General features: G+C 66.6%; 51 protein-coding genes and 3 pseudogenes (1 of these 54 only partly in view). 29 read left to right on the forward strand and 25 right to left on the reverse strand.

From position 1 onward, the window contains the following. On the forward strand, window positions 1-694 hold a 694-nt coding region (locus VGV41_RS01845), incomplete at its 5' end, for a threonine synthase (protein WP_326861946.1). Between the two features lie 134 nt (window positions 695-828). Here the strand turns inward: VGV41_RS01845 and hisG are convergent. Continuing rightward, window positions 829-1,800, reverse strand: coding sequence for an ATP phosphoribosyltransferase (gene hisG, locus VGV41_RS01850; protein ID WP_326861947.1), 972 nt, complete (start codon window positions 1,798-1,800; stop codon window positions 829-831). Further along, a complete protein-coding gene (locus VGV41_RS01855) occupies window positions 1,797-2,948 on the reverse strand; it encodes an ATP phosphoribosyltransferase regulatory subunit (RefSeq protein ID WP_326861948.1) in 1,152 nt (383 codons plus the stop codon). Before VGV41_RS01855 ends, hisG begins: the two co-directional genes overlap by 4 nt. A gap of 213 nt (window positions 2,949-3,161) precedes the next feature. On the opposite strand from VGV41_RS01855, the gene VGV41_RS01860 reads away from it, so the two are divergent. Both VGV41_RS01860 and VGV41_RS01865 read left to right on the forward strand, forming a co-directional pair. Then, window positions 3,162-3,629: a nuclear transport factor 2 family protein gene (locus VGV41_RS01860; RefSeq protein ID WP_326861949.1), complete on the forward strand. Its 468-nt coding sequence runs from the start codon at window positions 3,162-3,164 to the stop codon at window positions 3,627-3,629. A gap of 82 nt (window positions 3,630-3,711) precedes the next feature. Further along, window positions 3,712-4,242: a DUF3617 domain-containing protein gene (locus tag VGV41_RS01865; protein ID WP_326861950.1), complete on the forward strand. Its 531-nt coding sequence runs from the start codon at window positions 3,712-3,714 to the stop codon at window positions 4,240-4,242. Between the two features lie 106 nt (window positions 4,243-4,348). Here VGV41_RS01865 and hisS read toward each other — a convergent pair whose 3' ends face one another. Then, a complete protein-coding gene (gene hisS, locus VGV41_RS01870) occupies window positions 4,349-5,968 on the reverse strand; it encodes a histidine--tRNA ligase (RefSeq protein ID WP_326861951.1) in 1,620 nt (539 codons plus the stop codon). Between the two features lie 139 nt (window positions 5,969-6,107). Here hisS and VGV41_RS01875 point away from each other — a divergent pair, with 139 nt between their 5' ends. From VGV41_RS01875 to VGV41_RS01900, 6 genes are all read left to right on the forward strand, one after another. Then, the gene (locus tag VGV41_RS01875; RefSeq protein WP_326861952.1) at window positions 6,108-7,436 is read left to right on the forward strand and encodes an aspartate aminotransferase family protein; all 1,329 of its coding nucleotides are present in this window, start codon (window positions 6,108-6,110) and stop codon (window positions 7,434-7,436) included. Window positions 7,437-7,560: 124 nt separating this feature from the next. Further along, window positions 7,561-8,568 carry an efflux RND transporter periplasmic adaptor subunit gene (locus tag VGV41_RS01880; protein WP_326861953.1) on the forward strand — a complete coding sequence of 336 codons (1,008 nt, stop codon included), beginning with the start codon at window positions 7,561-7,563 and terminating at the stop codon, window positions 8,566-8,568. After that, entirely contained in the window at window positions 8,565-9,800 is a 1,236-nt protein-coding gene (locus tag VGV41_RS01885; RefSeq protein ID WP_326861954.1) for an ABC transporter permease, read from the forward strand. The genes VGV41_RS01880 and VGV41_RS01885 overlap by 4 nt, the downstream gene beginning before the upstream one ends. Next, window positions 9,797-10,552 carry an ABC transporter ATP-binding protein gene (locus VGV41_RS01890; RefSeq protein WP_326861955.1) on the forward strand — a complete coding sequence of 252 codons (756 nt, stop codon included), beginning with the start codon at window positions 9,797-9,799 and terminating at the stop codon, window positions 10,550-10,552. Before VGV41_RS01885 ends, VGV41_RS01890 begins: the two co-directional genes overlap by 4 nt. 132 nt (window positions 10,553-10,684) lie before the next feature. Continuing rightward, complete coding sequence (locus VGV41_RS01895; RefSeq protein WP_326861956.1) at window positions 10,685-10,900, forward strand: hypothetical protein; 216 nt, start codon at window positions 10,685-10,687, stop codon at window positions 10,898-10,900. A 60-nt stretch (window positions 10,901-10,960) separates the two neighbouring features. Then, the gene (locus tag VGV41_RS01900) at window positions 10,961-11,539 is read left to right on the forward strand and encodes a TMEM175 family protein (protein ID WP_326861957.1); all 579 of its coding nucleotides are present in this window, start codon (window positions 10,961-10,963) and stop codon (window positions 11,537-11,539) included. A gap of 3 nt (window positions 11,540-11,542) precedes the next feature. Here the strand turns inward: VGV41_RS01900 and VGV41_RS01905 are convergent, their stop codons facing one another. Then, window positions 11,543-13,051 carry a glycosyltransferase family 39 protein gene (locus VGV41_RS01905; protein ID WP_326861958.1) on the reverse strand — a complete coding sequence of 503 codons (1,509 nt, stop codon included), beginning with the start codon at window positions 13,049-13,051 and terminating at the stop codon, window positions 11,543-11,545. A gap of 149 nt (window positions 13,052-13,200) precedes the next feature. Between VGV41_RS01905 and VGV41_RS01910 the strand changes: the two genes are divergently transcribed. Together VGV41_RS01910 and VGV41_RS01915 are read left to right on the forward strand one after the other, a co-directional pair. Beyond that, entirely contained in the window at window positions 13,201-14,523 is a 1,323-nt protein-coding gene (locus tag VGV41_RS01910) for an EAL domain-containing protein (RefSeq protein ID WP_326861959.1), read from the forward strand. A gap of 40 nt (window positions 14,524-14,563) precedes the next feature. Then, window positions 14,564-15,421, forward strand: a complete 858-nt coding sequence (locus tag VGV41_RS01915; RefSeq protein ID WP_326861960.1) for a TIGR01459 family HAD-type hydrolase — start codon at window positions 14,564-14,566, stop codon at window positions 15,419-15,421. Between the two features lie 3 nt (window positions 15,422-15,424). On the opposite strand, the gene VGV41_RS01920 is transcribed toward VGV41_RS01915, so the two are convergent. After that, window positions 15,425-15,826, reverse strand: a complete 402-nt coding sequence (locus tag VGV41_RS01920) for a response regulator (RefSeq protein WP_326861961.1) — start codon at window positions 15,824-15,826, stop codon at window positions 15,425-15,427. A gap of 178 nt (window positions 15,827-16,004) precedes the next feature. On the opposite strand from VGV41_RS01920, the gene VGV41_RS01925 reads away from it, so the two are divergent. The 8 genes from VGV41_RS01925 (at window position 16,005) to mutL (ending at window position 27,922) form a co-directional block, all read left to right on the forward strand. Further along, window positions 16,005-16,988, forward strand: coding sequence for a bifunctional riboflavin kinase/FAD synthetase (locus VGV41_RS01925; protein ID WP_326861962.1), 984 nt, complete (start codon window positions 16,005-16,007; stop codon window positions 16,986-16,988). A 50-nt stretch (window positions 16,989-17,038) separates the two neighbouring features. Then, the gene (gene ileS, locus VGV41_RS01930; protein ID WP_326861963.1) at window positions 17,039-20,071 is read left to right on the forward strand and encodes an isoleucine--tRNA ligase; all 3,033 of its coding nucleotides are present in this window, start codon (window positions 17,039-17,041) and stop codon (window positions 20,069-20,071) included. After that, entirely contained in the window at window positions 20,068-20,580 is a 513-nt protein-coding gene (lspA, locus tag VGV41_RS01935) for a signal peptidase II (RefSeq protein ID WP_326861964.1), read from the forward strand. The genes ileS and lspA overlap by 4 nt, the downstream gene beginning before the upstream one ends. A 9-nt stretch (window positions 20,581-20,589) precedes the next feature. After that, window positions 20,590-21,984 (forward strand): M16 family metallopeptidase, encoded by a 1,395-nt coding sequence (locus tag VGV41_RS01940; protein WP_414705044.1) that lies wholly within the window; start codon window positions 20,590-20,592, stop codon window positions 21,982-21,984. After that, complete coding sequence (locus VGV41_RS01945; protein ID WP_326861966.1) at window positions 21,981-23,309, forward strand: pitrilysin family protein; 1,329 nt, start codon at window positions 21,981-21,983, stop codon at window positions 23,307-23,309. The genes VGV41_RS01940 and VGV41_RS01945 overlap by 4 nt, the downstream gene beginning before the upstream one ends. Window positions 23,310-23,475: 166 nt before the next feature. Beyond that, window positions 23,476-24,786 carry a glucose-6-phosphate isomerase gene (locus VGV41_RS01950; protein WP_326861967.1) on the forward strand — a complete coding sequence of 437 codons (1,311 nt, stop codon included), beginning with the start codon at window positions 23,476-23,478 and terminating at the stop codon, window positions 24,784-24,786. 116 nt (window positions 24,787-24,902) lie between these two features. Next, window positions 24,903-25,325 carry an alternative ribosome rescue aminoacyl-tRNA hydrolase ArfB gene (gene arfB / locus VGV41_RS01955; protein ID WP_326861968.1) on the forward strand — a complete coding sequence of 141 codons (423 nt, stop codon included), beginning with the start codon at window positions 24,903-24,905 and terminating at the stop codon, window positions 25,323-25,325. A gap of 803 nt (window positions 25,326-26,128) precedes the next feature. After that, the gene (gene mutL / locus VGV41_RS01960; RefSeq protein ID WP_326861969.1) at window positions 26,129-27,922 is read left to right on the forward strand and encodes a DNA mismatch repair endonuclease MutL; all 1,794 of its coding nucleotides are present in this window, start codon (window positions 26,129-26,131) and stop codon (window positions 27,920-27,922) included. A gap of 23 nt (window positions 27,923-27,945) precedes the next feature. On the opposite strand, the gene rsmD is transcribed toward mutL, so the two are convergent. Next, window positions 27,946-28,500 (reverse strand): 16S rRNA (guanine(966)-N(2))-methyltransferase RsmD, encoded by a 555-nt coding sequence (gene rsmD, locus VGV41_RS01965; RefSeq protein WP_326861970.1) that lies wholly within the window; start codon window positions 28,498-28,500, stop codon window positions 27,946-27,948. Next, a complete protein-coding gene (locus tag VGV41_RS01970; protein ID WP_326861971.1) occupies window positions 28,500-29,504 on the reverse strand; it encodes a pseudouridine synthase in 1,005 nt (334 codons plus the stop codon). The genes rsmD and VGV41_RS01970 overlap by 1 nt, the downstream gene beginning before the upstream one ends. Window positions 29,505-29,611: 107 nt before the next feature. Here VGV41_RS01970 and VGV41_RS01975 point away from each other — a divergent pair, with 107 nt between their 5' ends. Beyond that, the gene (locus tag VGV41_RS01975; RefSeq protein WP_326861972.1) at window positions 29,612-30,058 is read left to right on the forward strand and encodes a nucleoside deaminase; all 447 of its coding nucleotides are present in this window, start codon (window positions 29,612-29,614) and stop codon (window positions 30,056-30,058) included. Here the strand turns inward: VGV41_RS01975 and VGV41_RS01980 are convergent. From VGV41_RS01980 to purD, 4 genes are all read right to left on the reverse strand, one after another. Further along, window positions 30,055-30,237, reverse strand: a complete 183-nt coding sequence (locus VGV41_RS01980; protein WP_326861973.1) for a hypothetical protein — start codon at window positions 30,235-30,237, stop codon at window positions 30,055-30,057. The genes VGV41_RS01975 and VGV41_RS01980 overlap by 4 nt on opposite strands. A 102-nt stretch (window positions 30,238-30,339) precedes the next feature. Next, entirely contained in the window at window positions 30,340-31,422 is a 1,083-nt protein-coding gene (locus tag VGV41_RS01985; protein ID WP_326861974.1) for a phosphotransferase family protein, read from the reverse strand. 204 nt (window positions 31,423-31,626) lie between these two features. Beyond that, the gene (locus VGV41_RS01990) at window positions 31,627-32,289 is read right to left on the reverse strand and encodes a hypothetical protein (RefSeq protein ID WP_326861975.1); all 663 of its coding nucleotides are present in this window, start codon (window positions 32,287-32,289) and stop codon (window positions 31,627-31,629) included. Between the two features lie 118 nt (window positions 32,290-32,407). After that, window positions 32,408-33,682: a phosphoribosylamine--glycine ligase gene (gene purD, locus VGV41_RS01995; protein ID WP_326861976.1), complete on the reverse strand. Its 1,275-nt coding sequence runs from the start codon at window positions 33,680-33,682 to the stop codon at window positions 32,408-32,410. A gap of 97 nt (window positions 33,683-33,779) precedes the next feature. Here purD and xseA point away from each other — a divergent pair, with 97 nt between their 5' ends. Both xseA and VGV41_RS02005 read left to right on the forward strand, forming a co-directional pair. Further along, complete coding sequence (xseA, locus tag VGV41_RS02000; RefSeq protein ID WP_326861977.1) at window positions 33,780-35,300, forward strand: exodeoxyribonuclease VII large subunit; 1,521 nt, start codon at window positions 33,780-33,782, stop codon at window positions 35,298-35,300. A gap of 86 nt (window positions 35,301-35,386) precedes the next feature. Beyond that, window positions 35,387-35,578: a DUF2093 domain-containing protein gene (locus VGV41_RS02005; RefSeq protein WP_326862179.1), complete on the forward strand. Its 192-nt coding sequence runs from the start codon at window positions 35,387-35,389 to the stop codon at window positions 35,576-35,578. Here the strand turns inward: VGV41_RS02005 and lpxK are convergent. Genes lpxK through VGV41_RS02035 form a run of 6 tightly spaced genes read right to left on the reverse strand, consistent with a single transcriptional unit; the run spans window position 35,575 to window position 41,019 of the window. Further along, window positions 35,575-36,570: a tetraacyldisaccharide 4'-kinase gene (lpxK, locus tag VGV41_RS02010; RefSeq protein ID WP_326861978.1), complete on the reverse strand. Its 996-nt coding sequence runs from the start codon at window positions 36,568-36,570 to the stop codon at window positions 35,575-35,577. The genes VGV41_RS02005 and lpxK overlap by 4 nt on opposite strands. Beyond that, a complete protein-coding gene (locus VGV41_RS02015; protein ID WP_326861979.1) occupies window positions 36,563-37,867 on the reverse strand; it encodes a 3-deoxy-D-manno-octulosonic acid transferase in 1,305 nt (434 codons plus the stop codon). The genes lpxK and VGV41_RS02015 overlap by 8 nt, the downstream gene beginning before the upstream one ends. Beyond that, entirely contained in the window at window positions 37,864-38,568 is a 705-nt protein-coding gene (locus tag VGV41_RS02020) for a lysophospholipid acyltransferase family protein (protein ID WP_326861980.1), read from the reverse strand. The genes VGV41_RS02015 and VGV41_RS02020 overlap by 4 nt, the downstream gene beginning before the upstream one ends. A gap of 12 nt (window positions 38,569-38,580) precedes the next feature. After that, window positions 38,581-38,823, reverse strand: coding sequence for a DUF4170 domain-containing protein (locus tag VGV41_RS02025; protein ID WP_326861981.1), 243 nt, complete (start codon window positions 38,821-38,823; stop codon window positions 38,581-38,583). 47 nt (window positions 38,824-38,870) lie between these two features. Then, on the reverse strand, window positions 38,871-39,671 hold the full coding sequence (locus tag VGV41_RS02030; RefSeq protein WP_326861982.1) for a 3'(2'),5'-bisphosphate nucleotidase CysQ: 801 nt from the start codon (window positions 39,669-39,671) through the stop codon (window positions 38,871-38,873). Continuing rightward, a complete protein-coding gene (locus tag VGV41_RS02035; RefSeq protein WP_326861983.1) occupies window positions 39,658-41,019 on the reverse strand; it encodes a TldD/PmbA family protein in 1,362 nt (453 codons plus the stop codon). Before VGV41_RS02035 ends, VGV41_RS02030 begins: the two co-directional genes overlap by 14 nt. A gap of 252 nt (window positions 41,020-41,271) precedes the next feature. On the opposite strand from VGV41_RS02035, the gene VGV41_RS02040 reads away from it, so the two are divergent. Next, window positions 41,272-41,841, forward strand: a complete 570-nt coding sequence (locus VGV41_RS02040; RefSeq protein ID WP_326862180.1) for a DUF6101 family protein — start codon at window positions 41,272-41,274, stop codon at window positions 41,839-41,841. A 55-nt stretch (window positions 41,842-41,896) separates the two neighbouring features. Here the strand turns inward: VGV41_RS02040 and VGV41_RS02045 are convergent, their stop codons facing one another. Together VGV41_RS02045 and VGV41_RS02050 are read right to left on the reverse strand one after the other, a co-directional pair. Then, on the reverse strand, window positions 41,897-42,796 hold the full coding sequence (locus VGV41_RS02045) for a TIR domain-containing protein (RefSeq protein WP_326861984.1): 900 nt from the start codon (window positions 42,794-42,796) through the stop codon (window positions 41,897-41,899). Window positions 42,797-42,799: 3 nt separating this feature from the next. Beyond that, the gene (locus VGV41_RS02050) at window positions 42,800-43,414 is read right to left on the reverse strand and encodes a GIY-YIG nuclease family protein (RefSeq protein ID WP_326861985.1); all 615 of its coding nucleotides are present in this window, start codon (window positions 43,412-43,414) and stop codon (window positions 42,800-42,802) included. Window positions 43,415-44,082: 668 nt separating this feature from the next. Here VGV41_RS02050 and VGV41_RS02055 point away from each other — a divergent pair. Continuing rightward, a complete protein-coding gene (locus VGV41_RS02055; protein ID WP_326861986.1) occupies window positions 44,083-44,925 on the forward strand; it encodes a hypothetical protein in 843 nt (280 codons plus the stop codon). Window positions 44,926-45,029: 104 nt separating this feature from the next. After that, window positions 45,030-45,136: pseudogene (locus tag VGV41_RS22985) on the forward strand (LLM class flavin-dependent oxidoreductase); the annotation flags it as partial. An 87-nt stretch (window positions 45,137-45,223) separates the two neighbouring features. On the opposite strand, the gene VGV41_RS02060 reads toward VGV41_RS22985, so the two are convergent. Further along, on the reverse strand, window positions 45,224-45,535 hold the full coding sequence (locus VGV41_RS02060; RefSeq protein WP_326861987.1) for a type II toxin-antitoxin system RelE/ParE family toxin: 312 nt from the start codon (window positions 45,533-45,535) through the stop codon (window positions 45,224-45,226). Continuing rightward, window positions 45,536-45,739 carry a hypothetical protein gene (locus tag VGV41_RS02065; RefSeq protein ID WP_326861988.1) on the reverse strand — a complete coding sequence of 68 codons (204 nt, stop codon included), beginning with the start codon at window positions 45,737-45,739 and terminating at the stop codon, window positions 45,536-45,538. Between the two features lie 42 nt (window positions 45,740-45,781). On the opposite strand from VGV41_RS02065, the gene VGV41_RS02070 reads away from it, so the two are divergent. Continuing rightward, window positions 45,782-46,804 (forward strand): LLM class flavin-dependent oxidoreductase, encoded by a 1,023-nt coding sequence (locus tag VGV41_RS02070; RefSeq protein ID WP_326861989.1) that lies wholly within the window; start codon window positions 45,782-45,784, stop codon window positions 46,802-46,804. Window positions 46,805-46,992: 188 nt separating this feature from the next. Here VGV41_RS02070 and VGV41_RS02075 read toward each other — a convergent pair whose 3' ends face one another. From VGV41_RS02075 to VGV41_RS02090, 3 genes and pseudogenes are all read right to left on the reverse strand, one after another. Further along, window positions 46,993-47,361, reverse strand: coding sequence for a hypothetical protein (locus VGV41_RS02075; RefSeq protein ID WP_326861990.1), 369 nt, complete (start codon window positions 47,359-47,361; stop codon window positions 46,993-46,995). Window positions 47,362-47,454: 93 nt separating this feature from the next. Continuing rightward, window positions 47,455-49,527 (reverse strand): annotated as a pseudogene (locus VGV41_RS22990) (hydantoinase B/oxoprolinase family protein); the annotation flags it as partial. Window positions 49,528-49,913: 386 nt separating this feature from the next. Continuing rightward, window positions 49,914-51,555, reverse strand: a pseudogene (locus VGV41_RS02090) (hydantoinase/oxoprolinase family protein); the annotation flags it as partial. Window positions 51,556-51,668: 113 nt separating this feature from the next. Between VGV41_RS02090 and VGV41_RS02095 the strand changes: the two are divergent. Together VGV41_RS02095 and VGV41_RS02100 are read left to right on the forward strand one after the other, a co-directional pair. Then, window positions 51,669-52,646 carry a tripartite tricarboxylate transporter substrate binding protein gene (locus tag VGV41_RS02095; protein ID WP_326861991.1) on the forward strand — a complete coding sequence of 326 codons (978 nt, stop codon included), beginning with the start codon at window positions 51,669-51,671 and terminating at the stop codon, window positions 52,644-52,646. Beyond that, window positions 52,646-53,350: a substrate-binding domain-containing protein gene (locus VGV41_RS02100; protein ID WP_326861992.1), complete on the forward strand. Its 705-nt coding sequence runs from the start codon at window positions 52,646-52,648 to the stop codon at window positions 53,348-53,350. The genes VGV41_RS02095 and VGV41_RS02100 overlap by 1 nt, the downstream gene beginning before the upstream one ends. Window positions 53,351-53,417: 67 nt before the next feature. Here the strand turns inward: VGV41_RS02100 and VGV41_RS02105 are convergent, their stop codons facing one another. After that, complete coding sequence (locus tag VGV41_RS02105) at window positions 53,418-55,136, reverse strand: OmpA family protein (RefSeq protein ID WP_326861993.1); 1,719 nt, start codon at window positions 55,134-55,136, stop codon at window positions 53,418-53,420. Window positions 55,137-55,456: 320 nt separating this feature from the next. On the opposite strand from VGV41_RS02105, the gene VGV41_RS02110 reads away from it, so the two are divergent. Further along, window positions 55,457-55,488, forward strand: the 5' portion of a protein-coding gene (locus VGV41_RS02110; protein ID WP_326861994.1) for an MEDS domain-containing protein. 829 nt of this gene lie beyond the right edge of the window; the window shows 32 of its 861 coding nt (coding positions 1-32); its start codon is at window positions 55,457-55,459; the stop codon falls past the right edge of the window.

Raw genomic sequence — 55,488 nt, forward strand, 5'->3', positions numbered from 1 at the left:
CGCGAACGTCTACCGCGTCAACGGTCTGATCGACGACTGCGGCAAGATCGTCGGCGAGGGCAAAGCCAAAGTCGGCTGGTTCGACACCTCGACGCTGAAGGAGCCGTACCGCATCGAGGGCAAGAAGACGATGGGCCTCGAGCTCGCCGAGCAGCTCGGCTGGGACGTGCCCGACGCAATCTTCTATCCGACCGGCGGCGGCACCGGCCTGATCGGCATGTGGAAGGCGTTCGACGAGTTGGAGAAGATCGGCTTCATCGGTTCGAAGCGCCCGCGCATGATCGCCGTGCAGGCGGCGGGCTGCGCACCGATGGTCAAGGCCTATGAGGAAGGCAAGGAACACGCGCCGCGCTGGGAGAACGCGCACACCATCGCGTCCGGCATCCGCGTGCCGCAGGCGGTCGGCGATTTCCTCATTCTACGCGCCGTGCGCGAGTCGGGCGGTTTCGCCATTGCTGTGGAGGATCCGGCGATCGAAGTGGCCCTCGACGAGATGGCGCGCGAGGAGGGCTTCCTCTTGTGCCCCGAGGGCGCCGCGACCTACGCCGCCTACAAGCAGGCGCTCGCCGACGGCCGCGTGAAGAAAAGCGACCGCGTCGTGCTGTTCAATTGCGCCAGCGGCTTGAAGTATCCGCTGCCGAAGATCGAGAAGAAACTCGATCGCCACAAGCCGATCGATTACGCGGCGCTGTGATTGTTCATGCCCCGGACGCGACGCAGCACGGAGTGATGCGTCGCGGATCCGGGGCCGTTTCAATCTCTGAATTTGCGACGGTCCCGGTTCTCCAGCGCACCACTCCGTGCTGCGCTGCGCCCCGGACACAAGCCCTACAGCCCCGCTTCGAGCTTCGCGAACAGCGGGTTCTCCTTCGAGAATACGTAATCCAAATCTGCCACTGCGACTGCTTCGGCGCCGCGCTCGCGCAGGAACGTGGTGAGCGCGTAGACTTGCGCCGGCGGGCAGTGCAGCGTCAGCATGCCCGACGATGTCGGGCCGCCGAACGGCGTCTCCACCGCGAAGCGCTCGCGCGCGACGGCGACGAGCGCGGCGTCGCAGGCGGCAAAGCGCGCGCGCACCTCCCGGAACGAACGCGCGCGCTGCTGCGCGGTGATGCGGTCGAGGATGACACGCGCGAGCTCGCGCTGCTCGGGCGTCCACGGCGCCGTGCGCGCCGCGACGAGGTTCGCCTGCGAGCGCAGGATGAGGCCGTCGTCGACGATCTTGAGCGCATTGGCGGACAGCGTCGTGCCGGTCGTGGTGATGTCGACGATCATCTCGGCGGTGCCGGCCGCCGGCGCGCCTTCGGTCGCGCCCGAGCTCTCGACGATGCGATAGTCGATGACGCCGTGCCGCGCGAAGAAGTCGCGCGTGAGATTGATGTACTTCGTCGCGACGCGCATGCGGCGGTCGTGGTGATGGCGGAAGGCGGTGGCGACGTCGTCGACGTCGGCCATCGTGCGCACGTCGATCCAGGCCTGCGGCACCGCGACCACGACGTTGGCAAATCCAAAGCCGAGGCCCTCGATCAGCACCACGCGCTGATCGGCATCGGCGATCTGCTCGCGGATCAGATCCTCGCCGGTGACGCCCATGTGCACGGCGCCCTGCGCAAGTTGCGTGGTGATCTCGGAGGCCGAGAGATAAGCGACCTCGACGCCGTCGAGGCCGGCGACGGCGCCGCGATAGTCGCGCGCGCCGCGCGGCTTCACGAGCTGGAGGCCCGAGCGCGCGAAGAAACCTTCGGCGTTTTCCTGCAGCCGCCCCTTGGCGGGGACGGCGAGAACGAGCGGCGCGCTCATCGGGCGCCTCCATAGACGGCGAGGCGTTCGATCCACACCGCGAAGCCGACGGCGGCGATCGGCTCGGCGCTGCCGAGTCGCGCGAGCAGGCCGTCATAGCGGCCGCCGGCGACCAGCGGATCGCCGGTGCGCGTTGGATCGGTCAGTTCGAAGACGAAGCCGGTGTAGTAGTCGAAGCCGCGGCCGAAGGCGGTCGAGAACGACACGCGCTTCAGGTCGACGCCCTGCGCGGCGAGGAAGCCGGCGCGGCTCTCGAACACGTCGAGGTCGGGGCCGAGCGTCTCGGCCATCCCGGCCTCCGCGGCGAGCGCGCGCAGTTCGGCGGCGGCCTCGTCGGGATCGCCCTTGATGGTGAGGAAGCGCTCGATCAGGCCGCGCACGTCCTTGGGCAGGCGCGTCGAGGCGCCGAGCGCCGACTGCTCGAGGAAGCGGTCGGCGATTTCGGCGACCGAGCGGCCGCCGACGGCGTTGATGCCGGCGATCGACAGGAGGTCGGTGACCAGCGCGTGCGCGCCCTTCGGGTCGGAGCCGGCGAGCGCCGCCAGCACGCCCTGGTATTCCGGGCGGCCATTGGCGCCGCCGAGCGTCAGGCGATTGAGGTCCTGCGCCAGGTTGGCCTTGCGGTTGAAATCCTTCACCAGCCGCCGCTTCCAGGCGGCGGGCAGGTCGAGCGCGGCGATCAGCCCGGAGAACAGGGCGACGTCGCCGATCTGGATGTCGGCCTGGGCGAGGCCGTAATGGGCGGTCGCCTCCAGGCCGAGCGCCAGCATCTCCGCATCGGCGGCAGCCTTGTCCGGCCGCCCGAAGCTTTCGATGCCGGCCTGCAGGAATTCCGCCGGGCCGTCGGTGCGGTGGCGGAAGACCGGGCCGAGATAGGAGAATCCGGCGGGTCGTCCGGCCTGGGGGGAGGCGAGGTAGTCGCGCGAGACGGGAATCGTCAGATCGGGCCGCAGGCAGAAGTCCTCGTCGCCGCCCGGGGCGGCGGTCAGGAACATGCGCTTGCGGATGTCCTCGCCGGAGAGGTCGAGGAAGGGCTCGGCCGGCTGCAGGATGGCGGGCGCGACGCGGGCATAGCCGGCGCGCTGGTAGGAGGCGACCAGAGCCTCCGCCCGCGCGTCCGTTGCCGGCACTGTTTCGCTCGCATCCATCGTCCGTCCTGCCTTTTCGCCCCCGGGGGCGGCCTTTAGCACGTGCCCCTTAAGGTTTCGACCGTGTTCGGTTGCGGGCCTTAACACGGGTCGGCCTCAAATCCTTGACAGCGTTAATGGATTTTTCCGGCCGCAACGGACCGGGTCTCGGTTGTGGGGGTAAGACATTTTCAATGCAGGATGTGCGAAATACCAGGCTGGGGAGAGTTTGGGATGACCCACACCGTGACGCTCGAGACGGCGCAGGCCTTCTACAAGGCCTACGCGGCGCGCGACATCGCCGGTATGGCGGAGTTCATCGCCGATGACGTCGAGTGGACCATCAGCGGTCCGGTCGGGGTGCTGCCGTTCTGCGGCACGCGGCAGGGCAAGAAGGCCGTGCTCGACCTCATCGAAAAAGGAGTGCCCTCGGTATTCCGGGTGGTCAGCTTCGTGCTCGACCAACTCCTGGTCGACGGCGACCGCGTCGCCTCGCTCAACCGGCTGTCCGCCCATGCGCCGGACGGGCGGGTGATCAGCTATCGGCTCGCGCACTTCCTGCGCTTCCGCGACGGCAAGATTGTCGAGAACCTGACACTCATCGACTCCTTCGACGCAGTCGAACAGGTCCTCGGCCATCCGCTGGTGCCCGACTCGCCGCCGCTCGCCGACGCGGACGCAGGCGACGTCGTCGCCATCTGATCTTTTTTAATCGAAGTTCGACAGGGCTGCCGCCGCGGTGCCGGCGGGAGTATCGTGCTGCTCCATCTTAACGGGGGCCGTCATGCGCCGTTTATTGCTTCTGCTCGCGTCGTGTCTCGTCGCGGGGCCGTCGTTCGCGCTCGATCTGCCGACGCGCAAGGCCGGGCTGTGGGAGATGACGATGGATTTCCACAACAGCCGCCTGCCGCATCAGACGATGAGACAATGCACCGACGCCGACAGCGATCGGCTGATGAATATGAACTTCGCCGGCTCGAACGAGCAGGCCTGTTCGAAGAAGGACATCGTCAAGAACGGCAACGGCTACGTCGTCGATTCAATTTGCTCGTTCAGCGGCATAACCACGACCTCGCATGCGGTGGTGGCTGGCTCGTTCGACAGCGCCTATTCGGTGGACGTGACGTCGACGCGCAGCGGCGGTCCGGCGATGCCGGGGCTCGCGGCGAACGGCCAATCGCACATGACGATCACCGCCAAATGGCTCGGCCGATGCGCCGCCGGCGAGAAGCCGGGCGATGTGATCATGTCGAACGGTGTGAAGATGAACGTGATCGATTTGCAGAAGGCGAGGGGACCGGCGCCGAGGCAGTAAAGGAAGTCGGCTGCGACTTGCTCTCCACCGTTCATTCCCGCGAAAGCGGGAATCCAGTTCTGACTCACAACTGGGTCCCCGCTTTCGCGGGGACGAACGGGTGTGATTAGCGTTTGTGCTTCTCGAGGATCTTCCGCACCGCCTCGACGAGCTGCGCCTCCGGCACCGAGAACTGCGCCTCGGCCTGCTTCTTCAGATACTCGTCGCGCTCCTTCGACATGGTCGCGATCTCGGCGCCGACAATCAGGTCCTTGATCAGCACCTCGCCCTTGGCCTTCTCGTCGCCGCCCTGGATGACGACGCAGGGCGCATTGCGCTTGTCGGCGTATTTGAGCTGGTTGCCGATGTTCTTCGGATTACCGAGATAGAGTTCGGCGCGGATGTCGGCGGCGCGCAGGGCCGCTACCATGCGCTGGTAATCGGCGACGCGGTCACGATCGAACACGGTGACGACGACCGGGCCGGGATCCGGCTGCGACGAAATCTTGCCGAGCGCGGTCAGTGCCGCCTGCAAGCGCGACACGCCGATGGAAAAGCCGGTGGCCGGCGCCGGCTGGCCGGAGAAGCGCGAGACGAGGCCGTCATAACGGCCGCCGCCGCCGACCGAGCCGAAGCGGATCGGGCGGCCTTTCTCGTCCGCGATCTCGAACGTCAGTTCAACCTCGAAGACGGGGCCGGTATAGTACTCGAGCCCGCGAACGACAGAAGGATCGATACGGATGCGATCTCGCTTATAGCCGGCTGCCTCCACCAGTGCAGCGATGTCGTCGAGTTCTTGAATCCCTGCGAGCGATGTATTGTTCGCGCCGAAATGCGTTTTTAGCCCGTCAATGACGCCCTTGTTGGTTTCAACAAAGAAAGAAGGCTGACCATCTGGAACGGGAGCAAACTCATGAACCTCGCCCAACTTCCTTCTCTGATCAGCTGTTAGATTTGTGGCGTCTTGAAGTTCGGTGACTTCACCGCTCTGAAGAAGGGCAAACAGCAATACCTTGTCGATTTGCTTTTTCTCCAGTCCCGCTCCTTTCGTGAAATCTCCACTTTCATCCTTGCGTCCCGGGCCTAGCAATTGGCGCACGCCCTCCATTCCTAAGCGATCCAATTTGTCGATCGCACGCAGGACAGTGAGCCGCGTCCCAACATGTTGGTCGCCAGCAAGCCCGATGGATTCAAGGATGCCGTCGAGCACCTTGCGGTTGTTCACCTTCACCACATAGGAGCCGCGCGGCACGCCGAGCGCTTCCATCGTGTCGGCGGCGAGCATGCACAGCTCGGCGTCGGCGGCCATCGTCGGCGCGCCGACCGTATCCGCATCGAACTGCATGAACTGGCGGAAGCGGCCCGGGCCTGGCTTCTCGTTGCGGAAGACCCAGCCGAAGCGATAGCTGCGGTAGGGGAGCACGATGTGCTCGGTGCCGAGGCGCTCGGCGACGTAGCGCGCAAGCGGCGCGGTCAGGTCGTACCGCAGCGACAGCCATTGCTCGTCGTCGTCCTGGAAGGAGAAGACGCCTTCGTTCGGCCGGTCCTGGTCAGGCAGGAACTTCCCGAGCGCGTCGGTATATTCGATGGCCGGCGTCTCCACCGGCTCGAAGCCGTAGCGTTCGAAGGCGAGGCGGATGGTCTCGACCATGCGGCGCGTCGCCGCGATCTCGGCCGGGCCGCGGTCGGCGAGGCCGCGCGGCAGGCGGGCCTTCAGCTTCTGTGGCTTTTTCGATTTTTCGTTCATTTCGAGGGCCTACATAGCAGACGGCCCGGATACGGCAATGTGGGAGGCGTGCAAGCGGGCTTGTCCCCGCCGCCCACCGTCTTAAGAGTACGCGGCAAGCGCCCGGCGTCTGGCCGGGGTGCCGTACAGTGAGGCTCCCATGGCCAAAGTCGCCACCGTCCCCAACGACCTCGATCCCTTCTGGATGCCGTTCACCGCCAACCGCGCCTTCAAGCGCCGGCCGCGGTTGATCTCCGGCGCCAAGGACATGCACTACGTCACCGTCGACGGGCGGCGGGTGCTCGACGGCTCGGCCGGGCTGTGGTGCACCAATGCCGGGCACAACCGCGAGCCGATCGTGCATGCGATCCAGCGCCAGGCGGCGGAGCTCGACTACGCGCCGGCGTTCCAGTTCTCGCATCCGAAGGCGTTCGAGCTCGCCGGCCGCATCGCCGCGCTGGCGCCGGCCGACCTCGATCACGTCTTCTTCTGCAACTCCGGTTCGGAGGCGGTCGACACGGCGCTGAAGATCGCGCTCGCCTATCACAATGTGCGCGGGCAGGGCGGCCGCGTGCGCATGATCGGCCGCGAGCGCGGCTATCACGGCGTCGGCTTCGGCGGCATTGCCGTCGGCGGCATCGTCGCGAACCGCAAGCAGTTCGGCGTACTGGTCGCCGGCGTCGACCATTTGCCGCACACTTATAACCGGGAGAAGCAGGCCTTCTCGATCGGCGAGCCGGAGTGGGGCGCGCATCTCGCCGACAATCTGGAAAATCTCGTCGCGCTGCACGACGCCTCGACCATCGCCGCGGTGATCGTCGAACCGGTTGCCTGCTCGACCGGTGTGCTGCCGCCGCCGAAGGGCTATCTCAAGCGTCTGCGCGAGATCTGCGACAAATACGGCATCCTGCTCATCTTCGACGAGGTCATCACCGGCTTCGGCCGCCTCGGCGCGCCGTTCGCCGCCGACCGCTACGGCGTCATTCCCGACATGATCACCTTCGCCAAGGGAGTCACTTCGGGCTCCGTGCCAATGGGCGGCGTCATCGCCCGCAAGCCGATCTACGAGGCGTTCATGGGCGGGCCCGAGCACGTCATCGAGCTGTTCCACGGCTACACTTACTCGGCGCATCCGCTCGCCTGCGCGGCGGGGCTTGCCACACTCGACCTTTATCGCGACGAGGATCTGTTTGCGCGCGCGCGCAAGATCGAGCCGAAATGGGCGCAGGCCTGCATGTCGATGAAGGGCCTGCCGAACGTGGTCGACATCCGCCAGGAGGGCTTGACCATGGGCCTCGATCTCGCGCCGCGCGCGGATGGTCCCGGCAAGCGTGGCCTGGAGGCGCTCGAGCGCGCCTTCCACGAGTTCGACCTGAGCATGCGCGCGGTCGGCGACACCTTGGCGCTGTCGCCGCCGCTGATCGTGTCGGAAGCGCAGATCGACGAGATCTTCGACAAGGTCGGCAGGATCATCAAAGCGGTGGCGTGATCTTGCTTCCCTCTCCCCGCGAATGCGGGGAGAGGGAACAGCGAACCCCTTGCGTTACATCAAGGTTTTCGATCCGCCACGGCTCTAGTCTCCGCCTCCGTTGAGCGCAATGGGAGACCGACACGTGCCGCGGCGGAATTCCTTCATCGTCTTCGGTTTGCTGCTGCTCGCCATCGCCGGCGGCGCATACTGGCGCTTTGGCCGCGGCCCGCTGGTTACCGCTGTGCCAGCGACGCGCGGCACCGCGGCCGAGATCGTCTATGCCACCGGCGGCGTCGAGCCGGTGCTGTGGGCGAAGGTGGCGAGCGTCGTGCGCGACCGCATCGTCGACATCTGCCGCTGCGAGGGCACGCAGGTCAAAAAAGGCGACGTGCTGGCGCGGCTCGACGATCGGGAAATCGCGGCCGGCCTCAAGGAGCTCAAGGCGCGCGAGCAGTTCCTGTTGAACGAGATGTCGCGCGTCAGCCAGCTCATCGCCAAGGGCGCGGCGACCACGCAGGCCTATGAGCGCGCCGGCATGGACCTGCAGACGGTGCAGGGGCTGATCGCGGTGCAGACCGAGAAGATCGCCGACTACGTCATCCCTTCCCCGATGGACGGCATGGTGCTCCGCCGCGACGGCGAGGTCGGCGAGATCGCCGAGGCCGGGCAGATCCTGTTCCGCGTCGGCGTGCCGACGCCGCTGCAGGTCGTCGCCGAAGTCAACGAAGAGGACATTCCGCGCGTCGCGCTCGGACAGGTCGTGCTGTTTCGCACCGATGCCTTTCCCGGCCGGCGCCTCGAAGGCAAGGTCGGCGAGATCACGCCGATGGGCGATATCAACGCCAAGACGTTCCGTGTGAAGATGGCGTTGCCGGATGACACGCCGCTCAAGCCGGGCATGAGCGTCGAGGCCAATATCGTCACGCGCGAAAAGGAGAATGCGCTGCTGGTGCCGGCCGACGCGGTGCAGGGCAACGCCGTCTTCGTCCTGGACGGCGCGCGCCTGCGCAAGCGCGCGGTGACGATCGGCATCCGCGGCACGCGCACTGTGGAAATTCTCGACGGGCTCAAGGACGGCGAGCGTATCGCCTCGCCGGCGACGGCGAACTTCGCCGATGGCGGCCGCGTGCGCGTGGCGCCGGCGCCATGAACCTCATCTTCGACATCGCCTGGACCCATGTGCGCGCCCGCGTGCGGCAGACCGGCTTCGCCGTGTCCGGCGTCGCCATCGGCGTCGGCTTCTCGATCATGATGGCGTCGCTGATGCAGGGCTCGCAGGACGACTTCACGCGCCGCTTGGTCGATACGCTGCCGAACATTACCGTCTCGGATGAACGTCGCGCGCCGCCGCAGCAGCCGGCGGAACGGCTTTATGGCGCGGTCGAGATTCACGGGCTGACGCCGGAGGCGCGGCGGCCCGGTATCAAGAACCCGCTCGCCACCATGGCGGCGCTGGAGGCCTGGACCCCGGGCCGCATCGCGCCCTCGGTCAAGGTGCAGGCGATCATCCGCTACGCCAATCACGACGTGGCGACGAGCGTCACCGGCATCGACCCGCACCGCGAGGCGCAGGTCTCCGACCTGCCGAGGCAGATGCGCGGCGCGACGCTGCTCGCGCTCTATCGCGCCACCAACGCCATCGTCGTCGGCGACCGTTTGGCCGAGAAGATCGGCGCCCGCATCGGCGCCAACATCACGCTGCAGACCAGCGTCGGCGCGCGCCTGTCGGCGCAGGTCGTCGGTTTCTTCCATTCCGGCGTGCGGCAGATCGACGAGAGCACCGCCTATGTGCTGACCAAGACCGGGCAGATCCTGTCGCAGCAGACGGGGCTCATCAACGAATTGCGGGTGCGGCTCAAGGACCCGTTGCAGGCGCGCGAGGTCGCCGCGCGCATCGAGATCGAGACCGGCTACAAGTCGGTGTCGTGGCAGGAGGCGAACGAGGACCTGCTGTCAACCTTCATCATCCGCAATATCATCATGTTCGCGGTGGTCGGCGCCATCCTGCTGGTGGCGAGCTTCGGCACCTACAACATCATCTCCACGATCACGCACGAGAAGGCGCGCGACATCGCCATCATGAAGTCGCTCGGCTTCGGCGAGGGAACGGTGCGCGCCATCTTTGTCGTGGAAGCCGTGATCATCGGGCTCGCCGGTGCGCTGGTCGGCTTTGCCATCGGCTATGCGCTCTGCCTCGGCTTAGGGGCCATCCGCATCAACAACCCGTTCATCGACAGCGACCGGCTGCCGCTCGTCTATGCGCCGCTGCATTATCTGATGGCCGGTGGCGTGGCGCTCGTCTCCTCGGTCGTTGCCGGCTATCAGCCGGCGCGCAAGGCGGCACGGCAGCATCCGGTCGAGATCATCAGGGGCGCGACATGACGACGCCGCTGATCGAGGCGCGGCATGTCACGCGCATCCTGTCCGGCGTGGTGCCGACCACGCTGGTGCGCGACGTCAGCCTGTCGATCGGCGCGCGCGAATTCGTCGCCATCACCGGCCCGTCCGGCTCCGGCAAGTCGTCGCTGCTCTACCTGCTCGGGCTGCTCGACCTGCCGACCGAAGGCGAGGTGTTGATCAATGGCCGCGCCACCGCGCACATGGACGAGAAAGAACGCGCGCTGACACGGCTGTCGTTCCTCGGCTTCGTCTTCCAGTTCCATTTCCTGCTGCCCGAGTTCACCGTCCTCGACAACGTCAGGCTGCCGATGCGCGCGCTCGGGCAACTGTCGTCCGCTGCAATGCGCGAGCGCGCGGCGCATCTGCTCGACGCCCTCGGTCTCGCCGATCACATGCACAAGCGTCCGGACCAGTTGTCCGGCGGGCAGCGCCAGCGTGTGGCGGTGGCGCGCGCGCTGGCCAACGAGCCGCCGGTCATCCTCGCGGACGAGCCGACCGGCTCGCTCGACTCAAAGGCGAGCGGGCAGGTATTCGATCTTCTGCATGAATTGGTGGAAGAGCACGGCAAGACGGTCGTCGCCGTGACCCACGATATGGGACTTGCCGAGCGCATGCAGCGCCACATCGAATTGCTCGACGGCCGCGTCGTCGCCGACGAAGCGCATGCGAATGTCACGCCGCTGACGGAACCTCGGTCGAATAGCGTGCATAACGCGAGCGATTCCCCATCCTGATACTTACAGTCGCGCCGACTCCACGATCGCGCCGAAGGTCGATTAACCGATTTTGCCGCAGATCGTGTTCCGTGCGGAACGTCATGGCTCCGGCAGCCTTCTGTCCCGCGTGAGGACGAAGGGGAATCAGCAATGCGTCTGGAAAGATTGGCCCAGCTCGACGCGACCATCCGCGAGGCGCTGGCGCGCATCGAACGGCAGCGCACGTTTGTCGCCGACTTCCACGAGCGCGGCTATGACATGCGCGCGCCGCTGTCGCTGCTGTCGTGCCTGCTGGTCAATCTGCGCCGCCTCGAGGACGAACGGCGCGCGGTCGCCAGGATGATCGACGACGTGGTGCCGGTCTAGCGGCTATATCTGCCCTACCGGCCGGTGCATAATGCGCTTCCTGCGACGGGGGAGGCGCGCTTGGGCAAGGACCGGCTGGCGGCGTTCAGCGACGGCGTCATCGCCATCATCATCACCATCATGGTGCTGGAACTGAAGCTGCCGGACGACGGCGGCCTCGGCGCGCTCGCCGCCATCGCGCCGAGCTTTCTCGCCTATGTGCTGAGCTTCATCTACCTGGCGATCTACTGGAACAATCACCATCACATGCTGCACACGGTGAGCCGCGTCGACGGCCTCATCCTGTGGGCGAATTCGCATCTGCTGTTCTGGCTGTCGCTCATTCCGGCGGCGACCGGCTGGCTCGGCCGCAATTTCCTCGCGCCGGTGCCGATCGCCGTCTATGGCGTGACGCTGCTGATGCCGGCGATCGCCTATGTCCTGCTGCAGAAGGCCATCATCCACCGCCAGGGCGCGCACTCGGTGCTGGCCAGCGCGATCGGCAACGATCTCAAGGGCAAGATCTCGCCGCTGCTGTACATCAGCGGCATCGCTCTGGCGTTTTTCCAGCCGTGGCTGTCGATTACGCTCTACGTGCTGGTCGCGGCGATCTGGCTGGTGCCGGACCGTCGCATCGAACGGGTGATCGGCGAGAGTTGAGCTTCACTTCTGCGGCGGCACGATCGCCCAGCCGGCCTCGATCGGCTTCGTGCTGTGCCGGTAATGCAGTTCGAGCGGCGGCTGCACCTGCGCGTTCGGCGCCAGCGCGTGCAATTCCGCCGGCACCGCATTGCGGTCGCCGTCGGTCCACACCACCACGGCGCCGCTGCGCTTGAGGTCATTGAGGTCGATCCATGGCGCGCGCGCCGGATTGCCGTCGATCAGCACGCGCGGCTGGTCGGGCGAGTAATGCGCGACGTTGCCGCCGTCCCACATGCTGCCGATGACATATTTGAGCGGCGCGCCGGTCTTGGCGTGCCAGTCGCGCGTGATGTCGCGGCCGAGCGTGCCGCCGGGGAAGAACACGGCGCGGTAGCGATGATCGAAGCGCGGCAGGATGTCGTAATTGGCGACGAAGGCCAGCGCCAAGCACGCGAACACGATCGCCCAGGTGAGCACGATGCGGGAGAGCCGCGGCAGATCGAGCTTGCGTTGCGCGATGAGCACGAGCCAGACGCCGAGGAACAGCCACAGCGGATAGCCCCACATCGCCACGGCGCCGCGGCCGCTGACGATGCCCATCAGCAGCACGGTGACGATGGGGCCGAAGGCGAGCCAGGTGACGATACGCAAATCGAAGGCGTCGGCCGAAGCCATCGCGCGCGGCTCGCTCGCGGCGCGCTTCGGGATGAACAACGGGCCGGCGATGAGCAGCGACGGGATGAGGAAGAACAGCTGGCTGATGCCGAACTCGAACGGATGCCAGAGATGATCGTACCAGCCGCGCGACAGCACGGCGCGGTGTTCGGCATAGGCGAAGGGCAGGAAGTCGGTCCGGAACAGCCAGACGACATGCGGCGCCGTGACGATGAGCGCGACGGCGATCGCCACGTAAGGGCCGGGCGTCGCGAGGCATTTCCGTGCATCGCGATCGACGAGCGCCAAGGCGACCATCGGCGCCACCAGCACCACGACGAAATATTTCGCCCACAGCGACATGCCGACGGCGAGGCCAAGCAGCAGCCAGTCGCTTATGCGCCGGTCGCGCAAACCCCGGTGCAGCGCGAACCCGGCGAGTGCCCAGAACGGCAGTTGGACGACGTCGTGGTTGAACTTGGCCGCGGTGTAGTTGACGTAGTGCAGGCCGTCGAGGATCAGCACCGCGACCAGCGCGCCGACCCCGCCGAGCAGAGGTCTGGCCGCGGCGTAAATGAGGGCGAAGGCGGCGCAGACCGAGAGCTCCGCCAGCAGGTAATAGGCGAAGTCGTGACCGGCCAACCGGTAGGCGATCTCCACCAGCCACCAGGGCAGGGGCGGAAGCTTGTCGTAGCCCAACTGCCATTCGCGCCCGTACATCAGCGCCTCGATCAGGTCGAGGGGCAGGTTGGCGTAGAGCAGGGCGGGCAGGACCGTCCACACCAGCGCATGCAGGGCCAGAAAGGCGGCCAAAGCCTGCCCGGGGGCCTCAGTCACCCAGGCGGCGAGGCGAAAGGCGCGCGACTTCGGTTCCAACGGGCAAGTTCCTGCGAATAAAGGACGATCGGTCCTTACCATAGCAGGACTTCGGTGTTGCGCGGACCTGCCGGCTCATGGACATTGGAACAGGAAGCGCGAATCATTAAGCCGGTTCGCGCCTGCCGCGCGGGGGTCTTCGAAGGGCAATGCGCCGTCTCAGCGCCATCTTCATCGCTGTCTGCATGGTGATCATCGCGGGCTCGCTCGGCGCCGTGCTGTTCCTGGCGTTCAAGCTCGACGCCCGCACATCGGCCATCGTCGCCCTCGGCGCGCTGATGGCCATGGCGCTCTACAATACGATCTCGAACCGGCTGCGCGACCGCGGCGATCTCGGCGATCAGATCGCCGACCCGTCACGCGGTACCGGCGATCTCGCCCGCCAGGTCGCGGAGCTCGGCCGCCGGCTGAACGCGGTCGAGACCAGCGTCAGCAATACGGTGTCGCGCGCGCGCGGCGCCGTCGATCCCCTCGCCGCCGAGATCGGCGAACTCGGCACGCTCGTGCGCCAGGTCGCCGACAGCGTCGCGGCACACGACGCGGTGCTGCGCCAGAGCGTCGCGCCGGCGCGGCTCGCGCCGATGGCATCCGTCGCCACGATGGCGCCGGCCGACGCGCCTTTGGCGCTGAGTGAAAGCGACGCCGTGTCGGCGCCGAATCCGCTGCGCGCGCTCGGCCGCGACGCGGCGGTCGACCTGATCACCGAGGCGATCGATGCGCATCGTGTCGATCTCTATCTGCAGCCGATCGTGACGTTGCCGCAGCGCAAGGTGCGCTATTACGAGGCGATCTCGCGCCTGCGCACGGCCGACGGCGCCATCGTACCCGCCAGCGAATTCGTCGAGGCGGCCGAGGCCGCCGGCCTGATGCCGAAGATCGACAATCTGCTCCTGTTCCGCGCCGTGCAGGTGGTGCGCCGGCTGCAGCTCAAGAGCCGGGACGTCGGCGTCTTCTGCAACGTCAGCCCGTCGACGCTGATCGATCCGGCGCAATTCCGCCAGTTCCTCGACTTCGTCGACGCCAACCGCGCGCTGGCCGACGCACTGATCTTCGAGTTCAAGCAGAACGCCTGGCGCAATTTCGGTCCGATCGAGCAGGAGAGCCTGTCGGCGCTCGCCGAGCGCGGCTTCCGCTTCTCGATGGACCACATCTTGGATTTGCGCATGGAGCCGCGCGAACTCTCCGAGCGTTCGTTCCGCTTCCTCAAGGTGCCGGCGAAGCTCCTGCTCAACAAGGCGGCCGGCGCGCAGAGCGACATTCACCCCGAGGATCTCGCCGACCTGCTGGCGCGCTCGGGCATCGACCTGATCGCCGAGCGCATCGAGAACGAAAGCACGGTGCTCGACCTGCTCGATTACGACGTGCGCTTCGGTCAGGGCTTCCTGTTCTCGGCGCCGCGCCCGGTTCGCCCCGAGGCGCTCAGCGCCGGCGACGTCCGTCCGGAACTGGCCACAGCCACGCCCGCGGCCTGACTTCCACCTCCGTGCATTTGATGGCATACGTCCGGCCATCATGCCGCCGCTGATCCCGCATTTCTCCGCTCTGGCCGCCGATTACGACGTCTTTCTCTGCGACGTCTGGGGCGTCGTGCACAACGGCGTTACCGCATGGCCGGAAGCCTGCGATGCGCTGATGCGCGCCCGCGCCAAAGGGGCGAGCGTTGTCTTCATCACCAATTCGCCGCGGCCGAGCGAGCAGGTCGGCCGTCAACTCGCGCGGCTGCATGTGCCGCGCGAGACCTATGACGCGATGGTCTCGTCCGGCGACGTCACCCGCGCGGTGATCAAGGCGCGGCCGCGTCAGACGCTGTTTCATCTCGGGCCGGAGCGGGACGCCTCCGTGTTCGCCGGTCTCGATGTCCGTTTGCAGCCGCTCGAAACCGCCGACTATGTCGTCTGCACCGGGCTTGTCGACGACGAGAGCGAGACGCCGCAGGACTATCGCGCCACGCTCGAGCGCATGCTCGCGCGCAAGCTGTTCATGGTCTGCGGCAACCCGGACGTGGTGGTCGAGCGCGGCGACAAGCTCGTCTACTGCGCCGGCGCGCTCGCCGACGCCTACCAGACCATGGGCGGCGAGGTGCTCTATGCCGGCAAGCCGTACAAGCCGATCTACGAAATGGCGTTGCGGCTGGCGGCGACGGCGGCGGGGCGCGAGGCCGGCTTTAATCGCGTGCTGGCGATCGGCGATTCGGTGCGCACCGACCTCAAGGGCGCGCGCACCATGGGCATCGATTTCCTGTTCATCACCTCCGGCATCCACGCCGAGGAGGTGGGCGGACGCGAGCGCCCCGACGCCACCGCGCTCGGCAGCGTCTTCGCCGCCGCCGGCGACATGCCGAAGGCGGTCATGCGGCAGTTAATGTGGTGAGGCTCACGCCGCCGGGGCGGAGACGTCCGGGAAGATCGCTTCGATCTTGTTGCGCAGGGTCTGCGCATTGAACGGCTTGACGATATAGTTGGAGACGCCGGCCTTTTTGGCGGCGATGACGTTCTCGGTCTTCGACTCGGCCGTCACCATGATGAAGGGCAGCGCCGCGAGCTCGGGATCGCCGCGCACCTCCTGCAGCAGGTCGTAGCCGCTCATCGGCTCCATGTTCCAGTCGGAGATGACGAGGCCGTATTTCTGCTTGCGAAGCTTGGCGAGCGCGGCCGAGCCGTCGGCCGCGTCGTCGACATTGTCGAAACCGAGCTGCTTGAGCAGGTTGCGAATGATGCGGATCATGGTGCTGTAGTCGTCCACGACCAGCACGGACATCGACAGGTCGACAGCCATACGCCTTCGCCCCTCCAAGAGGCACTCCGCAGATGCCGGACCCTAGCATCGGCGCTTGAACAACTTGTTAAACCGTTTGTTAACCGCGCCTTTACCGTAGAAACCCGCTATGTCAGGCGCTTGACGGGCGCGTGTCGGCGCGATTGAACGTGCACCCCATGACCTCTTCCGGACGTCGATGACCGAATTACGACAGACATTCGCGGTGGCGCGAGGCGACGCTCGCGCCCTCGAGGCCGGCCGCTTGGCCGGCTGTGTCGTGGCCATCGGCAACTTCGACGGTGTGCACCGCGGCCACCGCTCGGTGATCGCGGCGGCGCTCGCGCGCGCCCGCGCCCTTGGCCGGCCGGCGGCGGCGCTGACCTTCGATCCGCATCCGCGCGCCTTTTTCCGGCCCGATCTGCCCCTGTTCCGGCTGTCGAGCGAGCGCGACAAGTTGCGGCTGCTGGCCGCCGAGGGGCTGGACGGTGCCGTGATCCTGCGCTTCGACGCGGCGCTCGCCGCCACCTCGGCGCAGGAGTTCATCGAGCGTATCCTCGTCGGCCGGCTGGGGATCGCCGGGGCGGCGATCGGCTTCGATTTCCACTTCGGCAAGGATCGCCAGGGGTCGCCTGCCTATCTGGCCGGGCAGGGGGAGCGGCTCGGCTTCGCCGTCGATATCGTGCCGCCGCTCGAGGACGAGGGTCGGCCGGTCTCCTCCGGCGCGGTGCGCGAGGCGCTGGTGGCCGGCAAGGTGGTGGAGGCCACGGAACTGCTCGGGGCGCCCTGGTTCATCTCCGGCCCGGTGATCCACGGCGAGAAGCGTGGACGGGATCTCGGGTTTCCCACGGCCAATGTGCGGCCCGATCCGTCCTGCGCGCTCAAGCACGGCATTTACGCCGTGCGGGTAGCGGTCGACGGCCGCCTGATGGACGGCGTCGCCAGCTTCGGGCGTAGACCCATGTTCGACAACGGCGCGCCGCTGCTCGAAGTGTTCCTGTTCGACTTCTCCGGCGATCTCTACGGCAAGACCATGGATGTCGCCTTCATCGGCTGGATCCGCGGCGAGGAGAAGTTCGCGTCGATCGAACTGCTGCAGCGGCAGATGGACGACGACGCGGCGCAGGCCAAGGCCGTACTCGCCCGCGCGCCGGGCGCATTTCCGGCGCTGGGTGCGATTTGAGGCCGGAATCCCGCCTTTCCCGCCTGAAACCGCCCTGCTAAAAGCCCGCTATGTCCAAGCCCGAACGCGATTATTCCGAGACCCTGTTCCTGCCGCAGACGGATTTCCCGATGCGCGCCGGCCTGCCGCAGAAGGAGCCCGAGCTCCTCAAGCGCTGGCAGGACACCGACCTCTACAAGCAGCTTCGCGCGGAGGCCAAGGGCCGCGCCAAGTTCGTGCTGCACGACGGTCCGCCCTACGCCAACGGCAACATCCATATCGGGCACGCGCTCAACAAGATCCTCAAGGACGTGGTGACGCGCAGCCAGCAGATGCTCGGCTACGATTCCAATTACGTGCCGGGCTGGGACTGCCACGGCCTGCCGATCGAGTGGAAGATCGAGGAAGAGAATTACCGCTCCAAGAACAAGGGCAAGCCGAACTTCTCGACGCCGGAAGCCATGGTCACCTTCCGCCAGGAGTGCCGCGCCTATGCGCAGCACTGGCTCAACGTGCAGCGCGAGGAGTTCATCAGGCTCGGCGTCGAGGGCGACTGGCAGCATCCGTACACGACGATGAGCTTTCCGGCCGAGGCGCAGATCGCGCGCGAATTGATGAAGTTCGCGGCCAACGGGACGTTATATCGCGGCTCCAAGCCGGTGATGTGGTCGGTGGTGGAGAAGACCGCGCTCGCCGAGGCCGAGGTCGAGTACGAGGATTACACCTCGGATACGGTGTGGGTGAAGTTTCCGGTCGTGCCGTCGAAGGATGGCGTTTACCCCGGTGTTCACCGAGAGCCTGGAGAGAAGTCCACCGCGAAGGACGTGATAGATTTGCTGATGCGGTCGTCAGTAGTGATCTGGACCACCACTCCTTGGACTCTTCCTGGAAATCGAGCCGTCGCGCTTTCGCCGAAAATCAATTACGCGATTTATGAGGTGACCGCCGCCCCCGAAAACAACTGGGCAAAGACTGGCGATCTGTTTGTGCTTTCGAAATCGCTTGCCGAAAGCGTGATGAAGACGGCGAAAGTAGACGCGTTCGAATTAAAGGTCGACTTGAGGCCCGTGGATTTAGTGTCGGCTATTTGTGCGCATCCGCTGCGGGGTAAGGGGTATGATTTCGACGTGCCCCTGTTGTATGGCGATCATGTTACCGATGATACAGGAACGGGATTTGTTCATACTGCGCCGGGACATGGTCGTGAAGACTTTGAGCTCTGGACGTCGGCACAGACACAGTCCTATCTGTCGACGCGCGGCATCAACCCCGCCATCCCCTACACCGTCGACGAAAACGGCGCGCTGACCGAAGCCGCGCCCGGCTTCGAGGGCAAGCGCGTCATCAACGACAAGGGCGAGAAGGGCGACGCCAACGAGGCGGTGATCAAGGCGCTGATCGCGGCGGGCATGCTCATCGCGCGCAGCCGCCTCAAGCACCAGTATCCGCATTCGTGGCGCTCGAAGAAGCCGATCATCTTCCGCAACACGCCGCAGTGGTTCATCGCCATGGACAAGGGCATCGACAAGCCCGGCGATACGTTGCGCGCGCGCGCCTTGAAGGCGATCTCGGTGACGCGCTGGGTGCCGCCGCAAGGCGAGAACCGCATCACCGGCATGATTTCGCAGCGCCCCGACTGGGTGATCTCGCGCCAGCGCGCCTGGGGCGTGCCGATCGCGGTGTTCATCAAGGAGAACGCGGACGGTTCGGTCGAGATCCTGCAGGACCCGGACGTCGAGGTGCGCATCGTCGAGGCCTTCGAGGCCGAAGGCGCCGACGCCTGGTACAAGGAAGGCGCGCGCGAGCGCTTTCTCGGCAAACTCGCCAACGAAGGCTGGCAGAAGGTCGACGACATCCTCGACGTCTGGTTCGACTCCGGCTCGACGCACGCATTCGTGCTCGAGGACCCGGAGCATTTCCCGTCGCTCGCCGGTATCAAGCGCAAGGTCGACGGCGGCCAGGACACGGTGATGTACCTGGAAGGCTCCGACCAGCATCGCGGCTGGTTTCATTCGTCGCTGCTCGAATCGTGCGGCACGCGCGGCCGCGCGCCGTTCGACGTCGTGCTGACGCACGGCTTCGTGCTCGACGAGAACGGGCGCAAGATGTCGAAGTCGCTCGGCAACGTCACCGCGCCGCAGGACGTGATCAAGCAGTCCGGCGCCGACATCCTGCGCATGTGGGTCTGCGCCTCCGACTACGCCGACGACCTGCGCATCGGGCCGGAGATCCTCAAGACCACGGTCGAGACCTATCGCAAGCTGCGCAATACCGTGCGCTGGATGCTCGGCAACCTCGCGCACTTCAGCGAGGAAGACCGCGTCAAGGTCGAGAAGATGCCGGAGCTCGAGCGGCTGATGCTGCACCGGCTCGCCGAGCTCGACGAGCTGGTGCGCAAGGCCTACGCGGATTTCGACTACAAACGCATCTTCGCCGCGCTGTCCGCTTTCATGACCGCCGACCTGTCGGCGTTCTACTTCGACATCCGCAAGGACACGCTCTACTGCGAGCCGATCTCGTCGCTGAAGCGCAAGGCCTGCCTCACCGTGCTCGATCATCTGTTCCGCTGCACGGTGGTCTGGCTGGCGCCGATGCTCTGCTTCACCGCCGAGGAATCGTGGCTGTCGCGCTACGGCAACGATGCCAAGTCGGTGCATCTGGAGACTTTCCCCGAGGTGCCGGCGGCGTGGCGCGACGACAGACTCGCCGACAAGTGGCGCAAGGTGCGTACCGTGCGCCGCGTCGTCACCGGTGCGCTGGAGATCGAGCGCGCGCAGAAACGCATCGGCTCGTCGCTCGAGGCCCATCCGATCGTGCACGTGTCGAATCCGGAGCTCGCCGAGACGGTGCTCGACGTCGATCTCGCCGAAGTCTGCATCACCTCCGCCCTGACGCTCGTCGAGGACGAAGGCCCGGCCGATGCCTTCCGCATGCCGGACGTGTCGGGCGTCGCCGTGCTGCCGAACCTCGCGGAAGGCACGAAGTGCGCGCGCTCGTGGCGCGTGCTCAACACCATCGGCGCCGACCCCGACTATCCGGACGTCTCTCCGCGCGACGCGCAGGCGCTGCGCGAATGGGACGCGCTGCGCAAGGCAGCGGAATGACGGCACTGGCCCGGTCCGCCGCCGTTCGCCTCGGCGCAGTCACGGCGGTCATCGCCTGCGCCGCCGATCAGGCGAGCAAAGTCTATCTGCTGTTCCTCTACCAGCTGCCGCAGCACGCGCCGCTGCGGCTCGGGCCGTTGTTCGATTTCGTCTTCGTGCGCAACCGCGGCATCAGCTACGGCCTGTTCCAGACGCAGGGCGAGCTCGGGCAGTGGCTTCTGCTCGGCTTCAAGGTCGCGGCCGTCATCGCGCTCGGCGCCTGGCTCCTCAACGCGCGCGACCGGTTCACCGCGCTGTCGCTCGGCCTGATCATCGGCGGCGCCATCGGCAATGCCATCGACCGGGTCGCCTATGGCTGGGTGTTCGACTTCGTCTTCTTCCACATCCACACCGCCGGCTGGCGATTCGACTGGTACGTGTTCAATCTCGCCGACGTGGCCATCGTTGCCGGTGTCATCGGCCTGCTGTATGAAAGCCTCTTCGCCGGTCGCGCCGCAAAAGCGCCCTGATCCGCCGCAATGGTCGCGCATACGCGCCAGGATGTCGCAAACGTGCCAATCCGACAGAGATTGATTGCTGCCGCGGTCCTTGCCGCGGCGCTTGCCGTGCCCGCCTTCGCCGACGAGGCCGGCCCCAAGGTCGCCGATTTCAAGTTGTCCAACGGGCTCGAACTGGTGGTGATACCGGATCACCGCGCGCCCGTCGTCACGCACATGATCTGGTACAAGGTCGGCTCCGCCGACGAGGTCGCCGGGCACTCCGGGCTGGCGCATTTCCTCGAGCACCTGATGTTCAAGGGCACCGCCAAGCATCCGACGGGCGCGTTCTCGCAGGTGGTCGCGCACATGGGCGGACAGGAAAACGCCTTCACCACCGACGACTACACCGGCTACTTCCAGCGCGTGCCGAGCGCCGACCTGAAGACGGTGATGGCCTTCGAGGCGGACCGCATGACCGGCCTGCAACTGACCGACGCGGTGGTGCTGCCCGAGCGCGAGGTCATCCTGGAAGAGCAGAACCAGCGCATCGGCAACAATCCGCGCGCGAAATTGTCCGAGCAGATCGAAGCCGCGCTCTATCTCAACAGTCCGTATGGCCGGCCGGTGATCGGCTGGCGGCACGAGATGGAGCAGCTGACGCGCGACGATGCCATCGGCTTCTACCGGCGCTTCTACGGCCCGAACAATGCCGTCGTGGTCATCGCCGGCGACGTGACGCCGGACGAGGCGCTCGCCTACGCGAAGGACACCTACGGCAAGGTGGCGCCGCGCGCCTCCATCCCGCCGCGCCAGCGGCCGCAAGAGCCGAAGCCGATCGCCGCGCGCCGCCTGACCATGGCCGATCCGCGCGTCGAACTCCCGGTGCTGCAGCGCGATTATCTGGTGCCGTCGTTCCATACCGCCAAGCCCGGCCAGTCGGAGGCGCTGCAGGTGCTGGCGCACATCCTCGGCACGGGCTCCAACAGCCGCCTTTATCAGGCGCTGGTGATGAAGGAGAAGCTCGCGGTCGCTGCCGGCGCCTGGTACGAGGCCTCGGCGCTCGACGACTCCAAGTTCGGCGTCTACGGCTCGCCGCGCGACGGCGTCAGCCTGCCGCAACTCGAGAGCGCGACCGACGCGGTGATCGAGGACGTCATCGCGCACGGCATCACCACCGACGAACTGGAACGCGCCAAGACGCGGCTGATCGCCGACGCGGTCTATGCGCACGACAACCAGGCGAGCATGGCGCGCTGGTACGGCAGCGCCCTGACCACCGGTGCCACCGTCGCCGACGTCGAGAAGTGGCCGGACCGCATCCGCAAGGTTACGGCGGCCGAGGTGCAGGATGCCGCGCGCGCCTGGCTCGAGAAGACGCGCTCGGTCACCGGCTATCTCATCAAGGACACGCACAAGGCGGAGCGCCGCTCATGATCCGTCACCTTGCCGCAGCGGCGCTCGCGCTCTTCATGCTCGCCGCCGTTCCGTCCGCGCATGCGATGACGATCGAGAAGATCGTGAGCCCGTCGGGCATCCCGGCCTGGCTGGTGCGCGAACATTCGACGCCGCTGGTGGCGATGAACTACGCCTTCCACGGCGGCTCGGCGCAGGACCGGGCCGACAAGGCCGGCACCGCCAATCTCGCCGCCGACCTGCTCGACGAAGGCGCCGGCGATCTCGACAGCGCGACCTATCACAAGCGCCTCGAGGATCACGCCATCGACCTCGGCTTCCAGGTCGGCCGCGACTACCTGCACGGCACGCTGCGTACGCTCAACGAGCATCGCGACGAGGCCTTCGACCTGCTCGGCCTGGCGCTGAGCAAGCCGCGTTTCGATGCCGATGCGGTCGAGCGCGTGCGCGGACAGATGATGGCGGTGCTGCGGCGGGAGACCACCAATCCGAACAGCCTCGCCGGCCGCAGCTGGTGGCGCACGGCGTTTCCCAATCATCCTTACGGCCGCGATCCGGAAGGCTCGCTGGAGACGGTGCCGCGCATCACCGCCGCCGACCTGCACGATTACGTCCGTCGCGACTTCGCGCGCGATGCACTGACGATCTCGATCGTCGGCGACGTCGATGCCGCGACGGCGGGCAAGCTCATCGACCGCGCCTTCGCCGCGTTGCCGAAGAAGGGCGACCTGAAGCCGATCGCCACGGCGGTGCCGCAGGGCATCGGCCGCCGCATCGTCGTGCCGGTCGACGTGCCGCAGGCGGTGGTGACCTTCGGCGGCAACGGCCTCGAGCGGCACGATCCGGATTTCATGGCCGGCTACATCGTCAACCACATCCTCGGCGGCGGCAGCTTCTCCTCGCGGCTCTACCGCGAGGTGCGCGAGAAGCGCGGGCTGGCCTACGGCGTCTCGGATAACCTGGTCTGGTTCAGGCGCGCGGCGGTGGTGCTCGGCGGCACCGCGACCCGCGCCGACCGCACCGCCGACGCGCTCTCGATCATCGAGGAAGAGACCAAGCGCATGGGCGACAGCGGCCCGACGCCCGAGGAACTGGCCGCGGCAAAGTCCTACCTCAAGGGCGCCTACGCGCTGTCGCTCGACTCCTCGAACAAGATCGCGGCGCAACTCACCCAGATCCAGCTCGACAATCTTGGCATGGATTACATCCAGCGCCGCGACAAGCTCATCGATGCGGTAACGATCGCCGACGCCAGGCGGGTGGCCAAACGGCTCTACGGCGGTGGCATGCTGGTCACGGTCGCCGGCAAGCCGAAAGGGCTGGCCTCGAGCGGAACCGCGGAGTGACGCGGGCGTTCTCCGGCGGTTGCATACCCTTCACGAGTCCGCGTTAATACGAGCGACGCACCCACCTCCGTCATGCCCGGCCTCGTGCCGGGCATCCACGCCCTCTCTTTAGAAAGGCGTGGATAGCTGGGACGAGCCCGGCCATGACCCCTAATGGCTGGTCTTTATGTCCATCACCCAGAATATCGACGCCGCCCTGGAAAAGAACGTCGGCCCGCACGGTATTGCCGATGCGGCGCTGTCCGGCGCGCTCGCCCGTGCTGAGGGCGCTCTCGACCGCCTGCGCCAGCACTACGCCGAGGGCACACTGCCTTTGCTGCGCCTTCCCGAAAAGCAGGATGACCTCGCGCAGATTCGCGAGGCCGCGGCGCGGCTGAAGGCCGGCGCGAGCGACATCGTCATCCTCGGCACCGGCGGCTCCTCGCTCGGCGGCCAGACCATCGCCCAATTGGCCGGCTTCAACGTGCCCGGCGTCGGCGCGTTGCGCGATCCTCCGCGCATCCATTTCATCGACAACCTCGACGCCTCGTCGTTCGAGACGATGCTGAAGCGGCTGCCGCTGAAGACCAGCCGCTTCGTCGCTATTTCCAAGTCCGGCGGCACCGCCGAGACCCTGATGCAGACCATCGCCGTCATGTCCGCTTTGAAGGCGGCCGATGCCGACCTGCCAAAAGCAATGCTCGGCATCAGCGAGCCGGCGAAAGCCGGCAAGCGCAATGGCCTGCGCGATCTGCTGACGCAGCACGGCGTGTCGCTGCTCGACCACGATCCGAATGTCGGCGGCCGTTATTCGGCGCTGACCAATGTCGGTCTTCTGCCGGCCGCGGCGCTCGGCCTCGACATCGGCGCCATCCGCCAGGGCGCCGGCCGCGCGCTCGCGCCGGTGCTCGCGAAGAAAGCACCGGCCGAGGTGCCGGCGGCGCTCGGCGCCGCGCTCAACGTTGCGCTCGCCGAGACCAGGCAGAAATCCATCAGCGTGCTGATGGCCTATGCCGACAGGCTTGAGCGTTTCACGCATTGGTACGTGCAGCTCTGGGCCGAGAGCCTCGGCAAGGGCGGCAAGGGCACGACTCCGGTCGCGGCGCTCGGTCCGGTCGACCAGCACAGCCAGGTGCAATTGTTCATCGCCGGGCCGCGCGACAAATTGTTCAATGTGCTCACCGTCGGCAGCAAGGGCCGTGGGCCGCGCATGGACGCGGAGCTCTCGAAGATCGCCGGCGAGCCGGGCTTTGCGGGCAAGACGATCGGCGATCTTGCCGCCGCCGAAGGCCGCGCCACCGCCGAGACCTTGGCGAAGAACGGCTGCCCGGTGCGCGCATTCCACGTCGAGACGCTCGACGAGGCCGCGCTCGGCGAATTGATGATGCACTTCATGTTGGAGACCATCATCGCCGCGCATTTGATGGGCATTGACGCCTTCGACCAGCCGGCGGTGGAAGAGGGCAAGGTGCTGGCGAAGAAATATTTGCTGGATTGATTGCTCCGCTCGTCCCCGCGAATGCGGGGACCCAGTTGTGAGTCAGAACTGGATTCCCGCTTTCGCGGGAATGAGCGGCGCTTGGGAAATGCGCCCGAGTGACGCATGATGCACCCATGATCAAGGTCACCGACGCCATCTCCCTCGACGACTCCGAGCTGTCGGAATCGTTCGTGCGCGCCTCGGGTCCCGGTGGACAGAACGTCAACAAGGTGTCGTCGGCGGTGCAGTTGCGCTTCGACGCGCGGCATTCGCCGTCGCTGCCGAACGACGTCGCCATCCGCCTGATGAAGCTCGCCGGCCACCGCCTGACCAAGGACGGGGTCATCGTCATCGTCGCGCAGGAACATCGCGACCAGTCGCGCAACCGCGCCGAGGCCCGCGAGCGCCTGTTCGACCTGATCCGGCAGGCGGCGGTGCGGCCCACGGTGCGGCGGGCGACCAAGGTGCCGAAATCGGCCAAGCGCGAGCGGCTGGAGTCGAAAAAGCGCCGCTCCGGCATCAAGAACCTGCGGCAGAGGAAGCCGGGGCTGGATTGAGCTCAAAGCCTTTCCCGTTACCCTGAGGTGCGTGCCATCAGCGCGTTTACGCGCGTCTTCGGCACGCGATGGCGCGCCTCGAAGGATCTCTGACTCACAAGTCCTTCGAGGCCCGCCTTCGGCAGGCTCGTCAGGATGACGGGATAGGCGGAAAGTACGCCACCTAGGACTGTTGACATTCCTAAATTCAAATGCCTATAGTCCTGTCGTCCTGCTCTTCTAGAGGGGCGTCGTCATGGGACGCCGTGAAGACGGAGCGGCGGTGAGACACGGGCCGGAGATTCGGCCACGCCTCACCGGGTCGATGACCGGGGAAACCCCGCCATCGATCGATGCGGTGCCGCGGGCTTCGGAGAAACGTGCTCCGAAGCGCTCGGGCGATGGCGGGGCTCCGCTCCCGGGCAATAGGACCCGGCGCCAGGAGCTGGCTGACAGGCGTGGCTGGTCCACGTTCTCGAAAGCGCGGCCCGTCCTGATCGCAGAACGCCGCAGTGGAGCGCCGGGAGGCGCCTCGTTCCCGAAAAGGAGCGAGGGGACGCCTTCGCAAAGCGTCCCACCGAGCGGTCTCGCCGGCCGCTCACCGGGGGTCTCGCACACCCCCGCGTCTGCCGGCGCTCCGCTCCCCTCGGGGGAGTGCGATGAAGGAGCGGAACTGCGGCGTACCCGGCGCCGACCAAAAAACACGGGCGATGGCGCATGCCTGCACTGTCCAAAGGAAAGCGGGCATAGCGTTCGGGCGCGCCTCGCGGCGGCCATACCCACCCCGGTAAACTCGTGTGCAGTCGAATCAGGTCGTATTTCGAATGCCCGTCCGCCAGCTCTCCGAGGGAATCGTCAACCGCATCGCCGCCGGCGAGGTGGTCGAGCGGCCGGCGAGCGTCGTCAAGGAGCTGGTCGAGAACGCGCTCGACGCCGGCGCGACGCGAGTCGACGTTCTGACCGACGGCGGCGGCCGCCGCTTGATCCGCATCACCGACGACGGCGAGGGCATGACGCGCGCCGATCTCGACCTCGCGGTCGAGCGGCACGCCACCTCGAAGCTCTCCGGCGAGGACCTGCTCGACATCCGCACGCTCGGCTTCCGCGGCGAGGCGCTGCCGTCGATCGGCGCGGTGGCGCGGCTGACCATCACCACGCGGCACAAATCCGAGCCGCACGCCTGGGCGCTCACCGTCGATGCCGGCGTCAAGTCGGAGCTCCGCCCGGCGGCGCTGACCGCCGGCACCATGGTCGAAGTCCGTGATCTCTTCTATGCGACGCCGGCGCGACTGAAGTTTCTCAAGACCGACCGCAGCGAGGCCGAGGCCGTGCGCGAGGTGGTGCGGCGGCTGGCGATGAGCCGGCCGGACGTCGCCTTCACGCTCGCCGGCGAGGAGCGCGCGCCGGTCACGTGGGGTCCGGCTGCCGACGAATTGACGCGGCTCGGCGACGTGATGGGCGCCGACTTCCGCGCCAATGCGATTGCGGTCGACGCCGAGCGCGAGGGCGTGCATCTGTCCGGCTTCGCCGGGCTGCCGACGCTGTCGCGGGCGAATTCGCTCGGCCAGTTCCTGTTCGTCAACGGCCGCCCGGTGCGCGACAAGGTCCTCGTCGGCGCGGTGCGCGCGGCCTATGCCGACTATCTGCCGCGCGACCGGCATCCGCTGCTCGCGCTGTTCGTGACGCTCGACGCGCACGAGGTCGACGTCAACGTGCATCCGGCGAAAACGGAAGTGCGCTTCCGCGACGGCGCGCTGGTGCGCGGGCTGATCGTGCGCGCGCTCAAGGAGGCGCTGGCGCGCGACGCGCAGCGCGCCGCGACGACCGGCGGCGGCGCGACCATCGCCACATTCCGGCCCGCGGCGGCGCCGCCGCGCGGCGGCTACGACTGGCGGCATTCGCCGGCGCGGCCGGCGGGCTTTGCGACGACGCGCGGCGCAACCGCGCTCGGTTTTGCCGAAGTGGCGCAGGCGGCCTTCGACGTCGGCGCGCCGTCGGCGGCGCTCGCCGAAGCGGAGCCCGCGCCGGAGTTGCTCGATCATCCGCTCGGCGCGGCGCGGGCGCAAATCCACGAGAACTACATCGTGGCGCAGACGCGCGACGGCCTCGTCATCGTCGACCAGCACGCCGCGCACGAGCGCATCGTCTACGAACGACTGAAGGATGCACTCGATGCGTCCGGCGTGGCGCGGCAGATCCTGCTGATCCCCGAGATCGTCGAGCTCGACGAAGGCGCCGCCGCGCGGCTCGTCGCCCGCGCCGACGAACTCGCGCGCTTCGGTCTCGTCGTCGAAAGTTTCGGCCCCGGCGCGGTGGCGGTGCGCGAGACGCCGTCTATGCTTGGACAGGTCAATGTCCGTGGATTGGTTTGTGATCTCGCCGAGCACATGGCCGAGTGGGACGATTCGCTGCCGCTCGAGCGGCGGCTCTTGCATGTCGCTGCGACCATGGCCTGCCACGGCTCGGTGCGCTCGGGGCGTCGCCTGAAGCCCGACGAGATGAACGCGCTGCTGCGCGAAATGGAAGCCGTGCCGAACTCCGGCCAGTGCAATCACGGCCGGCCGACCTATGTCGAGTTGAAGCTCAGCGACATCGAGCGGTTGTTCGGGCGGCGTTGAGGGACGCGAACGTTTTGCAGTTGTCAGAGCGTTCTCAAGAATATCAATTCCGTATCGTCGTACGCCCGCCGCTCGACTTCTTCGAATCCCTCCGGCGGCTTGAACGCGGCTTCCGTCGCCTCCTCGACCACGATCAAGGCCTGAGGCTTGAGCCAGCCGCCGTCGCGCGCCGCGACGAGCGCCTTCTCGGCCAGTCCCTTGCCGTAAGGCGGATCGAGGAAGACGAGCGAGAACGCCTCGATCGGATGCGCCGGCCCAAGCTTGGTCGCGTCGCGGCGGAAGATGCGCGTCGTGCCGCCGAGGCCGAGCGTTTCGCTGTTCTGCCTGAGTAGCGCGCGCGCTTCGACGCCGTCGTCGACGAACAGCACGAAGGCGGCGCCGCGCGATGCCGCCTCGATGCCGAGCGCGCCGGTGCCGGCGAACAGGTCGAGCACGCGTGCGCCCGCGACCGGATCGCCGTAGGCATGGGCGAGGATGTTGAACAGCGACTCGCGCAGCCGGTCGGCGGTCGGACGCAAGCCGGGCCCTTTCGGCCCGGCGATCGGGCGCGAGCGCAGGCGGCCGCCGACGATGCGCATTATTTCGCCCGCGGGCGCGAGGGCCGCGGCCCGCCGGAGCGATCGGGCCGGCGGCGCTTGTTGTGCTTGCTCCGCCCGGTCTCGGGCCGTTCGTCGTCACGCCGCGACGTAGCCGGCCTATCGCCCGGTTTGCCCGGTCGTCCCCGCGAATTCGGGGACCCAGCGCGGCCAGGCCGCGCAGCAGCGCCCTTCTGGATTCCTGCTTTCGCGGGAATGAGCGGCGTGGGGGTCTCCAGCGGCGCCTCGAAATCCGCCTCGGCCTGCGTGATGATTTCCGGGCCCAGCGCCTTCTTCAGCGCCGCGGTCTCGACCTCCTTGACCTCGCACTCGTTGATCGGCGGCAGTTCGAACGGCCCAAAGGCAATGCGGATCAAGCGGCTCACCTTGAGGCCGAGCGACTCCATCACGCGGCGCACCTCGCGGTTCTTGCCCTCGCGGATCGCCACAGCCAGCCAGCAATTCGACTCGAGCTGGCGCTCGAGCGTCGCCTCGATCGGCCCATAGTGGATACCCTCGACCGTGACGCCCTTCTTCAGGCCGTCCAACGTCTCCTGCGAGATACGGCCGAGCGCGCGCACGCGATAGCGGCGCACCCAGCCGGTGGCCGGCAGTTCGAGTGCGCGCGCCAGCCCGCCGTCATTGGTGAGCAGCAGCAGCCCCTCGGTGTTCATGTCGAGGCGGCCGACGCTGATCAGCCGTGGCAGGTGCTTCGGGAGCGCGCCGAAGATGGTCGGCCGGCCTTCCGGGTCGGAATGGGTGGTGACCAGCCCGCGCGGCTTGTTGCAGAGGAACAGCCGCGTGCGCGTCCGGCCAGGCAACGGCTGGCCGTCGACGGCGATGCGGTCGCGCGGACCGACATTGAGGGCGGGGGAGGAGATCGGCTTGCCGTTGACCGTGACGCGGCCGGCGGCGATCCACGCCTCCGCCTCGCGCCGCGACGCGAGCCCCGCGCGGGCGATCACCTTGGCGATGCGGTCGCCGGCGGGCGCAGGTTTATCGGCCATTTTTCTCCACGTCATCGCCGGGCTTGTCCCGGCCATCCACGTCTTGTTCCGTGGACCGTGTATAAGGCGTGGATGCCCGGCACAAGGCCGGGCGTGACGGAGACCTGATGCCGGCCCCTTCTTTCATGCAAACGGCCCTCGACGAGGCGCGCGCGGCGCAGGCCCGCGGCGAGGTGCCGGTCGGTTGTGTCATCGTGCGGGATGGGGAGATCGTCGCGCGCGCCGGCAACCGCACGCTCGCCGACAAGGATCCGACGGCGCACGCCGAACTGCTGGCCATCCGCCAGGCGGCGGCCGCGCTCGGCTCGGAGCGGCTGACCGATTGCGATCTCTACGTGACTCTGGAGCCGTGCACGATGTGCGCATCGGCGATGTCGTTCGCCCGGATCCGCCGGCTTTATTTCGGCGCCGCCGATGAAAAGGGCGGAGCGGTCGAGCACGGCGTGCGCTTCTTTTCGGCGCCGACCTGCCATCACCGGCCGGAGGTCTATGGTGGCATCAACGAAAGCGATGCGTCCGTGCTGCTGAAGGACTTCTTCCGCGAGCGGCGCTAGACGCGCTTGTCGACGTGGCGGCCGAGCGTTTGCGCCGAGCCGCTTTTTGCCGAACCGTTCGCCGCGCTGTTGTCGTTGCTCGCGCTCTGCTGCTGCTGCTGCTCCGTGCTCTGCGGCCGCTGCGCGCCGGTGCCGGTGGTTGGTGTCACGGTCTGGATTCCGATGCTGCTGATGCTCATTGGTCCTCTCCCGATTTCGGGCGGACCATAGGCGGCAGCTCTCAACGGAGTGGAACCCGCATCCCCGGAATCCGGGGTTCGTCGGCAAGGCTTCGTTCACCATCAGGCGCCGGCGGCCTCTGCGAATTTCCATGCCTGCTCGGCGAGGGGGCGGATCATCTCGGCTTTCGCCGGCGCGTGCTCGCTGGTCGCGGTGCCGTCGCGCACGCGGCCGATGATGCCCTGCAGGATGGCGGCAATGCGGAAGAAATTATAGGCCATGTAGGTCGCGAGATGCGGACGCGGATCGAGTCCGGTACGCGCGACGTAATCGTCGACGTAATCCGCCATCGAGGGAATGCCGAGCGCGCCGAGATCGTGGCCGACGAGGCTCGCGGTGCCGGCGGCGCTCTCCGAGGCCGGCATGTGCCAGGCCATCAGATGGTAGGTGAAATCGGCGAGCGGATCGCCGAGCGTCGACAATTCCCAGTCGAGCACGGCGGCGACCTCGGGCGCGTCGCGCGCGATGATAAGATTGTCGAGCCGGAAGTCGCCGTGCACCAGCCGCACCGTCTGCGCCGGCGGGATGTGCCGCGGCAGCCAGGCGATCAGCTGTTCCATCGCCTCGATCTTCTCGGTCTCGGAGGCGCGGTATTGCTTCGACCAGCGCTCGACCTGACGCGCGACGTAGTTCTCGCCCTTGCCGAAATCGGCCAGTCCGATCTCCGCCGGATCGAACGCGTGCAGCCGCGCGATGGTCGCGTTCATGGCGTCGTAGATTGCGGCGCGCTCGGCCGGCTCGGAGCCGGGCATCTGCGGTTCCCAGAACACGCGGCCGTCGACGAAGTCCATCACGTAGAAGGCGGTGCCGGCGACACTCTCGTCGGCGCAATAGACGAACGGCCTGGCGACGGGAAAGCCCTGCGCGGAGAGCGCGCTGATGACGCGGTATTCGCGGTCGACGGCGTGCGCCGAGGGCAGCAGCTTGCCCGGCGGCTTTCGCCGCAGCACGTAGCGGCGCCGCGGCGTCTCCAGCATGTAGGTCGGGTTCGACTGGCCGCCCTTGAATTGCTTGACGGTGAGCGGTCCGGCGAAGCCTTTGACCTGCGCCGTCAGGTAGCGTTCGAGCCGCGCCGCATCGAGCGCCAAGGCCGGCGCCGCGTCCTTGGTGCCCGAAAACGCCTCCTGCCGGTCTATGCTTGTCATGCGGCTCCTTCACCTCTCCCCGCGTGCGGGGAGAGGTCGACCGTCGAGCGCAGCGAAGGCGGGCGGGTGAGGGGGCGTGACCGCGAGTCCGGGCGCTTCGATGCACCCCCTCACCCGGCTCGCATTTCGCTGGTCGCTCAATGCTCGCCACCCTCTCCCCGCGTGCGGGGAGAGGGAAAGGAAGCTGTGCCGGTCGATGCCCAACTACTTCCTCACTCCGAACGCGATCGGCGCGTCGGCGAAGATCTTGTACTGCTGCGCCTTCGGCTTCGCCTTGTCGTCGTCGTTGACGTACTGAATCGAACTCTGGCCCACGAGCGCGCGCGGCAGGATCATGACGCGGATGAAGCGCGACGGTTTGTCGGCCGAGCCTTGCGCGAACACCGGATCGGGCCCGCTCTCGTACCAGGCGCCGCCCGGGCCGTAGCTCGTCGATCGGCCGTGCGTGTCGATGCGGATGCCGCCGTCGACAAGGCAGCGGATGCCCGGGCCCTGGTGGCGATGCAGATAGGCGCAGCCGCCGGGCGGGAAGGCGACGCTGTCGCCGCGCATCAAGAGCTCGCCCCTCGGCAGCGTCTCGAGATAGGCGGACAGCTTCTCGTGCGTGATCATGCCGGGCGCATTCGCCGTGGTGGAGCCCTGGTCGCCGCGTGCCAGTTCCCAGCGCCAGCAGGTGACGCCGGCCTCGCCGGGCTTCACCGTCACGGTGCCCTCGCCCTGCCAGGCGTTGCCGCTCGCCACAGTCTCGCCGGCGATGGTGGCGCTGCCGTGTACCACGAAGATGAAGCGCGGTAGCGGCGGCAATTCGAACACGACGTTCTCGGCGCTCGACAGAACGTCTTCATAGAGACGCAGGACAGGATGCATTCTTCCAATTCTCCGGCAACTGCTTCGTCATGCCCGGCCTTGTGCCGGGCATCCACGCCTTTCTTGCAGCATCAAAGCAAGACGTGGATGGCCGGGACAAGCCCGGCCATGACGGAATCTACTTCTCTCTTTGCACCGCGCGCCAGCCGATGTCGCGGCGGCAAAAGCCCTCCGGCCATTTGATGCGGTCGACGGCGGCATAGGCTCTGCTCTGCGCCTCGCGCACCGTCTTGCCGCGTGCGCTGACATTGAGCACGCGCCCGCCATTGGCGAGGATGCGGCCGCCGTCGGCCCTGGTGCCAGCATGAAAGATCTCGACGTTCTCGACCTGCGCCGCTTCGGCGAGACCCTCGATCACGGTGCCCTTACCGTAGTCGCCGGGATAACCCTTCGCCGCCATCACCACGGTGAGCGCAGCGTCTTCGTACCAGCGCAAGGCGATGTTCTTCAGTTGCCCGTCGCGCGCGGCGATCAGCGCCGGTAGCAGGTCGGACATCAGCCGCAGCATCAAGACCTGCGTCTCTGGGTCGCCGAACCGCACGTTGTATTCGATGAGCTGCGGCCCGCTCTCGGTGATCATCAGCCCGGCGAACAGCACGCCCTTGTACGGCGCGCCCATCGCTTTCATCGCGCGCACGGTCGGCTCGATGATCTCGCGCATCACGCGCGCGTTCATCTCGTCCGTCATGATCGGCGCCGGCGAATAGGCGCCCATGCCGCCGGTGTTCGGGCCCTTGTCGCCATCGAAGGCGCGCTTGTGGTCCTGCGCCGACGCGAGCGGGATGGCGGTGTCGCCGTCGCACAGCGCGAAGAACGACGCCTCCTCGCCGACGAGGCAGTCCTCGACGACGATCTCCCAGGCGCGCTTGCCGCCGCCGCCGTCGAACATCATGTCGATCGCCGCTTCCGCTTCCGCGACGGTCGCGGCGACCACGACGCCCTTGCCGGCGGCGAGGCCGTCATCCTTCACCACGATCGGCGCGCCGCGCTCGCGCACGTAAGCCTTGGCGTCGGCGGCATGCTTGAAGCGCCGGTAGGCGGCGGTCGGGATGTCGTTGGCCTTGCACAGGTCCTTGGTGAAGCCCTTGGAGCCTTCGAGCCGCGCCGCCCATTTGCCCGGGCCGAAGGCCTTGATGCCGGCGGCTTCGAGATCGTCGACGATGCCGGCGCAGAGCGGCGCCTCCGGCCCGACCACGACGAACGCGATCGTCTTCTCCTTGGCGAAGGCGATCACCGCTTTGTGGTCGGCGATGTCGAGCGCGACGCACGCGGCTACCTGCGCGATACCGGCATTGCCCGGCGCGCAGTAGAGCGTCGAGCACAGCGGGCTGGCGGCGATCTTCCAGGCCAACGCGTGCTCGCGGCCGCCGGAACCGAGGATCAGGATGTTCATGCCGGCGCTCGTCTCCCGGGCCTTGCCCGGGCTTGACCGGGGCACCTTATCCATCTGAAACAGGGTTTCCCTTCGCCCCGCAAGAGATTCGGCCCCGATGGCGGAACCCGCGCTGAAAAACGCTGTGGAATGGACCGTTTCCGAGCTGTCGGCGGCGCTCAAGCGCACCGTCGAGGACGCCTACGGCTATGTCCGCGTGCGCGGCGAGGTCTCCGGCTTCCGCGGCGCCTCGCCGTCCGGGCACTGCTATTTCCGCCTCAAGGACGACAAGGCGGTGCTTGAGGGCGTCATCTGGAAGGGCACCTTCGGCCGCATGCGGGTCAAGCCCGAGGAGGGCCTCGACGTCATCGCCACCGGGCGGCTGACCACGTTCCCCGGCTCGTCCAAGTACCAGATCGTCATCGACAGTCTCGAGCCTGCCGGCATCGGCGCGCTGATGAAGCTCCTGGAGGAGCGGAAGAAGAAGCTCGCCGCCGAAGGTCTGTTCGACGAGGCGCGCAAGCAGTTGCTGCCGTTCATCCCCGAGGTGATCGGCGTCGTCACCTCGCCGACCGGCGCCGTCATCCGCGACATCCTGCACCGGCTCGCCGACCGCTTCCCGCGCCGGGTGCTGGTATGGCCGGTGCGGGTGCAGGGCGAGACCAGCGCCGCCGAAGTCGCCAATGGCATCGCAGGCTTCAATGCGCTGCCGGAGCGGGGCCCGCTGCCGCGTCCTGATCTCATCATTGTGGCGCGTGGTGGTGGTTCGCTCGAAGACCTGTGGTCGTTCAACGAGGAGATCGTGGTGCGCGCGGCCGCCGCCAGCATGATCCCGCTCATCTCCGCGGTCGGCCACGAGACCGATTTCACGCTCATCGATTTCGCCGCCGACTGGCGCGCACCGACGCCGACCGCGGCGGCCGAGAAGGCCGTGCCGGTGCGCTCCGAGCTTCTCGTGCGGCTGTCGCAACTCGGTGCGCGCAAACTGTCGTGCTGGCAGCGCGGCATCGAGCAGCGGCGCAAGGAACTGAACCTGCTGACCCGCGCGCTGCCGAAGGACATCCTGGCGCAGCCGCGACAGCAACTCGACAGCCTGGCCGAGCGGCTGCCACGCGCGCTGCGCGCCAATGCGCAGATCCATCATACGCAGTATTCGCGTGTGGCCTCGCGCCTGTCGCCACGGCTCCTGAGCAATCAGATCGAGCGCCGGCGCGAGCGTTACACCAATCTCAAGGGCCGGCTGAGCACCAGCCTGCTTGCCAATGCACAGGCGCACCGGGCGCGTCTGGCGCGGCATCGCGACCGCGTCACGGCCTGCGGCAACGCCGCGCACCGTGCGATGCGCACATACCTCGATCGGGGCACGGCGCGCGTCGAACGCGCCGAGCGGCTGCTGGCGGCCTTCTCCTACCGCGACGTGCTCAAGCGCGGTTTCGCGCTCGTGCGTGACGGTGAGGGCCGGCCGCTGCGCGCGGCCGCCGATGTTCCAACCGGCATGCGGCTGGAGATCGAGTTCGCGGACGGCCGGGTTGGGGCGGTCGCCGACGGCGAGGCGCGTCCAGCTCCGGCTGCCAAGCCGAAACCGCGCAGCAAAGGCGGCGAGGGCGGCCCTGGCGGGCAGGGAAGCCTGTTCGGCTAGGGTTTCGCAGCGCCGCCCGAACGACTATCTTGGCATGACGCAGCATTCCGGAGGCCGCCTTGCTCAATCGCTATGACCGCTCGTCGATGGACGGCGAAGCCGAGGTGAAATACCTCGATGGCGATTTCCGCGTCGTGCGCCCGGGCGCCTATGTGCGCTGCGCCGTCACTGGCGTGCCGATCCCGCTGGAAGAGCTCAAATACTGGAGCGTCGATTTGCAGGAGCCTTATGTGTCGCCGGAGGCCGTGCTGCAGCGGCTGAAAAGCGAGGCGCGCTAGCGGCCGAGGGCCTTTCTAAGCGCCGCCTGCAATTGCGCCATCTCGTCGATCTGCATCGTCACCGGTAGCACATGCGCGCGCTGCGCCAGCGCCGCGAGCGCGGGATCGGCGGTCATGCGCGCGTGGTCCTTCTCGGTGGTGAGCAGGGCCAGCGCGTCGCGGTCGGCGGCCATCAACAGTTCCGCCCCCTCTTCGGCAGTGAAGCAATGATGATCGGGAAAGGTGCGGCGTTGCGCGATCTCGAGGCCGGCCTCTTGCGCCGTCGCGAAGAACTTGTCGGGATCGCCGATACCGGCAAAGGCCAGCACCGGCCGAGCGATGGCGCCAGCGGTCTCGTGATGGGGCGCGAGGCGGCCGTGCCAGACCGGCAGGCCGCGTTGCGCCGCTGCGGCAACCACATCGCTCGCACCGGCGCCGCCGCCGACGACCAGCAACGCGTCGACGCGTGCAAGCTGCGCCGCGAGCGGCGCGCGTAGCGGCCCGGCCGGGAAGACGCGAGCATTGCCGATGCCGCGACGGCCGTCGATCACTGCCAGCCTGAAATTCTTCTCGAGCGATCCGTTCTGCAGGCCGTCGTCCATGAGGATGAGCTGCGCGCCGTGCGCTTTCGCTGCGCTTGCGCCGGCGACGCGGTCGCGCGCCACGATGGTCGGCGCAACGCGCGCAAGCAGCAGCGCTTCGTCGCCAACCACGTCGGCGCGGTCCGCGTCTGCATCGACCAGTTTCGGCCCGTTGGCGCTGCCGCCATAGCCGCGCGTCAGGAAGAACACGCGCTCTCCACCCTCGCGCAGCATACGCGCAATGGCGATGGCGGTCGGCGTCTTGCCGGCGCCGCCGAGCGTGAAATTCCCGATACAGATGACCGGTACGCCGGCGCGGGCGCCGGCGCGTGCCATGCGCGGCGCCGCGACGGCGCCATAGGCTGCCGCCAGCGGCGACAGCAGGGCCGACGCGAGCCCCGCCTTGCGCCACCAGAAGCCCGGTTCACGCATGGTGCGCGTCCTGCCGGTGCTGCAGCGGATCGAGATAGGGCTCGAGCGCCTGCATCGTGCGCTCCAGCGCGCCGCCGAGCGCCTCGACGACCTCGTGGCCGGCGCGCGCCACACGCTCGCGCAGAACCGGCTGCGTCAGCAGCGCGCCGAGCGCCGCGGCGAGCCGGTCGCCGTCGGCGACGAGTTCGGCCCCGTGCGCGGCATCGAGCTCGGCATAAAGCTCCTGGAAATTGGCGACGTGCGGCCCGTGCACAATGGCCGCGCCAAGCTTGGCCGGCTCGATCGGATTCTGTCCGCCGTGCGGGATCAGCGAGCCGCCGATGAACACGACCGGCGTCAGGCGATAGAGCAGGCCGAGCTCGCCCATTGTGTCGGCGACGTAGATTTCGGTTGCGGCATCCGGCAGCGCGTTTTCGGAGCGCACGGCGGCATTGAGCCCGGCCGCGCGCGCCAGCGCTGCGATCTGCGGCCCGCGCTCGGGATGGCGCGGCGCGATCAGCGTCAGCAGGCCGGGCGTGCCGGCGCGCAGGCGCTTGTGCGCGGCGATCACCAGTTCGTCTTCGCCCGGATGCGTCGAGGCTGCGGCCATCACCGGCCGCGCGCCGACGGCATCCTGCAGCGCGGCGAGCGCGGCGGCGTCGGCCGGCGGCGCCGGCACGTCCAATTTGAGATTGCCGCTGACCACGACCTTGCGGCCGCCGAGCCGCGTCAGTCGCTCGGCGTCGGCGCGCGTGCGCGCGAGGCAGAGATCGAAGCCTTGCAGCAGGTGCCCGATGAACTGCGGCAGACGCTGCCAGCGGCGAAACGAGCGTTCTGACAGGCGCGCATTGAGCAGCACCATCGGCACGTCGCGCCGCGCCGTCTCGATCAACAGGTTCGGCCACAGGTCGGATTCGACGAACAGGGCGAGCTGCGGCCGCCAATGGTCGAGGAAGCGCCCGGCGAAGCGCGGCACGTCCAGCGGCACAAATTGATGGATGACGCCGGGCGGCATGCGCTGCGCGGCGATCTCGCTCGAAGTGACGGTGCCGGAGGTTACCAGCATGGTGAGGCCGCGGCCGCTGATGCGTTCGATCAGCGGCAGCACGCTCATCAGTTCGCCGACACTGGCGGCGTGCAGCCAGACCAGCGGCCCGTCGGGACGCGGCAGCGTGCCTTCGCCGCGGCGCTCGCATAGGCGTGCGTCGATCTCCTTGCCGCGTACCAGCCGCTGGCGCAGTAGCAGCGCCGTCAGCGGCGCCGCCGCCGACAGTGCCAGCCGGTAGGCTTGCAGTGCGCGCGGCAGAGGCGCCGTCACGCCGCGGACCTCCCGCGATCGGCGAGGTTGTGGGCGTGCTCGGTCAGGCGGTTGAGTTCCGATTCCACCGCGGCGCGCTTCTCTTCCAGCACCTCGGCGCTCGCGTCCTGCGGCACCCAGATCGGCTCGTTCGCAACCATGGCGATGCGGCTGAACGGCAGGTTGATGGCGGTGCGGTCCCAGTTGTTCAGTACCTTGCGGCGGCTCGAGGCAATGGCGACGGGATAGATCGGCCGCCCCGAATGCTGCGCCAGCTTGACGACGCCCAGCCCGGCGACGCGCGCGATCTTCGGCACGTCGGCGGTCATGGCGACGTTGTAGCCCTCGCCGAGCGCCTGCAGCATCTCGGTGAAGGCGCTGACGCCGCCCTTGCGGTGAAACTCGCCGTTATGCGCGCCGGAGCCGCGGATGGTGCCGATGCCGAGCTTCTCGGCGGCGATGGCGTTCACCTCGCCGTCGCGGTGGCGCGAGATCAGCACCTTGGCGCGATGCGACGTGTCGTCCCGCTTGAGGAACGGCATGAGAAAATGCTGCCCGTGCCACATGGCAATGATCGCCGGCGTGAGGACCCGATCGTAGATGTCCGGCGGATCGAGCAGCTTGCTGCTCGTCCGCCAGACGAAGCGAAGATACCACGCTCCCAGCGTTCCCACCGCATTTTGAAAAGCGGGGGAGGAGACGATCTGCTTGGCCGAGGGCATGTTCAGGGGGGCTCAGTGTCCGGGCTTGCCGGCGTCGGGGTCGAGCAGGCGGTGCAAGTGCACGATGAAGTAGCGCATGTGCGCATTGTCGACGGTCTGCTGCGCCTTCGCCTTCCACATGGAATAAGCGGCGGCGTAGTTCGGGTAGATGCCGACGAGGTCAAGCTTGGAGAGGTCCTTGAATTCGGTGCCCCCGAGTGCGACGAGCTCGCCGCCAAAGACGAGATGGGGCAGTTGTTTGGTCGTTCCGGACATTGTCGTTCCCAGTGATGCCGCCCCGGCGCGCGACGTGCAAAACCAGCCTACGCGAACTCCGGCATGCGGTCGCGGACGAGTTCCAGGAGCGCGCCATGGCGGGCAGGGCCTGCCGCCACCAGTGCACTATGTGCCCCACCGCCGTTGAACAGGAGCGGGCGGCCGGCGAAGTCGGTCAGCAGACCCCCGGCTTCGTGCACCAAAAGGTCGGCCGCCGCAAGGTCCCAATCCTGGCTGCCCCCGGACGAAAACGCCACGTCCAGCGTGCCGGCGCCGACGCGCGTCAGCCGCAGAGCGAGTGAGTGCACCTTCGGTTGCGGCAGGATCGAGGGGTCGAGCCGTTCCAGTCTGTCCAGGTACCGTTTCGGCCCGGCGATCGTGGCCCCGGTGAGGGTGTCGCCGTGCGATGCGCACATGGCCGCGCCGTTGAGCGTCGCTCCCGCTCCGCGCTCCGCCAGGAACATTTGCTCCGTGACCGGCGCGAAGAGGGCGGCGAGCCGCGGGCGGCCGTCCTCGACCAGCGCCACAGAAATGGTCCAGTCCGGCCGGCCGGCGATGAAGGCGCGGGTGCCGTCGATGGGGTCGACGATCCACGCCATCCGCGCCATCCGCGCCATCCGCGCCGCCTGATCGGTCTCGGTCTCCTCGGAGATCCAGCCCGCCTCCGGCACCAGCCGCGTCAGCCGCTCGCGCAGGAGGTCGTTGACGGCGATGTCGGCCTCGCTGACCGGCGACTGCTCGGCGCCCTTGGTCCAGCGCTTGAACGGCCGCGCGGCGGTGAGGCGCGCGAGCGCGCCCGCTTCGTGCATGACCGCTTCCAGTCCGCTCAGGAGATCACTGGCCGGCAACGGTCAGCCCCTCCAGACGCACGGTCGGCGCGTTGACGCCGTAGCGGAATTCGAGGTCATTGGCCGGCGTCAGCGAGCGGAAGATGTCGGTGAGGTGCCCGGCGATGGTCACCTCGCTCACCGCGTAAGTCATCTGGCCGTTCTCGATCCAGAAGCCGGAGGCGCCGCGGCTGTAATCGCCGGTGACCATGTTGACGCCGCTGCCGATCAGATCGGTGATGTAGAAGCCGTCCTTGATGTCGGCGATCAATTCGGCCGGCGTCATCCTGCCCGGTTCGAGATGCAGGTTCGAGGCCGACGGCGACGGCACCGAGGAGACGCCGCGCGACGCATGCCCGGTGGTCTTCATGCCCAATTCGCGCGCGGTGCCGCAATCGAGAATCCACGTCGTCAGCACGCCGTCATCGATCAGCGCCAGCCTCTTGCCGGCGACGCCTTCGCCGTCGAACGGATGCGAGCGCAGGCCGCGCTTGCGCAACGGGTCGTCGATGATGCGGATGCCGTCGGCGAACAGCTTCTTGCCCATGCTGTCCTTGAGGAAGCTCGACTTGCGCGCGATCGACGCGCCGTTCACCGCGCTGGCCAGATGCCCGACCAGCGAGCCGGCGATGCGCGGATCGAACACCACCGGCACCTTGCGCGTCGTCACCTTGCGCGGGTTCAGCCGCGCGATGGCGCGCTCGCCGGCGGTGCGGCCGATCTTGTCCGGGCTGTCGAGGTCGGCGAGGTGGCGCACGCTGGAATAATCGTAGTCGCGCTCCATGCCGGTGCCTTCGCCGGCGATCGCCGTCATCGACACGCCGTGGCTGGAGCCGAGATAGGCGCCGGTGAAGCCGTGGCTGGTGACGAGCACCATGCCGCCGATGCCCGCGGACGCCGACGCGCCGCCGGATTTGCTGACGCCCTTGACCGCCAGCCCCGCGGCCTCCGCGGCGCGGGCGGTGGCCTCCAGTTCGGCGACCGACGGCATCTTGCCGTCCATCAAATCGAGATCGGGGATGCTCTTCGCCAGTTCCGAGACGTCGGCCAAGCCCGCGTATTTGTCCTCCGGCGCGACGCGGGCCATGGCCACCGCGCGCTCGGCCAGCGCCGCAAAGCCGTCGCCCGCCATGTCGTTGGTCGACACCACCGCCTGCTTCCTGCCGATGAGGACGCGCAGGCCGAGATCGTCGCCCTCGGCGCTCTCCGACTCCTCGACGGCGCCGTCGCGCACCTCGACCGAGACCGATACCGCGCGCACCGCCACCGCGTCGGCGGCATCGGCGCCGGCGGCGCGCGCCGCCTTCACCAGGCGCTCGGCGCGCGCGAGGAGGGCGGACTGGTCGAACAGGGAGGTCGGGGTGAGCATGCGGTGATCCCGTATGGAGAGCGGCGAATTCCCCGTTCAGATGGCCCTTTCGCCGCCTCCGCGCAACCGGTTCCGCGACGATTGCACGGAGCGCCGCAACACCTCGTCAATCATGCTTTTTCAGCCGCCATCAATCATGCGCTTTGGAAAGACCCGGGACAGAATCGATTAACCGCGAACCTTAAGCGGTTTCGGACGCCCGTCTGCGATGCTTCTCGTGCGACCGGGCACATAAGCCTGGCGCGGGAGAGTTTGAGGCGTCAGATGCGAGTTGGCGGATGCCCCGCCGGGTCGAGCCGCGCATTGCGGCTCGACCCGCACTGCCTGCCCGTGCGCTATGCGGCGAGCGACGCCGCGGCCGACGGGCTCGTCAGACACATCGAATTGCATCGCGAGCGCGTGGTGCTGCGCCGCTCGGTCGGCGGCATGCGCATGGCGTTCAACATGCCGCTCACCGCCTTCAACGGCGTGGCGCTGCGCATGATGCCGGGCGAGGGCGCCGTGGCCGTCGTGCTGGCGCACGACGATCCCGGCCTGGTGCTGCCGCTGCACATCACCGACGAGGCCGACGAGGCTTTTGCCGAATGGCACGATTGGGCCGAGACACTCGGGCTTCCCCTTTTGGTCGAGGACGTGGTCGGCTTTAAAAAGGCGCTGCCGCCGCTCGGCGAGATCGCGGCGGCCCGGCCCAAGCCGCGCCGGCGGCGCCGATCGGGGCTGAAGGCGCGGCGGCCGGCGATCCTGCTGCGGCGGGCGGTGGGCCGGATTTCAGACGCGAGCCCGGTGCATAAGGGCGAGCGGGAGATTATTGCGAGGAATTAGGGGGTGGCGACGACGCCGGACATTCGCAACGCTAAATTTGAATCTGGGACTTTCGTTAGCTAACGGGCACGTCGATGTGCATGTTTATATCTGGATGCTCGGATCTGATGCCTGTGATCACCTGTTGCGCCAGATTGGCCCTGACCAAAATCTCTATTTGATCGACATTATTGCTATCCTCTTGAGGAAATAGCTTAACGTGTGGCAATGCTTTAAGCGTCATTAAGAGGTCTTCCTTTTCAATTTCGACCTCTCGCGCATTCCTATTCTTCAACGTGATGACAACCGGCACCCATGACCGGTCAGCGTCGCGCATGCCAATAAAATCACTGATGTTTAGAAATTCCGTTAGCCGTGGATTTGACGGAGGAGATCTGGACGACGAACGATCGAGCGACAAGTTACGTACGTGACGCAAGATTTCCTCGATCAGGTCTCGTTCTGATCGAATTTCGGCTCGCTCTGGTTCATGATTTGCAATGATCTCATTGAGTCTCTTATCGAGTTCTGGCCACCACTTCTCAAAGACCCTATCGGCATTTAACTCGGGCAACTTGCTGTCGCCGCCAGCGGCGTTGATAGTCATGAAAAGCCTTCGAAATTCGTCTTTTTCGAATTTTGTGGCTTGAAAGCCGCTCAATGGCCCCTCAATGTCGGTGGGCTCAATGCCGAACAGCAGCGTGCATACGTGTGCCCTATCAATAGATTTTGAAATTGCACCCGCTTCGAAATGAAGCCATTTGCTGCCTAGATTTTCCTTAGTCATAACGAAGAGGCCCACCGAAGATTTGGAAAGTTCTTCAGTTAGCATGGTCTCCCATCGAACGCCTTTCTCTATGTCGTTGGGAGAAAAATAGGGCTTCACAAACTGCAGTGCATCGGGGAGCCAATCGCGAAGTGCCGCGGCTACTTCCCGACTCAGCTGTCCCGACCAACTAATGAAGACGTGGATCATGTTTCAGGCCGGCTCGTCGAATTCATAAAGAACGGTGTATCGAGATTTCCGCGGCTCAGATAACGCCGCATCTTTAGCCGCCGATTGCAGTGCCTCTTTGGCCTTGGTGAATGAACATTGGAGCAGTTCGATGCCGGTCTGGCTAAAACCATCTTTCCAGTACGGTTTCGTCACCGAAAATCGAGATAATTTCGAGCGGGCTTGATGCTCAATGTCTCCAGCATTTCTTACCTCGACGGAGAAGATCACGGTCCAATCATTTGCGCCGCCATAGGATTCAGCGCGCAACTGCCGTTCCCTCTGCGGGATGTTCATGCATGTCCCAATTTTGATGAGCTGAGTTGAAAGCGAGCCTGCAATATAGACGTACTGATCGGCGCTGTGTCGTGCCTGAAATGCTAGCTTCTTCGGGTCGCATTGCACGCAGTGTCCAGCACGAGTTCTGAGGCGGTGGCCGCCCCGTCCGCAAGCCGTCCCGAGGGCGATGGTTTTGCCTTCTTCGCGGATGAGTCGCTTCCAAACGTCGCCGGACATGCCTCGTGCGTCGAAGACGTCGTCGACGCTTAGGCCGTGCCACCGCAGAAACCGTTTCTCTCCGTCGGTAAGTAGCTCATCCATATGGCTTTCCTCCAGCTTCGAAAGCCCGTCACCTGCGACATAATCTTCTTTGCGTGTGCCGACGTAAAGCTACACTCAAGAGACGTAGGCCGCGAGTCGTTATTTTGGGAACGGCCTCCCGACTTTCACTTGCTTCCAGCCTAGGAGGCGCCTGCTAAGGGGCTATCGATGTTTATCGCGGATGTTAGCGACGCAAGGTTGGACGAAATTTGGAAGCAAGGAGAGATTCCCGCGATCCTAAGACGGGGAGGGAAGGGAGAGCGCTTGCGAGCTAGAATTCCTGAAGTCGGTGACGAGGAAGAATGGCTTCAAAACGGACGGCGGCTTTCGCCAGAGTGGATCGAGGAATATCAATGTTGGGAGCTACCGAAGGCATGGTTTAACGATTTTGTGGTCCGTGCGCTGACACGCTACCGAAGGCTCTACATTGTGCAGCCATATCGAGAGCAAGAAAAGTGCTCGCCATCTTGTTTGAATGCCATGGGGCACGAATGTCAATGCTCGTGCATGGGAGCAAATCACGGTTCAGGCAACGACGGTAGTTGGTTTGAAGTCTCTGAGGCGTTTGCTGTTCGTTGGGGCGAGAGATATTTGGCGTGCAGGCTGATAGTTGCAATCTAACGCCGTTTCGTCTGCGACATGTAATCTGCCAGGCTGGATAACGTTAAATGTCAAAATCGACACCACAGCCTGTATCCGAAGTCGCGATTCCATATCGCCCTGAGGCGACATGGCTATGCACGGACGCCATGTACCGCTTCGTAGTTGAATACAAAAAAATACTTGATCTGTTTTGGTGTGTAGTCGATACGGCGCACAGAATAGATCAAATGCAGGCTATAGCCGCCCATGCCCTTGCCGATCCGGCAGATAGGGAAAAAGGGGTCGATGGGTTCAACAAGAGGGTTATGTTTCAGCGCGTGCAAGAGCTTTCTGAGCAGATTTCTCGCAACCTCGTGATTGGAATGGTCAATAATTTCCATTGTTATTTATCGGAATTGCTTCAGGAAGTAATGTTAAAAAGACCAGAGATTTTGCGTTCGAGCGAGCGAGTTACAACAGAAGATGTTTTGCAGTTCGCGCGGGTGCGCGACATCCGCTCTTTTCTCGCAGATCGAAAAGTGTCAGAGCTGTCTTACGGTGGTCTCCGTCAAACGCGTGAGTTTATAAGTGATAGACTGGGTGTAGAGCTATTTTCTGCGGAAGAGCAGGAGCGCTTGCTGACCATCTTTGTCGAGATCAGGAATGTGCACACGCACAATCGTGGGGTCGTAAACAGGCTTTTTTTAAATCGTATTCATCAGGCTAGGCATCCGAAATTCGTTTTTAAGATAGGGCAGTTCCATCAGGTGGGCTTCGATGAATTTGTCTTGCTCTCAAACAATTGCGTTGACGTGTCAAGGCATCTAGACGCTGTAGTCGCGGCAAAATTCAAGCTCAAGAGATCGCGCTATAAGACGCGCGATAAGAGCGTGGCCGGAAACGCGGTCACTAACCCGCTAGCAAATTGATGCTAATCTGCCTCATCATTTCGATGCTCCGGCAGCGTTAGGCCTCGGGGGAATCTGTCGCGAACATTGCGAATTGGTCATGCTCAGTCCATAGCTCAACCATGATGCAACACACCGGCTTCCTCTCCTTCGGCCACTGGACCCCGTCGCCGCAGTCGCAGACGCGCTCACCCAGACCATCGCGCTCGCCGTCGCGGCCGAGGCGCTGGGCAATTTGGGAAATAAGACGTGGATGGCCGGGGCATAAGGGCGTTCACGCCCGTCTTCAACGGGCTATGCCCAGCCAGGACGGAGGGGCTCACTCCGCCTCGAATGTCTCATCAATGTCTTGCCGCCCATCGAGCACGCGCACGATTTGCGGCGTGTCGTTGACGACCCGGTAGAAGACGACGTGGGGCGTGGCGGCGAACGAGCGTAGCTCCGGGCGCACCTCATTGCGCGCGCGTCCGGCCAAAGGGTGGTCTTCGATCAGCGCAATGACATCGGCGATGGCGCGCAGAACCTTTTCCGCGGTGTGCCGGCCGGCGACGCCGACGTAGTAATCCCAGATCCTGTCGCGATCGGCGAGCGCCTCGGGCGACCACAGCGCGGCGCGCCGGGCGGCCGGCATCTAGCCGTTCTTTTGCCGGAGGAAATCGTCGATGGTGGACTCTGCACCCTCGCCCGCATCGAGCGAGCGGAGGCCCTTGTCGATCTCCGCGCGCAAGGCGCGCAGTTTTTCGACATGGGAGAGCAGGGTCCGCCCGATCTTTTCCTGATCCTCGGCCGGCAGGCGCTCCACTTCGGCAATGGCTTGTTGAAGCGTTTTGACCATGCCAGCACTATATCAGGTCACCGGACGCAAGACAGCACCCCCATGAAACACATCGGCTTCCTCTCCTTCGGCCACTGGACCCCGTCGCCGCAGTCGCAGACGCGCTCCGCCGCCGACGCGCTGACGCGGACCATCGAACTCGCCATCGCCGCCGAGGCGCTGGGCGCCGACGGCGCCTATGTCCGCGTGCATCACTTCGCCCGCCAGCTCGCCTCGCCGTTCCCGCTGCTGGCGGCGATCGGCGCGCGCACCAGCCGCATCGAGATCGGCACCGCGGTCATCGACATGCGCTACGAGAACCCGCTCTACATGGCGGAGGACGCCGGCAGCGCCGACCTCATCGCTGGCGGCCGCCTGCAGCTCGGCATCTCGCGCGGCTCGCCGGAGCAGGTGATCGACGGCTTCCGCTATTTCGGCTACGCGCCGCCCGAGGGGCAAACCGACGCCGACATGGCGCGGCGGCACACCGAGGTGTTCCTCGAGGTGCTGAAGGGCGAGGGCTTCGCCAAGCCGAACCCGCGGCCGATGTTTCCGAACCCGACCGGCCTCCTGCGCCTCGAGCCGCACTCCGAGGGCCTGCGCGAGCGCATCTGGTGGGGCGCCGGCACCAACGCCACGGCGGAATGGGCGGCGAAGCTCGGCATGAATTTGCAGTCGTCGACGCTGAAGATCGACGAGAGCGGCAAGCCGTTCCACGTGCAGCAGGCGGAGCAGATCCGGCTGTTCAAGGCGGCGTGGGCGGCGGCGGGGCACAAGCGGAGCCCAAGGGTGTCGGTGTCGCGCTCGATCTTCGCGCTGGTCGACGACCGCGACCGCCTATATTTCGGCCGCGGCGAGAAGGACGGCGACCAGGTCGGCATGCTGAGCGAGACCGAGCGCGCCATCTTCGGCCGCAGCTATGCCGACGAGCCGGACAGATTGATCGAGCAGCTGAAGGGCGACGAGGCGATCGCCGAGGCGGACACGCTGCTGCTGACGGTGCCGAACCAGCTCGGCGTCGACTACAACGCGCATGTCATCGAGGCGATCCTGACCCACGTCGCGCCGGCCTTGGGCTGGCGGTAGCTACACGAGCCGCCGTGCGCAACAGCGTCGCCGTATTTGCCCTCTCCCCTTGTGGGAGAGGGCATCCGCAGCGCTGCAGCGGATAAGAATGGGTGAGGGGGCCTGACCCCCTCACCCGGCAATAGTCGTGGAGAGTCTCTCAATGCCCTCTCCCACAAGGGGGAGAGGGCGCAGCGACGGGCGCTACGCTACTTGCACCTTTGCAGCTTGAGCGCGCCGCCGGGGTGCTGGTTCATCTCGAGATGGTCGCCGTCGCGCGCGTGCAGCGTGTAGTTGGCGTTGGCGTTGGCGATCTGCCCGGTGGTGATGATGTCGGTGACGCGCCAGGTCGCCGCGCCGGCGGCGGTGACGGTGCGGTTGCGATAGGCGGGCACGCCGCCTTTGGAGTCGGTGCGCTGGTTGCCGTTGAAGGCGATGACGCGCTTGCCCGCGCAGTCGACCGGCTTGTCGGTGAAGCCGGAGACGACGCCGAAGCGGCCGTCGACCGGGTAGGTGTCGGCCAGGGCCGCGGCGGGCAGGGCGGCCGTCAGGACGGCGATCAGAATCAGGGTGCGCATGTCCTCAAGTTTATACCCCCGGCGGCCGGCGCAAGGGGCGGCGGCGGCGCGTGCTCCGCGCATGCTTAACGGTCGGCAATTGAGCCTTATTGGTCAGGCCTTGCCGTAGCCGCCCGCCGTCGGCGTCTGGATGATGACCGCCTCGCCGGCGTCGATCACGGTGGCGTCGGCGCCCTTCAGTTTCACCAGTTTGCCGTCCTTGCGCCGAACGCTGTTCTCGCCGATCTCGCCGTCTTCGCCGTTATTGAGCCCCGGCGGCCGCACGCGCCGGTGGCCGGACAAAATCGTGCATTCCATCTGCTCGAGGAAACGGATGGTGCGGCGGATGCCGTCGCCGGCGTGCCACTTCCCCTTGCCGCCGGAGCCTTTGCGGATGTGGAAGTCCTCGAGCACGACGGGATAGCGGAATTCCAGCACCTCCGGGTCGGTCAGCCGCGTATTGGTCATATGGGTATGGACGGCGTCGGTGCCGTTAAAGCCCGGGCCGGCCGGCGAGCCGGAGCAGATCGTCTCGTAGTACTGGTATTTGGCGTTGCCGAAATTGAGATTGTTCATCGTGCCCTGCGCCGCCGCGAGCGCCTTGAGCGCGAGGAACAAGGTGTTGGTGACCGCCTGCGACGTCTCGACGTTGCCGGCGACGACGGCGGCCGGATATTCCGGCGTCAGCATCGTGCGCTTGGGGATGACGATGTTGATCGGTCGCAGGCAGCCGGCGTTCATCGGGATGTCGTCGTCGACCATGACGCGGAAGACGTAGAGCACGGCCGCGCGCGTCACCGGCTCCGGCGCGTTGAAGTTGGTCGGCTGCTGCGCCGAGGTGCCGGTGAAGTCGACGGTCGCCTCGCGCTTCTTCTTGTCGACCGTGATCTTCACCTTGATAAAAGTGCCCTGGTCCATCTCGTAGGAATATTGCGCCTCGTGCAGGCGATCGATGACGCGGCGTACGCTCTCCGCCGCGTTGTCCTGCACGTGCTGCATGTAGGCCTTCACCACCGGCAGCGTGAACAGCGCCACCATCTTGCGCAACTCGGCGACGCCCTTCTCGTTGGCGGCGATCTGCGCCTTGATGTCGTTGACGTTCTGGACCGGATTGCGCGCCGGATATTTGGCCCCAAGCAGCGCGTCCATCAGCGCCGCCTCGCGGAATTTGCCGCGGTCGACCAGCTTGAAGTTGTCGAACAGCACGCCCTCCTGCTCGATGTTGGTCGCGTTCGGCGACATCGAGCCGGGCGAGATGCCGCCGACATCGGCATGATGGCCGCGCGAGGCCACCCAGAAGAGGATTTCGGGCTGGCCCTTCTTCTCCCCTCCACCCACAGAGCGAAGCGACGTGGTGGGGAGGGGTCGGGGGTGGGGGGTGCTTTTCCTGACATTCGATGACCCCCCACCCCGACGCGCTGCTACCGCAGCGCGTCGACCCTCCCCACCGCTTCGCGAGGGGAGGGTGGAAAACACCGGCGTGCAGACGGTGATATCGGGCAGGTGGGTGCCGCCGTTGTAGGGCGCGTTGATCGCGTAGACGTCGCCGGGCGCGATCCTGCCTTTGTTCTCGCGGATGATGGTCTCGACCGCGCGGTCCATCGAACCCAGATGCACCGGCATGTGCGGCGCGTTGGCGACGAGCGTGCCGTCGTGCGCGAAGACGGCGCAGGAGAAATCGAGCCGTTCCTTGATGTTGACCGAATAGGCGGTGTTCTGCAGCGAGACGCCCATCTGCTCGGCGATCGACATAAACAGGTTGTTGAACACCTCGAGCATCACCGGATCGGCGTGCGTGCCGATAGCGAAGCTGCGCTTGAGCTTCCTGGCGCGTGTGAGCACGAGGTGGTTCTTGGCGGTCAGCTCCGCCTGCCAGCCGGGCTCGACGACGATGGTCTGGTGCGGCTCGATGATGATCGCCGCGCCCTTCACCTTGGCGCCGGGCTTGAGCTGCTCGCGCGTGTAGACGTTGGCCTTGTGCCATTCGCCTTGCGAGAAGAAGCGTGTCTTGCGCGCGGGCGAGGGGAGCTTGGCCGCCGACTTGCGCAGCTTCTTCTCGGCGAACCTGGCGCCGCCGCCGATCGCTTCGACCGACACCGCCTCGACGACCATCTGCTTGGCGCGATCGATGAAGCCGAAACGCGCCTTGTGCGCCTTCTCGAAGGCGCGCTGCATGTTTTGCAACGAGGAACTCTTCACCTCCCCCTGGAGGGGGGAGGCAGAAGGCGGCCTCCGGCCGCCGTCTGGATGAAAAGGGCGCCGATGCGAAGCATCGGCTATGGAGCGAAGCGAGCCGGGAGGGGGTGATCTTCGTTTGCTGCGTTTCACCCCACCCCGACGCATCGCGTGAGCGCGCTGCGTCGACCCTCCCCCTCCAGGGGAGGGTAAAGAAGAGAAGGCATCTACGACGAGCGCCGTATCCGTGCCGGCATAGCGGATATGGGCGCGCACGATCAGCTTGATCTTGGCCTTCGGCACGCCCTGGCCGGCGACCTCTTTGACCGCGTCCTTGCCGAGCCGGCCGCCGGTGCGCTCGACGGCCTTGAGCGCCTTGTCGCCGAACGGCAGCTCGATTGCCTGTTCGCGCGTGGCGCGGATATCGGCCAACCCCATGCCGTAGGCCGACAGCAGCGACGAGAACGGGTGGATGAGCACGCGCGTCATGCCGAGCGCGTCGGCGACAAGGCAGGCGTGCTGGCCGCCGGCACCGCCGAAGCAGTTGAGCGCGTAGCGCGTGACGTCGTAGCCGCGCTGCACGGAGATCTTCTTGATGGCGTTGGCCATGTTCTCGACGGCGATCTTGACGAAACCGTCGGCGATTTCCTCCGGCGCCTTGCCGCCGACCTCCTTCGCCATCGCGGCGAAGGCGGTCGTCACCGCCGCCTCGTCGAGCGGCGCATTCTGATGCGGCCCGAAAATCTTCGGGAAGAAGTCGGGCATCAGCTTGCCGAGCATCACATTGGCGTCGGTGACGGCGAGCGGGCCGCCGCGGCGATAGCATTTCGGACCCGGATTGGCGCCGGCGGAGTCGGGCCCGACGCGGAAACGGGCGCCGTCGAAATGCAGGATCGAGCCGCCACCGGCGGCGACGGTGTGAATGAGCATCATCGGCGCGCGCATGCGCACGCCGGCGACCTCGGTCTCGAAGGCGCGCTCGTATTCGCCGTCGAAGTGCGACACGTCGGTCGAGGTGCCGCCCATGTCGAAACCGATCAGCCGGTCGAAGCCGGCCTCGCGGCCGGTCTCGGCCATGCCGACCACGCCGCCGGCGGGACCCGACAGGATCGCGTCCTTGCCCTGGAACAGCTCGGCGGCGGTGAGGCCGCCGGAGGACATCATGAACATGAGGCGGATGTCCCCTCTCCCCGCGTGCGGGGAGAGGGTGGCGAGGTCGGCGGAGCCGACCGAGCCGGGTGAGGGGGCGTCACCGCGAGTCTGAGCGCCTGGAAGCTGCCCCTCACCCCGACCCTCTCCCCGCAAGCGGGGAGAGGGAGCATCACCGCCTTCCATCTCCTTCGCCACCTGCGCCACATATCTGCGCAGGATCGGCGACAGATACGCATCGACCACGGTCGTGTCGCCGCGGCCGACGAGCTTGATCAGCGGCGACACTTCGTGGCTGACCGAGACCTGGCCGAAGCCCATCTCGCGCGCGACCGCCGCCACCTGCTTCTCATGTTCGGGAAACCGATAGGCGTGCATGAACACGATGGCGACGGCGTCGATGCCGTCGGCCTTCGCCGCTTCGAGGTCGCGGCGCACCGCGTCGAGGTCGAGCGCGCGCTCGATGGCGCCGTCGGCGCGGACGCGCTCATCGACCTCGGCGACGCGCTCGTACAGCATGTCGGGCTTGACGATCTGCTTGGCAAAGATCTTCGGCCGCGCCTGATAGCCGATCTTCAGCGCGTCACGGAAACCTTTGGTGATGAGCAGGAGCGTGCGGTCGCCCTTGCGCTCCAGGAGCGCATTGGTGGCGACGGTGGTGCCCATTTTCACGGCGCCGACCTTGCCGGGCGGGATCGGCTCGCCGCTCTTCAGACCGAGCAGATCGCGGATGCCCTGCACCGCTGCGTCGGCATAGGCCTCGGGGTTTTCCGACAGCAGCTTGTGCGCCTGCAACGAGCCGTCCGGCCGCCGTGCAACGATGTCGGTGAAGGTGCCGCCGCGATCGATCCAGAAATCCCAGAGCCGCGAAGAAGATTGCCGTGACGCCATGCCTGCCTCGATCGTGGAGCGCGCACTATGTCCGGCCTGTCGGGCCCAAGACAAGCCTGCTATAGCAAAACAGGAGGATGACGGCTCAGATCATCCCAAGGGGAGGAAACAGAATGCTCAAACGTCGCCAATTCCTGCACCTGGCCGCGGGCGCTGCCGCGTTGCCGCTCATCTCGACCGGAGCGCGTGCCGACTCATACCCGTCGCGGCCGATCCATTTGATCCTCGGCTTCGCGCCGGGTTCGGCCAGCGACACGGACGCGCGCCTGATCGCGCCGGAGTTGGCGCAGCGGCTCGGTCAGCAGGTGGTGGTCGAGAACAAGACCGGCGCCGGCAGCACCATCGCCGGCGAGATCGTCGCCAAGGCCGCGCCGGACGGCCACACGCTGCTGCTGATGACGATCACCAACGCGGTCAACGAGACGTTCTATCCGGACCTCAATTACGACTTCGCGCGCGACATCGTGCCGGTGGTCGGTACGTTCCAGTCGCCGAACGTGCTGGCGGTCAATCCGAACCTGCCGGCGAAGACGCTCGCCGAATTCACCGCATACGCCAAGGCCAATCCGGGCAAGATCAACTTCGCCTCGTTCGGCGTCGGCAGCGCGCCGCACATGAACGGCGAATTGTTCGACCTGATGGCCGGCGTGAAGATGGTGCATGTGCCCTATCGCGGCAGTCCGCTGCCCGACCTGTTGAGCGGTCAGGTGCAGGCGATCTTCAGTCCCATGCCGGTCGTCATCGGCGCCATCCGCGCCGGCAAGCTGCGCGCCCTCGCGGTCACCACGACGAAGCGTTCGCCGGCGCTGCCGGACGTGCCGGCCATCGCCGAGACGCTGCCGGGCTTCAACGCGTCGGTCTGGCACGGCATCGGCGTACCGAAGGGCACACCGCCGGAGATCGTCGCCAGGCTCAACAAAGAGATCAACGCCGTGCTCCTCGAGCCGAAGATCAAGGACATGTTCGCCAAGTACGGCGGCGTGCCGCTGGGCGGTTCGTCTTCGGACTTCGGCAAGTTCGTGTCGCAAGAGATCGCCCAGTGGGCGAAGGTGATCAAGACGGCGAACATCAAGAAGGAGTCGGAGCACTGATGCCGACGGGTTCCGGCGCGGCGGCGCTGAACGTGCTCAGCGGCAACGGCCCGCGCGCCGCCGTGCGCGAACTGTGCCGCCAGTTCGGCGACGCGCACGGCATTGCCGTCGATGTCGCCTTCGACGTCAACCCGGAGGTGATCCGGCGCGGCGAGGCGGGCGAAGCCTTCGACGTCGCGGTCGGCAACCCGCCGACCATCGAGGCGCTGATCAGGTCCGGCAAGGTCGTCGCCGGCAGCCTGACCGATTTCGGCCGCTCCGGGCTCGGCGTGGCGGTGCGCAGCGGCGCGCCGAAGCCGGATCTGTCGAGCGTGCAGGCGTTCAAGCGCGCGCTGCTCGCTTGCAAGGCAGTGGCGTTTCCCGGCGAAGGTGCGAGCGGGCGCTATTTTGTCAGCGTCGTCGAGCGGCTGGGCATCGCGCAGGAGATGCAGGGCAAGCTCAAGCCGATGGCGGCCGAGGACTGCGTCGAGGTTGTGGCGCGCGGTGACGCCGACATGGTGGTGGTCGTCGCCACGCGCATCGTCGACGTGCCGGGCGTCGATTACGTCGGCCCGATTCCGGAGGACTTGCAGACCAAAATCGGCTTTGCCGCCGGATTAAGCGCGGGCGCGCAGGATCCGGAGCCGGCGCGGGCACTCATCCGCTTTCTCGCCGCGCCGGAAGCGAAAGCGACGCTGCGCGCGAAAGGCGTCGAACCGGTCTGAGGCGCAAACGAAAAACGAAAACGCGCGGGCGACCGGCCGGCCGTCCGCGCGTTTTCTTTCGTGTCGATCAGCGCGCTGCCGCCTGGTCGATGAGCGGCGTGATGCGGCGCACCGATACGCGCCGATTGGCGCGCGAGGCGTCCTGCGTCTGCACCTTGAGGTCCTGCTCGCCGTAGCCCTGCGTCACCAGGTTCTCCGGCGGCACGTGGAACTGCTCGGTGAGCGCCACCGCCACCGCTTCGGCACGACGGTCGGACAGCGACAGATTGTCGTCGTCCGAGCCGACCGCGTCGGTGTGGCCCTCGATCAGAAACACTTCGCGCGGGTTGCGCTGGATGGCGCGGTTCAGGCCCTGCGCCACCACGCTCAGGTTGTCGACCTGATCGGGCGTGAGCTGCCACGACCCGGTGTCGAAATTGATATCGAGGTCGAGCCGCGGCATGCGCTGGCGCAATGGCGCGCTGTAGCGGACCTGCGCGATCGTATAGGGATGCGCGATGCGCTCGACCGGCGGTGCGTCGAGCACGTCGTAGATGGTCTGCGGCTGCGCCCGATCGAGCTCGACGATGTAGCGGTCGCGCGGGATATGAATCACCGGCGGCGGCAGCTCGACGAAGATGTCGCGCGTCTCGCTCGGGCGCTCGTCGATGATCACGATCTCGTGGCCGTTCTTCTCGCGGCGCACGCGCCGGAGGAGATGGCCGTCCGCGTCGGTGACGTTGATAATGCTGTCGCCGTCCGGCCGCACGATCACGGTGGTCGTCTCGTTGCCGCGATGTTCGACATTGACGTTGCGGGCGCCGACGGCGAAGCGTTGCGCTTCGTTGTGACGGATGATGACGCGGTTGTTCTCCTTGACGATGGCGCGGTCGCCCTCGGTGATGACCGTGCGATTGCCTTCGTGCGTCTCGTGCCGCTCCTTGTGCACGTCCTGGATCGTCATCGTCGGCTTGCTGTTGTTCTGCCGGATGAAATCGCTGGCCGGGCGCGGCTTCTGCGGCGGCGCGGTCAGCGCCGGCGCGGCCGTCTGCGCGTTGCGGTTCGGCGTCTGCGCCGCCGGCGATTGTGCGGCGGGCGCGGCGGCCGGAGCCTGCGCCGCGGGTGCGGCCGGCGGTTGTGCGCCGCCTTGCGCCGCGGGGCGCGTCTCGTTGCGGTTGTGCTCGTCGCGTCCGTTGCGCGGCGGCTCGTTGTGCTGCGCGGCCGCGGGCGGCTGCGCCGATTTCTGTTCGGCCGCCGCCGGCTTGTTCGGCTGCGCCGGCGCGGTGGCCTTGTTGGGCTGCGACGCCGCGGGCGCGGCCTTGTCGTGGTCGCGGCCGTGGCGGTTTTCGTCATGCCCAGGCGCGGCGTCTTGACGCGGCGGCGCCGACTGCGCCGGCTTCATCGGTTCATGTTGCGGAACTGGGGCGGCGGACTTGGGCGCCTCGTGCGACGCCGGCTTTTCGGCGGCCTTAGGTTCGGGTTTGGCCTCAGGCTTGGGCTGCGCCTGATGCTCCGATGGCTTTTCGGCGGCTTTCGGAGGTGCGGCGTGCTGCGGCGCAGGCTTCTGCGCCGCATTCGGCGGCTGGTGCTGCGCCGGCGCGGGCGGACGATGCTCTTCGCGTCCTTTTTCCGCGCCCTTGTGCTCGTTCTTCTTCTCCTTCCCGTTCTCTTCTTCGTGCGGTGGCGGCGAGGCCTGCGCGACGACGAGACGTCCGCTATCGATTTCTGGTGCGGCTTGCGCCGCGGGTGCGGCGGCCAGCATCAGCACGGCGGTTCCGGCAAGCAAAAGCGTTTTCGTCGAAGTCATCGTCGCAAGGCTCCGGTTGCTATGAGATTGGCGCGGGTCAGGTCTTCGGTGCGCGCGTCACGCCCAACTCGCTGCTCCGTCCGCGGTTCCGCGCGATTCGCGTGCGTGCGACGATTGCGACAGAGCGTGTCGGAATCGTGCAATAAAAGTGGCGGCGTGGATCGCCGGCGGCGCATGCAAGCTTGTGCTGTCGACGCGGCGACGATCATGCGTGCACTCGCGGATTTTGGCGACGTCGCGCGACAGCCTCGTGAAACCTTGTCGCAAACCATTTTTTATGAGATCGCCTGACACGTTGGGGGGTTCAGTCGGAGATCGCGATGGCGACGGTCCTTCGCAACAGCGGCATCCC

It is taken from the genome of Pseudolabrys sp. (assembly GCF_035943735.1).
Classification (GTDB): domain Bacteria; phylum Pseudomonadota; class Alphaproteobacteria; order Rhizobiales; family Xanthobacteraceae; genus Pseudolabrys.

What these genes read in the sequence shown, in the direction of transcription:
- hisG (WP_326861947.1), bottom strand. Translation starts at nt 1,800, where the DNA reads ATGAGCGCGCCGCTCGTTCTCGCCGTCCCCGCCAAGGGGCGGCTGCAG.
- VGV41_RS01855 (WP_326861948.1), bottom strand. Translation starts at nt 2,948, where the DNA reads ATGGATGCGAGCGAAACAGTGCCGGCAACGGACGCGCGGGCGGAGGCT.
- VGV41_RS01860 (WP_326861949.1), top strand. Translation starts at nt 3,162, where the DNA reads ATGACCCACACCGTGACGCTCGAGACGGCGCAGGCCTTCTACAAGGCC.
- VGV41_RS01865 (WP_326861950.1), top strand. Translation starts at nt 3,712, where the DNA reads ATGCGCCGTTTATTGCTTCTGCTCGCGTCGTGTCTCGTCGCGGGGCCG.
- hisS (WP_326861951.1), bottom strand. Translation starts at nt 5,968, where the DNA reads ATGAACGAAAAATCGAAAAAGCCACAGAAGCTGAAGGCCCGCCTGCCG.
- VGV41_RS01875 (WP_326861952.1), top strand. Translation starts at nt 6,108, where the DNA reads ATGGCCAAAGTCGCCACCGTCCCCAACGACCTCGATCCCTTCTGGATG.
- VGV41_RS01885 (WP_326861954.1), top strand. Translation starts at nt 8,565, where the DNA reads ATGAACCTCATCTTCGACATCGCCTGGACCCATGTGCGCGCCCGCGTG.
- VGV41_RS01890 (WP_326861955.1), top strand. Translation starts at nt 9,797, where the DNA reads ATGACGACGCCGCTGATCGAGGCGCGGCATGTCACGCGCATCCTGTCC.
- VGV41_RS01895 (WP_326861956.1), top strand. Translation starts at nt 10,685, where the DNA reads ATGCGTCTGGAAAGATTGGCCCAGCTCGACGCGACCATCCGCGAGGCG.
- VGV41_RS01910 (WP_326861959.1), top strand. Translation starts at nt 13,201, where the DNA reads ATGCGCCGTCTCAGCGCCATCTTCATCGCTGTCTGCATGGTGATCATC.
- VGV41_RS01915 (WP_326861960.1), top strand. Translation starts at nt 14,564, where the DNA reads ATGCCGCCGCTGATCCCGCATTTCTCCGCTCTGGCCGCCGATTACGAC.
- VGV41_RS01920 (WP_326861961.1), bottom strand. Translation starts at nt 15,826, where the DNA reads ATGGCTGTCGACCTGTCGATGTCCGTGCTGGTCGTGGACGACTACAGC.
- VGV41_RS01925 (WP_326861962.1), top strand. Translation starts at nt 16,005, where the DNA reads ATGACCGAATTACGACAGACATTCGCGGTGGCGCGAGGCGACGCTCGC.
- ileS (WP_326861963.1), top strand. Translation starts at nt 17,039, where the DNA reads ATGTCCAAGCCCGAACGCGATTATTCCGAGACCCTGTTCCTGCCGCAG.
- lspA (WP_326861964.1), top strand. Translation starts at nt 20,068, where the DNA reads ATGACGGCACTGGCCCGGTCCGCCGCCGTTCGCCTCGGCGCAGTCACG.
- VGV41_RS01940 (WP_414705044.1), top strand. Translation starts at nt 20,590, where the DNA reads ATGGTCGCGCATACGCGCCAGGATGTCGCAAACGTGCCAATCCGACAG.
- VGV41_RS01945 (WP_326861966.1), top strand. Translation starts at nt 21,981, where the DNA reads ATGATCCGTCACCTTGCCGCAGCGGCGCTCGCGCTCTTCATGCTCGCC.
- VGV41_RS01950 (WP_326861967.1), top strand. Translation starts at nt 23,476, where the DNA reads ATGTCCATCACCCAGAATATCGACGCCGCCCTGGAAAAGAACGTCGGC.
- arfB (WP_326861968.1), top strand. Translation starts at nt 24,903, where the DNA reads ATGATCAAGGTCACCGACGCCATCTCCCTCGACGACTCCGAGCTGTCG.
- mutL (WP_326861969.1), top strand. Translation starts at nt 26,129, where the DNA reads ATGCCCGTCCGCCAGCTCTCCGAGGGAATCGTCAACCGCATCGCCGCC.
- rsmD (WP_326861970.1), bottom strand. Translation starts at nt 28,500, where the DNA reads ATGCGCATCGTCGGCGGCCGCCTGCGCTCGCGCCCGATCGCCGGGCCG.
- VGV41_RS01970 (WP_326861971.1), bottom strand. Translation starts at nt 29,504, where the DNA reads ATGGCCGATAAACCTGCGCCCGCCGGCGACCGCATCGCCAAGGTGATC.
- VGV41_RS01975 (WP_326861972.1), top strand. Translation starts at nt 29,612, where the DNA reads ATGCCGGCCCCTTCTTTCATGCAAACGGCCCTCGACGAGGCGCGCGCG.
- VGV41_RS01980 (WP_326861973.1), bottom strand. Translation starts at nt 30,237, where the DNA reads ATGAGCATCAGCAGCATCGGAATCCAGACCGTGACACCAACCACCGGC.
- VGV41_RS01985 (WP_326861974.1), bottom strand. Translation starts at nt 31,422, where the DNA reads ATGACAAGCATAGACCGGCAGGAGGCGTTTTCGGGCACCAAGGACGCG.
- VGV41_RS01990 (WP_326861975.1), bottom strand. Translation starts at nt 32,289, where the DNA reads ATGCATCCTGTCCTGCGTCTCTATGAAGACGTTCTGTCGAGCGCCGAG.
- purD (WP_326861976.1), bottom strand. Translation starts at nt 33,682, where the DNA reads ATGAACATCCTGATCCTCGGTTCCGGCGGCCGCGAGCACGCGTTGGCC.
- xseA (WP_326861977.1), top strand. Translation starts at nt 33,780, where the DNA reads ATGGCGGAACCCGCGCTGAAAAACGCTGTGGAATGGACCGTTTCCGAG.
- VGV41_RS02005 (WP_326862179.1), top strand. Translation starts at nt 35,387, where the DNA reads ATGGACGGCGAAGCCGAGGTGAAATACCTCGATGGCGATTTCCGCGTC.
- lpxK (WP_326861978.1), bottom strand. Translation starts at nt 36,570, where the DNA reads ATGCGTGAACCGGGCTTCTGGTGGCGCAAGGCGGGGCTCGCGTCGGCC.
- VGV41_RS02020 (WP_326861980.1), bottom strand. Translation starts at nt 38,568, where the DNA reads ATGCCCTCGGCCAAGCAGATCGTCTCCTCCCCCGCTTTTCAAAATGCG.
- VGV41_RS02025 (WP_326861981.1), bottom strand. Translation starts at nt 38,823, where the DNA reads ATGTCCGGAACGACCAAACAACTGCCCCATCTCGTCTTTGGCGGCGAG.
- VGV41_RS02035 (WP_326861983.1), bottom strand. Translation starts at nt 41,019, where the DNA reads ATGCTCACCCCGACCTCCCTGTTCGACCAGTCCGCCCTCCTCGCGCGC.
- VGV41_RS02045 (WP_326861984.1), bottom strand. Translation starts at nt 42,796, where the DNA reads ATGATCCACGTCTTCATTAGTTGGTCGGGACAGCTGAGTCGGGAAGTA.
- VGV41_RS02050 (WP_326861985.1), bottom strand. Translation starts at nt 43,414, where the DNA reads ATGGATGAGCTACTTACCGACGGAGAGAAACGGTTTCTGCGGTGGCAC.
- VGV41_RS02055 (WP_326861986.1), top strand. Translation starts at nt 44,083, where the DNA reads ATGTCAAAATCGACACCACAGCCTGTATCCGAAGTCGCGATTCCATAT.
- VGV41_RS02060 (WP_326861987.1), bottom strand. Translation starts at nt 45,535, where the DNA reads ATGCCGGCCGCCCGGCGCGCCGCGCTGTGGTCGCCCGAGGCGCTCGCC.
- VGV41_RS02065 (WP_326861988.1), bottom strand. Translation starts at nt 45,739, where the DNA reads ATGGTCAAAACGCTTCAACAAGCCATTGCCGAAGTGGAGCGCCTGCCG.
- VGV41_RS02070 (WP_326861989.1), top strand. Translation starts at nt 45,782, where the DNA reads ATGAAACACATCGGCTTCCTCTCCTTCGGCCACTGGACCCCGTCGCCG.
- VGV41_RS02075 (WP_326861990.1), bottom strand. Translation starts at nt 47,361, where the DNA reads ATGCGCACCCTGATTCTGATCGCCGTCCTGACGGCCGCCCTGCCCGCC.
- VGV41_RS02095 (WP_326861991.1), top strand. Translation starts at nt 51,669, where the DNA reads ATGCTCAAACGTCGCCAATTCCTGCACCTGGCCGCGGGCGCTGCCGCG.
- VGV41_RS02100 (WP_326861992.1), top strand. Translation starts at nt 52,646, where the DNA reads ATGCCGACGGGTTCCGGCGCGGCGGCGCTGAACGTGCTCAGCGGCAAC.
- VGV41_RS02105 (WP_326861993.1), bottom strand. Translation starts at nt 55,136, where the DNA reads ATGACTTCGACGAAAACGCTTTTGCTTGCCGGAACCGCCGTGCTGATG.